Source organism: Mycobacterium sp. NGS17 (assembly GCF_059813205.1).
Genome location: NZ_JCALED010000006.1, coordinates 279,011 through 334,792 on the forward strand (window position 1 = coordinate 279,011; position 55,782 = coordinate 334,792).

Annotated in this window: 60 protein-coding genes (1 of these 60 running past the window's edge); 32 read left to right on the forward strand and 28 right to left on the reverse strand. The window is 67.0% G+C overall.

From position 1 onward, the window contains the following. The first annotated feature begins 58 nt into the window (after nt 1–58). On the forward strand, nt 59–727 hold the full coding sequence (phoU, locus tag AC5Y7E_RS15775) for a phosphate signaling complex protein PhoU (RefSeq protein ID WP_067121885.1): 669 nt from the start codon (nt 59–61) through the stop codon (nt 725–727). Nucleotides 728–735: 8 nt separating this feature from the next. On the opposite strand, the gene pstB is transcribed toward phoU, so the two are convergent. The 6 genes from pstB to AC5Y7E_RS15805 form a co-directional block, all read right to left on the reverse strand. Beyond that, the gene (gene pstB, locus AC5Y7E_RS15780; RefSeq protein WP_499918853.1) at nt 736–1,512 is read right to left on the reverse strand and encodes a phosphate ABC transporter ATP-binding protein PstB; all 777 of its coding nucleotides are present in this window, start codon (nt 1,510–1,512) and stop codon (nt 736–738) included. A gap of 13 nt (nt 1,513–1,525) precedes the next feature. Then, nucleotides 1,526–2,440 carry a phosphate ABC transporter permease PstA gene (gene pstA / locus AC5Y7E_RS15785; RefSeq protein WP_499918854.1) on the reverse strand — a complete coding sequence of 305 codons (915 nt, stop codon included), beginning with the start codon at nt 2,438–2,440 and terminating at the stop codon, nt 1,526–1,528. Further along, the gene (gene pstC / locus AC5Y7E_RS15790) at nt 2,437–3,471 is read right to left on the reverse strand and encodes a phosphate ABC transporter permease subunit PstC (protein ID WP_499949682.1); all 1,035 of its coding nucleotides are present in this window, start codon (nt 3,469–3,471) and stop codon (nt 2,437–2,439) included. Before pstC ends, pstA begins: the two co-directional genes overlap by 4 nt. A 50-nt stretch (nt 3,472–3,521) precedes the next feature. Next, nucleotides 3,522–4,643 carry a phosphate ABC transporter substrate-binding protein PstS gene (gene pstS / locus AC5Y7E_RS15795; RefSeq protein WP_499949684.1) on the reverse strand — a complete coding sequence of 374 codons (1,122 nt, stop codon included), beginning with the start codon at nt 4,641–4,643 and terminating at the stop codon, nt 3,522–3,524. Nucleotides 4,644–4,808: 165 nt separating this feature from the next. Further along, nucleotides 4,809–5,753, reverse strand: coding sequence for a mycothiol synthase (mshD, locus tag AC5Y7E_RS15800; RefSeq protein WP_499949685.1), 945 nt, complete (start codon nt 5,751–5,753; stop codon nt 4,809–4,811). Continuing rightward, entirely contained in the window at nt 5,750–6,523 is a 774-nt protein-coding gene (locus tag AC5Y7E_RS15805) for a winged helix-turn-helix transcriptional regulator (protein WP_499949686.1), read from the reverse strand. The genes mshD and AC5Y7E_RS15805 overlap by 4 nt, the downstream gene beginning before the upstream one ends. Before the next feature lie 178 nt (nt 6,524–6,701). Between AC5Y7E_RS15805 and lmeA the strand changes: the two genes are divergently transcribed. From lmeA to AC5Y7E_RS15840, 7 genes are all read left to right on the forward strand, one after another. Then, on the forward strand, nt 6,702–7,514 hold the full coding sequence (lmeA, locus tag AC5Y7E_RS15810) for a mannan chain length control protein LmeA (protein WP_499949687.1): 813 nt from the start codon (nt 6,702–6,704) through the stop codon (nt 7,512–7,514). Continuing rightward, nucleotides 7,511–7,930: a thioredoxin family protein gene (locus tag AC5Y7E_RS15815; protein WP_499949689.1), complete on the forward strand. Its 420-nt coding sequence runs from the start codon at nt 7,511–7,513 to the stop codon at nt 7,928–7,930. The genes lmeA and AC5Y7E_RS15815 overlap by 4 nt, the downstream gene beginning before the upstream one ends. A 29-nt stretch (nt 7,931–7,959) precedes the next feature. Then, the gene (locus AC5Y7E_RS15820; protein WP_499918864.1) at nt 7,960–8,052 is read left to right on the forward strand and encodes a putative leader peptide; all 93 of its coding nucleotides are present in this window, start codon (nt 7,960–7,962) and stop codon (nt 8,050–8,052) included. A gap of 103 nt (nt 8,053–8,155) precedes the next feature. Next, nucleotides 8,156–8,626, forward strand: coding sequence for a DUF4395 domain-containing protein (locus AC5Y7E_RS15825; protein ID WP_499949690.1), 471 nt, complete (start codon nt 8,156–8,158; stop codon nt 8,624–8,626). A 36-nt stretch (nt 8,627–8,662) separates the two neighbouring features. After that, a complete protein-coding gene (locus tag AC5Y7E_RS15830; RefSeq protein WP_499949691.1) occupies nt 8,663–9,496 on the forward strand; it encodes a sulfurtransferase in 834 nt (277 codons plus the stop codon). 1 nt (nt 9,497) lies between these two features. Further along, a complete protein-coding gene (locus AC5Y7E_RS15835) occupies nt 9,498–9,800 on the forward strand; it encodes a DUF1416 domain-containing protein (protein ID WP_007777644.1) in 303 nt (100 codons plus the stop codon). 145 nt (nt 9,801–9,945) lie between these two features. After that, complete coding sequence (locus AC5Y7E_RS15840; protein ID WP_499949693.1) at nt 9,946–10,602, forward strand: heme-binding beta-barrel domain-containing protein; 657 nt, start codon at nt 9,946–9,948, stop codon at nt 10,600–10,602. 246 nt (nt 10,603–10,848) lie between these two features. Here the strand turns inward: AC5Y7E_RS15840 and AC5Y7E_RS15845 are convergent, their stop codons facing one another. Then, the gene (locus AC5Y7E_RS15845; protein ID WP_499949775.1) at nt 10,849–11,718 is read right to left on the reverse strand and encodes an aminodeoxychorismate lyase; all 870 of its coding nucleotides are present in this window, start codon (nt 11,716–11,718) and stop codon (nt 10,849–10,851) included. Nucleotides 11,719–11,851: 133 nt separating this feature from the next. On the opposite strand from AC5Y7E_RS15845, the gene ygfZ reads away from it, so the two are divergent. Further along, nucleotides 11,852–12,946 carry a CAF17-like 4Fe-4S cluster assembly/insertion protein YgfZ gene (ygfZ, locus tag AC5Y7E_RS15850; RefSeq protein WP_499949694.1) on the forward strand — a complete coding sequence of 365 codons (1,095 nt, stop codon included), beginning with the start codon at nt 11,852–11,854 and terminating at the stop codon, nt 12,944–12,946. Nucleotides 12,947–13,093: 147 nt separating this feature from the next. After that, a complete protein-coding gene (locus tag AC5Y7E_RS15855; RefSeq protein ID WP_067354477.1) occupies nt 13,094–13,279 on the forward strand; it encodes a DUF3073 domain-containing protein in 186 nt (61 codons plus the stop codon). 67 nt (nt 13,280–13,346) lie between these two features. Here AC5Y7E_RS15855 and purM read toward each other — a convergent pair whose 3' ends face one another. The 7 genes from purM to AC5Y7E_RS15890 form a co-directional block, all read right to left on the reverse strand. Beyond that, entirely contained in the window at nt 13,347–14,441 is a 1,095-nt protein-coding gene (gene purM, locus AC5Y7E_RS15860) for a phosphoribosylformylglycinamidine cyclo-ligase (RefSeq protein ID WP_499918873.1), read from the reverse strand. Nucleotides 14,442–14,512: 71 nt separating this feature from the next. Beyond that, nucleotides 14,513–16,039, reverse strand: coding sequence for an amidophosphoribosyltransferase (gene purF / locus AC5Y7E_RS15865; RefSeq protein WP_499918876.1), 1,527 nt, complete (start codon nt 16,037–16,039; stop codon nt 14,513–14,515). A 137-nt stretch (nt 16,040–16,176) separates the two neighbouring features. Further along, nucleotides 16,177–16,566: a sterol carrier family protein gene (locus tag AC5Y7E_RS15870; protein WP_499918878.1), complete on the reverse strand. Its 390-nt coding sequence runs from the start codon at nt 16,564–16,566 to the stop codon at nt 16,177–16,179. A 4-nt stretch (nt 16,567–16,570) separates the two neighbouring features. Further along, nucleotides 16,571–17,215: an Rv0804 family intramembrane glutamic endopeptidase gene (locus tag AC5Y7E_RS15875; RefSeq protein ID WP_499949695.1), complete on the reverse strand. Its 645-nt coding sequence runs from the start codon at nt 17,213–17,215 to the stop codon at nt 16,571–16,573. A gap of 19 nt (nt 17,216–17,234) precedes the next feature. Continuing rightward, nucleotides 17,235–19,532: a phosphoribosylformylglycinamidine synthase subunit PurL gene (gene purL / locus AC5Y7E_RS15880; RefSeq protein WP_499949696.1), complete on the reverse strand. Its 2,298-nt coding sequence runs from the start codon at nt 19,530–19,532 to the stop codon at nt 17,235–17,237. Nucleotides 19,533–19,603: 71 nt separating this feature from the next. Next, entirely contained in the window at nt 19,604–19,951 is a 348-nt protein-coding gene (locus tag AC5Y7E_RS15885; protein WP_499949698.1) for a VOC family protein, read from the reverse strand. Nucleotides 19,952–19,965: 14 nt separating this feature from the next. Beyond that, nucleotides 19,966–21,273 (reverse strand): M18 family aminopeptidase, encoded by a 1,308-nt coding sequence (locus AC5Y7E_RS15890; protein WP_499949777.1) that lies wholly within the window; start codon nt 21,271–21,273, stop codon nt 19,966–19,968. A gap of 37 nt (nt 21,274–21,310) precedes the next feature. Between AC5Y7E_RS15890 and AC5Y7E_RS15895 the strand changes: the two genes are divergently transcribed. The 3 genes from AC5Y7E_RS15895 to AC5Y7E_RS15905 all read left to right on the forward strand — a co-directional run bounded on the left by AC5Y7E_RS15895 (nt 21,311) and on the right by AC5Y7E_RS15905 (nt 23,931). After that, entirely contained in the window at nt 21,311–22,327 is a 1,017-nt protein-coding gene (locus AC5Y7E_RS15895) for a Dyp-type peroxidase (RefSeq protein WP_499949778.1), read from the forward strand. Next, nucleotides 22,324–23,121 carry a family 1 encapsulin nanocompartment shell protein gene (locus AC5Y7E_RS15900; RefSeq protein ID WP_499949699.1) on the forward strand — a complete coding sequence of 266 codons (798 nt, stop codon included), beginning with the start codon at nt 22,324–22,326 and terminating at the stop codon, nt 23,119–23,121. Before AC5Y7E_RS15895 ends, AC5Y7E_RS15900 begins: the two co-directional genes overlap by 4 nt. Nucleotides 23,122–23,190: 69 nt before the next feature. Continuing rightward, nucleotides 23,191–23,931 (forward strand): SDR family NAD(P)-dependent oxidoreductase, encoded by a 741-nt coding sequence (locus AC5Y7E_RS15905; RefSeq protein WP_499949700.1) that lies wholly within the window; start codon nt 23,191–23,193, stop codon nt 23,929–23,931. Between the two features lie 3 nt (nt 23,932–23,934). On the opposite strand, the gene AC5Y7E_RS15910 is transcribed toward AC5Y7E_RS15905, so the two are convergent. Beyond that, nucleotides 23,935–25,647, reverse strand: a complete 1,713-nt coding sequence (locus tag AC5Y7E_RS15910; protein WP_499949702.1) for an MOSC domain-containing protein — start codon at nt 25,645–25,647, stop codon at nt 23,935–23,937. Nucleotides 25,648–25,878: 231 nt separating this feature from the next. On the opposite strand from AC5Y7E_RS15910, the gene AC5Y7E_RS15915 reads away from it, so the two are divergent. The 10 genes from AC5Y7E_RS15915 to AC5Y7E_RS15960 all read left to right on the forward strand — a co-directional run bounded on the left by AC5Y7E_RS15915 (nt 25,879) and on the right by AC5Y7E_RS15960 (nt 34,031). Further along, nucleotides 25,879–26,748, forward strand: coding sequence for an alpha/beta fold hydrolase (locus AC5Y7E_RS15915; RefSeq protein ID WP_499918893.1), 870 nt, complete (start codon nt 25,879–25,881; stop codon nt 26,746–26,748). A gap of 58 nt (nt 26,749–26,806) precedes the next feature. After that, nucleotides 26,807–27,502 carry a TetR/AcrR family transcriptional regulator gene (locus tag AC5Y7E_RS15920; protein ID WP_499918894.1) on the forward strand — a complete coding sequence of 232 codons (696 nt, stop codon included), beginning with the start codon at nt 26,807–26,809 and terminating at the stop codon, nt 27,500–27,502. Nucleotides 27,503–27,526: 24 nt separating this feature from the next. Beyond that, nucleotides 27,527–28,198, forward strand: a complete 672-nt coding sequence (locus AC5Y7E_RS15925; RefSeq protein WP_499918895.1) for a TetR/AcrR family transcriptional regulator — start codon at nt 27,527–27,529, stop codon at nt 28,196–28,198. A 121-nt stretch (nt 28,199–28,319) separates the two neighbouring features. After that, nucleotides 28,320–29,366: a zinc-binding dehydrogenase gene (locus AC5Y7E_RS15930; protein ID WP_499949703.1), complete on the forward strand. Its 1,047-nt coding sequence runs from the start codon at nt 28,320–28,322 to the stop codon at nt 29,364–29,366. Nucleotides 29,367–29,420: 54 nt separating this feature from the next. Beyond that, nucleotides 29,421–30,302, forward strand: coding sequence for a DUF427 domain-containing protein (locus AC5Y7E_RS15935; RefSeq protein ID WP_499949704.1), 882 nt, complete (start codon nt 29,421–29,423; stop codon nt 30,300–30,302). A gap of 2 nt (nt 30,303–30,304) precedes the next feature. Beyond that, complete coding sequence (locus AC5Y7E_RS15940; protein ID WP_499918901.1) at nt 30,305–30,730, forward strand: VOC family protein; 426 nt, start codon at nt 30,305–30,307, stop codon at nt 30,728–30,730. A 39-nt stretch (nt 30,731–30,769) separates the two neighbouring features. Then, on the forward strand, nt 30,770–31,363 hold the full coding sequence (locus AC5Y7E_RS15945) for a TMEM175 family protein (RefSeq protein WP_499918902.1): 594 nt from the start codon (nt 30,770–30,772) through the stop codon (nt 31,361–31,363). Nucleotide 31,364: 1 nt separating this feature from the next. Then, complete coding sequence (locus tag AC5Y7E_RS15950) at nt 31,365–32,048, forward strand: haloacid dehalogenase type II (protein ID WP_499949706.1); 684 nt, start codon at nt 31,365–31,367, stop codon at nt 32,046–32,048. 54 nt (nt 32,049–32,102) lie between these two features. After that, the gene (locus AC5Y7E_RS15955) at nt 32,103–33,560 is read left to right on the forward strand and encodes a dihydrolipoyl dehydrogenase family protein (RefSeq protein WP_499949708.1); all 1,458 of its coding nucleotides are present in this window, start codon (nt 32,103–32,105) and stop codon (nt 33,558–33,560) included. Nucleotides 33,561–33,563: 3 nt separating this feature from the next. Then, complete coding sequence (locus tag AC5Y7E_RS15960; RefSeq protein WP_499949710.1) at nt 33,564–34,031, forward strand: cupin domain-containing protein; 468 nt, start codon at nt 33,564–33,566, stop codon at nt 34,029–34,031. Here AC5Y7E_RS15960 and AC5Y7E_RS15965 read toward each other — a convergent pair. Further along, on the reverse strand, nt 34,025–34,423 hold the full coding sequence (locus AC5Y7E_RS15965; RefSeq protein WP_499918909.1) for a VOC family protein: 399 nt from the start codon (nt 34,421–34,423) through the stop codon (nt 34,025–34,027). The genes AC5Y7E_RS15960 and AC5Y7E_RS15965 overlap by 7 nt on opposite strands. Before the next feature lie 147 nt (nt 34,424–34,570). On the opposite strand from AC5Y7E_RS15965, the gene AC5Y7E_RS15970 reads away from it, so the two are divergent. Further along, on the forward strand, nt 34,571–35,398 hold the full coding sequence (locus AC5Y7E_RS15970) for an Rv0792c family HTH-type transcriptional regulator (RefSeq protein WP_499949711.1): 828 nt from the start codon (nt 34,571–34,573) through the stop codon (nt 35,396–35,398). A gap of 108 nt (nt 35,399–35,506) precedes the next feature. Beyond that, nucleotides 35,507–35,974 (forward strand): hypothetical protein, encoded by a 468-nt coding sequence (locus AC5Y7E_RS15975; protein WP_499949712.1) that lies wholly within the window; start codon nt 35,507–35,509, stop codon nt 35,972–35,974. 12 nt (nt 35,975–35,986) lie between these two features. Here the strand turns inward: AC5Y7E_RS15975 and AC5Y7E_RS15980 are convergent, their stop codons facing one another. Beyond that, nucleotides 35,987–37,060, reverse strand: a complete 1,074-nt coding sequence (locus tag AC5Y7E_RS15980) for an NAD-dependent epimerase/dehydratase family protein (protein ID WP_499949714.1) — start codon at nt 37,058–37,060, stop codon at nt 35,987–35,989. Nucleotides 37,061–37,208: 148 nt separating this feature from the next. Between AC5Y7E_RS15980 and AC5Y7E_RS15985 the strand changes: the two genes are divergently transcribed. Next, nucleotides 37,209–38,024: a lysophospholipid acyltransferase family protein gene (locus AC5Y7E_RS15985; RefSeq protein WP_499949715.1), complete on the forward strand. Its 816-nt coding sequence runs from the start codon at nt 37,209–37,211 to the stop codon at nt 38,022–38,024. Nucleotides 38,025–38,053: 29 nt separating this feature from the next. Continuing rightward, a complete protein-coding gene (locus AC5Y7E_RS15990; protein WP_499949717.1) occupies nt 38,054–39,469 on the forward strand; it encodes a WS/DGAT/MGAT family O-acyltransferase in 1,416 nt (471 codons plus the stop codon). Here the strand turns inward: AC5Y7E_RS15990 and purQ are convergent. From purQ to AC5Y7E_RS16005, 3 genes are all read right to left on the reverse strand, one after another. Continuing rightward, on the reverse strand, nt 39,436–40,110 hold the full coding sequence (gene purQ / locus AC5Y7E_RS15995; protein ID WP_499949718.1) for a phosphoribosylformylglycinamidine synthase subunit PurQ: 675 nt from the start codon (nt 40,108–40,110) through the stop codon (nt 39,436–39,438). The two genes, AC5Y7E_RS15990 and purQ, sit on opposite strands and share 34 nt — an antisense overlap. Next, a complete protein-coding gene (gene purS / locus AC5Y7E_RS16000) occupies nt 40,107–40,346 on the reverse strand; it encodes a phosphoribosylformylglycinamidine synthase subunit PurS (RefSeq protein ID WP_499949719.1) in 240 nt (79 codons plus the stop codon). Before purS ends, purQ begins: the two co-directional genes overlap by 4 nt. Nucleotides 40,347–40,410: 64 nt before the next feature. Then, complete coding sequence (locus AC5Y7E_RS16005; RefSeq protein WP_499949720.1) at nt 40,411–41,145, reverse strand: ATPase; 735 nt, start codon at nt 41,143–41,145, stop codon at nt 40,411–40,413. Between AC5Y7E_RS16005 and AC5Y7E_RS16010 the strand changes: the two genes are divergently transcribed. Next, a complete protein-coding gene (locus tag AC5Y7E_RS16010; protein WP_499949722.1) occupies nt 41,122–41,760 on the forward strand; it encodes an MBL fold metallo-hydrolase in 639 nt (212 codons plus the stop codon). The genes AC5Y7E_RS16005 and AC5Y7E_RS16010 overlap by 24 nt on opposite strands. A gap of 114 nt (nt 41,761–41,874) precedes the next feature. Here AC5Y7E_RS16010 and AC5Y7E_RS16015 read toward each other — a convergent pair whose 3' ends face one another. Both AC5Y7E_RS16015 and AC5Y7E_RS16020 read right to left on the reverse strand, forming a co-directional pair. Continuing rightward, entirely contained in the window at nt 41,875–43,542 is a 1,668-nt protein-coding gene (locus AC5Y7E_RS16015; RefSeq protein ID WP_499949723.1) for an FAD-binding dehydrogenase, read from the reverse strand. 47 nt (nt 43,543–43,589) lie between these two features. Beyond that, a complete protein-coding gene (locus tag AC5Y7E_RS16020) occupies nt 43,590–44,294 on the reverse strand; it encodes a DUF2334 domain-containing protein (RefSeq protein WP_499949725.1) in 705 nt (234 codons plus the stop codon). 152 nt (nt 44,295–44,446) lie between these two features. On the opposite strand from AC5Y7E_RS16020, the gene AC5Y7E_RS16025 reads away from it, so the two are divergent. Beyond that, nucleotides 44,447–46,066 carry a DHA2 family efflux MFS transporter permease subunit gene (locus AC5Y7E_RS16025; protein WP_499949726.1) on the forward strand — a complete coding sequence of 540 codons (1,620 nt, stop codon included), beginning with the start codon at nt 44,447–44,449 and terminating at the stop codon, nt 46,064–46,066. Nucleotides 46,067–46,093: 27 nt separating this feature from the next. Here the strand turns inward: AC5Y7E_RS16025 and AC5Y7E_RS16030 are convergent, their stop codons facing one another. Then, complete coding sequence (locus AC5Y7E_RS16030; protein WP_499949727.1) at nt 46,094–48,214, reverse strand: S9 family peptidase; 2,121 nt, start codon at nt 48,212–48,214, stop codon at nt 46,094–46,096. After that, a complete protein-coding gene (locus AC5Y7E_RS16035) occupies nt 48,211–49,113 on the reverse strand; it encodes a phosphoribosylaminoimidazolesuccinocarboxamide synthase (protein WP_499918936.1) in 903 nt (300 codons plus the stop codon). The genes AC5Y7E_RS16030 and AC5Y7E_RS16035 overlap by 4 nt, the downstream gene beginning before the upstream one ends. Before the next feature lie 52 nt (nt 49,114–49,165). Between AC5Y7E_RS16035 and AC5Y7E_RS16040 the strand changes: the two genes are divergently transcribed. Next, a complete protein-coding gene (locus AC5Y7E_RS16040; protein WP_499918938.1) occupies nt 49,166–49,804 on the forward strand; it encodes a hypothetical protein in 639 nt (212 codons plus the stop codon). On the opposite strand, the gene AC5Y7E_RS16045 is transcribed toward AC5Y7E_RS16040, so the two are convergent. The 3 genes from AC5Y7E_RS16045 to purB are packed head-to-tail and all read right to left on the reverse strand — an operon-like array spanning nt 49,751 to nt 53,441. Next, on the reverse strand, nt 49,751–50,773 hold the full coding sequence (locus AC5Y7E_RS16045) for a tellurite resistance/C4-dicarboxylate transporter family protein (protein WP_499949728.1): 1,023 nt from the start codon (nt 50,771–50,773) through the stop codon (nt 49,751–49,753). The two genes, AC5Y7E_RS16040 and AC5Y7E_RS16045, sit on opposite strands and share 54 nt — an antisense overlap. After that, entirely contained in the window at nt 50,770–52,026 is a 1,257-nt protein-coding gene (locus AC5Y7E_RS16050) for a cytochrome P450 (RefSeq protein WP_499949730.1), read from the reverse strand. Before AC5Y7E_RS16050 ends, AC5Y7E_RS16045 begins: the two co-directional genes overlap by 4 nt. Further along, complete coding sequence (purB, locus tag AC5Y7E_RS16055; protein WP_499949731.1) at nt 52,023–53,441, reverse strand: adenylosuccinate lyase; 1,419 nt, start codon at nt 53,439–53,441, stop codon at nt 52,023–52,025. The genes AC5Y7E_RS16050 and purB overlap by 4 nt, the downstream gene beginning before the upstream one ends. Before the next feature lie 49 nt (nt 53,442–53,490). On the opposite strand from purB, the gene AC5Y7E_RS16060 reads away from it, so the two are divergent. Further along, nucleotides 53,491–54,273 (forward strand): DUF429 domain-containing protein, encoded by a 783-nt coding sequence (locus tag AC5Y7E_RS16060; RefSeq protein WP_499949732.1) that lies wholly within the window; start codon nt 53,491–53,493, stop codon nt 54,271–54,273. Here AC5Y7E_RS16060 and AC5Y7E_RS16065 read toward each other — a convergent pair. After that, nucleotides 54,245–54,862, reverse strand: coding sequence for a TetR/AcrR family transcriptional regulator (locus tag AC5Y7E_RS16065; RefSeq protein WP_499918946.1), 618 nt, complete (start codon nt 54,860–54,862; stop codon nt 54,245–54,247). The genes AC5Y7E_RS16060 and AC5Y7E_RS16065 overlap by 29 nt on opposite strands. Nucleotides 54,863–54,923: 61 nt before the next feature. Between AC5Y7E_RS16065 and AC5Y7E_RS16070 the strand changes: the two genes are divergently transcribed. Beyond that, nucleotides 54,924–55,782 carry the 5' portion of an alpha/beta hydrolase gene (locus AC5Y7E_RS16070; RefSeq protein WP_499949780.1) on the forward strand. 59 nt of this gene lie beyond the right edge of the window, so only the first 859 of its 918 coding nucleotides appear in the window; the start codon lies at nt 54,924–54,926; the stop codon falls past the right edge of the window.

A 55,782-nucleotide genomic window follows, 5' to 3' on the forward strand; every position in this document is an offset into this window, starting at 1 on the left:
CCGCTTTTGACGGCGCTCCGCCGCCCGTTTCGCGCAGCGAGACCGTACCCTTGGTGATATGCGGACCGCCTACCACGAGCAACTCTCGGAGTTATCCGAGCGCCTCGGTGAGATGTGCGGCTTGGCAGGAATCGCTATGGAGCGGGCCACCCAGGCTCTGCTCCAAGCCGACTTGGTGCTAGCCGAACAAGTCATCTCCGATCACGAGGCCATCGCCGTACTCAGTGCGCGCGCCGAAGAAAGCGCCTTCGTGCTGCTGGCATTACAGGCGCCGGTGGCCGGAGACTTGAGGGCCATTGTGAGTGCGATTCAAATGGTGGCGGACATCGACCGGATGGGTGCGCTGGCACTGCACGTCGCCAAGATCGCCCGCCGACGGCATCCCCAGCACGCCTTGCCCGAAGAGGTCAATGGCTATTTCGCCGAAATGGGTAGCATCGCAGTCGAATTGGGCAACAGCGCGCAGGAGGTGGTGCTGTCGCGCGACCCGGAGAAGGCCGCTCGGATTCGCGAAGAAGACGACGCCATGGACGACCTGCACCGGCATCTGTTCTCGGTCCTGATGGACCGTGAATGGAAGCACGGCGTCGCGGCGGCCGTCGACGTGACCTTGCTGGGCCGGTTCTACGAGCGTTTTGCCGACCACGCCGTCGAGGTGGCCCGGCGAGTCATCTTCCAGGCGACCGGCAGACTTCCCGAGGAAGAAGCGAAACCCGCCTCGCAGTAACGATCGGGCTAGCCGAACCGGCCGGAAATGTAGTCCTCGGTCGCCTTTTGGCTCGGGTTGGAGAAGATCTTCTCGGTGTCGTCCACTTCGATCAGCCGCCCCGGTTTTCCGACGGCTTCCAGGTTGAAGAACGCCGTGTAGTCGCTGACCCGCGCCGCCTGCTGCATGTTGTGGGTGACGATGACGATGGTGTAGTCCTGCTTGAGTTCGCTGATCAGCTCCTCGATGGCCATGGTCGAGATCGGGTCCAGCGCCGAACACGGCTCGTCCATCAGCAGCACATCGGGCTGCACGGCGATGGCCCGCGCGATGCACAGGCGCTGCTGCTGCCCGCCGGACAATCCGCCGCCGGGCCGGTCCAACCGATTCTTGACCTCATCCCATAGGTTCGCCCCGCGCAGCGAATACTCGGCCGTCTCGTCGAGCACCTTGCGGTTGCGCACCCCCTGCAGCTTCAGGCCGGCCACCACGTTGTCGCGAATTGACATGGCGGGGAACGGGTTCGGCCGTTGAAACACCATCCCGATGGCTCGGCGCACACCGACCGGGTCGACTCCGGTGCCATAGATGTCTTCGTCGTCGAGGAGCACGCTGCCCTCGACCCGTCCGCCGGGCACCACCTCGTGCATCCGGTTCAGCGTGCGCAGCACCGTCGTTTTGCCGCAGCCGGACGGGCCGATGAACGCGGTCACGCTGCGGGGCAGAACCGACAGCGTCACATCCGAGACCGCGTGAAACGATCCGTAGTAGATGTTGACGCCCTTGAGGTCCAACCGTTTGGCCACTTAGTGCTCCTGCCTATGACTTTCTGGTGCCCAGAAATCGTGCTATCACTCGGGCCGCGATGTTGATGATGGCGATCACCAGGATGAGGGTTAATGCGGCACCCCACAACCGATCCGTGGGGATGGGGTTGAGGCTCGCGCCGGCGGTCGTCTGGTTGAACATCATGCCGGGCAACGTCCCCATGAACCCGCTGAAGATATCGAAGTTCATCGATTGTGCGTAACCGACGAGGATCAGCAGCGGCGCCGTCTCGCCCATCACCCTGGCCATCGCCAGCAGTATTCCCGTGACGATGCCGGACAACCCGGTGGGAATGACCACCCGGGCAATGGTTTTCCACTTGGTGATGCCCAGCGCGTAGCTGGCCTCGCGAAGGTCCACCGGGACGATTCGCAGCATTTCCTCGGTGGCGCGCACGATCACCGGAAGCATCAGCAAGACGAGCGCCAGCGATACCGCGAACTGCGACCGGGGAAGTCCCAGCATGGCCACGCACAACGCGTAAATGAACAGCGCCGCAACGATTGACGGCACACCGCTCAGGATGTCCACCATGAACGACGCCAGTCGCCCCAACGCGGTGCCGCCGCCGTACTCGACCAGATAGATCGCGACCATCAGCCCGAGCGGGACGGAGATGAGGGCACATACCACTCCCTGCAGCACCGTGCCGACCAGCGCGTGGTAGGCGCCACCCCCGGTGACGAACGCCGTCATCCCCGCTTGCGAGTGCGTCCACCACACGGTTGACGCGACCGCCTTGAACCCCTTGACGGCCACTGACCACAACACCATCACCAACGGAGTCACAGCGATCAGCAGCGACAAGGAAACCAGCACGGCCGCAACGTAATTCGTGGTACGACGACGCCAGCTGACCGGTGAGAACGTCCGCGGCTTGAGGGGCCGGTCCAACATCGAGGTCATCGGGCCGCCCTTCGTCCCGCCCCGGCGACGGCGCCGCGCGCCAGGGCGTCGACCAGGAAGGTGAGCACGAAGAGCGTCAGCCCCGCGGCGATGTACGCGCCGGCCTTGTACCGGTCATCGAATTCGGCCGCGGCGCCGGCGATCTTGGTCGCAAAGGTGGAGCCGCCGTCGAACAGCGACCACCCGAACGCCGACTGTGTACCCCGCAGAATGATCAGCAGCGCCACCGTCTCACCCAGGGCGCGGCCCAGCCCCAGCATGGACCCACTGATATAGCCCGACCGCCCGAACGGCAGCGTGACCGTCTTGACCACTTCCCAGCGGGTGGCGCCGAGCGCCAGCACGGCCTCGATTTGGTCCTGCGGCGCCTGGACGAACACTTCGCGCGTGACCGCGGTGATGATCGGCAGGATCATCACCGCCAGGACGACGCCGCCGGTGAAGATGGTTCCCCCGCCGGCGGGCGACGCATTGCCGTTGGCGAACAGGAAACACCAGCCCAGCGAGCGATTGAGCCAGGTGGCGACGGGCCGAAGCTGCGGCGCCAGCACATACAGTCCCCACGCGCCGTAGATGATCGAGGGCACCGCGGCCAGCAGATCGACCGAGTAGGCCAGGGGCGTGGCGACCCGCCGGGGAGCGTACTGGGTGATGAAGATGGCCACGCCCAGGGCGACCGGCATGGCCAGAATCAGCGCGAACAACGACACGAACACCGTGACCGGAACCAGGCTGGCGATGCCGAAGTGCATGGCCGAGGTGTCCGTGGTGACCCATACACCGCCGTAGCTGAAGAAGTTCTCCCGATTGCGGTGCAGCGCCGGTATCGCGCGCCCGAGCAGGAACGCGGCGATCGCGGCGATGACCACGATGATGACCACGCCCGAGGATTGCGCGAGCCAGCGGAAAATCCGGTCCGCCACATGGGGCCGTCCCTGTCCCCACGGGCTGGTGGGGGTGGCCTGCTTGTCCGGAAACGGCGCGGCGACAACCGCACCCGAACCCGCGTCGATGGGATTCGGCGATGTCACGGTGATCCCGTCACAGGTCTGCTGTCACTCCTTGAACCCGATGCACCCGGTTACTGCATCGCATTGATGGCCGTAACCAGTCGTTCCCTGACCTTATCGGGCAAGGGCACGTATCCGGCCTTCGCGAGTTCGCCCTGCGCGGTACTGGCGGACACGGCCAGGAACGATTTGACGGCCGCCGAAGTCTCGGCGTCGTAACCCTTTGAGCACACGATCTCGTAGGTGACCAGCAACAGCGGGTAGACGCCGGGTTCCTCGGAGCCGTACATGGCATTGAGGTCGAGCACCAGGTCGTCGCCTTCGGCGAGGAATTTGGCCGCGTTGACGGCGTTCCCGGCAGTCTCGTTGGTCAGCGGTATGACGCCGCCGCGGGTGGCGATTTTGGCGTAGGGCATGCGGGCCTGATCGGCGAAGGCCCTCTCGACGTATCCGACGGAGCCCGGGGTGGCCCGCACCGCCTGGATGATGCCGGCCGACTTCGCGGCGCCCTCGCCGACACCGCCCTGAAACTCCGTGCCGACTCCTTTGGACCAGCTCTGCGGCGCGGCCGCGGTCAGGTATTTCTGCACGTTGTCGGTGGTTCCCGACGAGTCGGTCCGGTAGATCGGCGTGATCTTGGTGTCGGGTAGGCGCGTGCCCGGATTGAGCGCCGCCAGGATCGGGTCGTTCCAGGCGGTGATCCTGCCGGTGAAGATCTTGGCCAGCGCGTCGCTGTTGACCACCAGGTCCGGATTTCCGGGCAGGTTGTAGACGATCCCGATGGGGCCGAAAACCATTGGCAGGTCCCACGCCGGGTTACCGTCGCAGCGCTTGGCGGCGGGCCCGATCTGGTCGGCAACCAAGGGGGAGTCCGCGCCGGCGAAATCGACATGTCCCGCGATGAACTGCTCACGGCCGGCGCCGGATCCGGTTGGGTTATAGGCCAGCCCCTTTCCGGGGCAATACTGGCTCCACACCTGGTTGAACACCGTGATCGCGTTCTCTTGAGCGGTCGAGCCCTCCGCCGTCAGCTTGTCCTTGCCACCGCATCCGGCAGTTCCGGTGACGCCGGAGCTGGGCCCCGCGGTCCCGCGGCGATTCTCGTCGCTGCCGCAGGCGGCCAGTGCTCCGGCAACGAGCGCCATCACCAACGCCACGGCGGCCAGCGCCCTGCTCTGCCTGTCGCGCCTCACCGATCTCGCTTTCCTGACATGTTCCCGACGCATGTGGGCGCCGCGGCCCCCTCCCATGTGAGGTTGCCAAGTGCCGGCGGAAGTATGCGCCGACGCGGCGCGCGGCAACGTCTCGGTGGCCAGGACCAGATTAGCGATCCGCGTTGACGCCGCTCGTACCCGCGGTCAGTTGGCCGCGGGAACGACCGCGTATGCGGTGTCGACGCTGTGGACGGTGAACCCCAAGCGCTGGTAGGTGCGCACCGCGGCGACGTTGTCCGACTCGACGTAGAGCATCACGGTGGGTTCGGGGGCGTCGGCCAGCCGGCTCCCCAACCAGTCGATGCCGACGGCGGTCAACGCCTGCCCTAGGCCGCGGCCCTGCGCCGACGGATCGACGCCCACCACGTACACCTCGCCCAGGCCGGGCTGGTCCAGGTGCACCTTGGTCCAGTGGAAACCCAGCAACGTGCCGGCCTGCTCGCCGCCGGAGTCGTCGAACGCCAGGAACAGGCCCGCCGGGTCGAACCACGGTTCATTGCGGCGCTCCGCCAGCTCGACGTCCGTCCAACCGCCCTGTTCGGGATGGTAGGAAAACGCGGCATTGTTGACCCGCAGCAGCTCGGCGTCGTCGGCGGCGCCCGCGTACGTGCGGATCTTCACCCCTGGCGGCTGTGGCACGGTGTCGGGTAGGTCGCGCAGCGAACGTCGCATCTGCATCAGTTCCCGCACGGCGGCCAGGCCCAGCGCGGAAGCGGTAGCACGAGCCGGGTCAAGCGTGCCATGCGCCCAAAAACGGTTTCCCGCACCGGTTTTGGCCAACGCGGCGCGTGCCAGTGTGGACCCGATACCGCGACGGCGCGCCTGCGGGTGCACGACGAGTTCGGCCATGCCCGTCTCGCCGTCGCGCGGCGGGCTCAGGTTGAGGTAACCGATGATCGCGCCGGGCGTCGTGCCCCCCGCCTCCGGATTCCTGATCAGGAGATGCTCGGTGCGGTCATGCCCGAGCTCGCGCAGTACCTGCTCGCCAACGGGCGCGACTCCGTCGAATTCGGTTGCCGCACTGATAAGTTCGCGCACGCCCCGCTGCTCTTCGCCGGTCAGTGCCCGGCGCCACTCGGGTGACGTCACTGCGTGTGCAGCGGATCGGCCAACGGGTCTTGGACGTCCTGCGATTCGGATTCGGATCCAGCGCCGTCGGCGTCATCGGGCTCGGAAACCGGGGTGCGGCCGCGCGCGGGGCGGACGGCCTTGTAGCCCACGTTGCGCACGGTGCCGATCAGCGCCTCGTATTCTGGGCCGAGTTTGGCCCGCAGTCGGCGCACGTGCACGTCGACGGTGCGGGTGCCGCCGAAGAAGTCGTATCCCCACACCTCGTGCAGCAGCTGCGCGCGCGTGAAAACTCGCCCGGCATGCTGGGCCAGGTATTTGAGCAACTCGAATTCCTTATAGGTGAGGTCCAGCGGGCGGCCGCGCAGCCGCGCGGTGTAGGTGCCCTCGTCGATCACCAGCTCGCCGAGGCTGACCTTGCCGGCGCTCTCCTGGTCCGCGAGTCCGCCGCGCCGGCCGATCACCAGCCGCAGCCGCGCATCGACCTCGGCGGGCCCGGTGGTGGGGAGCAGGATCTCGTCCAGACCCCAGTCCGAGCTGACGGCCACCAGCCCGCCCTCGCTCACCACGGCCAGCACGGGGCCCGCCCGGCCGGCGGTGCTCAACAGGCGGCATAGTCCGCGTGCCGCCGACAGGTCGGTGCGCGCGTCGACGATCACCGCATCCGCGGTCCCGGCCTCGAGCAACGATGAGGGTTCTGGCGGCGCCGTCCGGACGGTATGCGGAAGCAGGGACAACGACGGCAAGACCGGGTCGGGATGAAGCTCCGAGGTCAGCAGTAGTAGCTCCAACTAGCCCCTCCAACTCGGGGGAACGGCATCTCCCAAATTCACAACACCATTAAGCGTTAGTTACCAGGTCGTATAACGATAACGTGTCACCTGGGTTTTTCGCGTGGCGGACGATCCAGTGTGAGGGCCACCACCTTCAGATCCGGCGCGTACCGGCCCTCAGGGCTTACGCCACAATATGCGGGTGCGCAAGGTGCTGATTGCTGTGACCGTGACGGCGATCCTGGTTGCCGTGGTCGCCCTCGGCGCCATCGGCGTCGACTATGGGACCAGCATTTATGCCGAATACCGGCTGTCGTCCAGCGTCCGTAAAGCGGCCAAGCTGGGCACCGACCCGTTCGTGGCCATCGTCGCGTTCCCCTTCATTCCGCAGGCGATGCGCGGCAACTACAGCCAGGTGGAGATCAAGGCCAACGCCGTCGACCACGCGATGACGGGCAGGGCCACCCTGGAAGCCACGATGTATTCGGTCGATCTCGCCCAGGCGTCGTGGCTGATCGGCCCGGACGCCAAGCTCGCGGTGGGCAAGCTGGAAAGTCGCATCATCGTCGACTCGACGCATTTGGGCCGGTTCATGGGCATCAGCGACCTGATGGTCGAGGCGCCGCCCAAGGAAACCAACACCTCCACCGGCGGTGTCACCGCATCGGGTATCTCGGACAGCCACGGGCTGGTGTTCACCGGAACACCCAAATCGGCGGGCTTCGATCGACGGGTCAGCGTCTCGGTCGACCTCTCCATCGCCCCGGATGACCCGGCAACATTGGTATTCACCCCGACCGGCGTCCTCACCGGATCGGACACGGCCAACCAGACGGTGCCCGCGGACAAACAGGACGCCGTGCTGCATGCCTTCAGCGGAAGGCTGCCCAATCAGCGACTGCCGTTCGGCGTCGCGCCGACGACCGAGGGGGCGCGGGGCTCCGACGTCATCATCGAGGGCATCACCCATGGAGTAACCGTGACCCTCAACGGGTTTAAGCAGTCATGACCGTCATAGTCGCGACCGTCGCGGTGCTTGCCGCGGCAACCCTTGCCGGGTGGTTGTTGACCCGGCGCTCCGGACGAATCCGGGAAATCGACTCCACGCCGGACCAGGACATCGACGCCGACATCGCGGCCCTGGGGCTTTCTCGCAGCGGCCCGACCGTGGTGCATTTCAGCGCGCCGTGGTGCGGACCTTGCGAGCGGGTCCGCCGGGTCGTCGAGCAGGTCTGCGACGACCTGCGTGATGTGGCCCACGTCGAGGTCGACCTGGACGCGAACCCGGAGACCGCACGCCGGTATTCGGTCCTGTCCCTGCCCACCACGTTGATCTTCGACGTCGACGGCAGGCAGCGATACCGCACGTCGGGAGTGCCCAACGCCGCCGACCTGCGGTCGGCGCTGAAACCGCTGTTGGCTTGACCACGGTGTCATTAGGTAAGCTGACCGACGTGTCAGCCCGCCTCGAGCCCATGCTCACCCAGCGCCGCGCAGTTCAGCTGTGCCGCACCGCGGGCTGTTGTTGTTGTTGCTGTTGCTGCTGAGTAGCCGCGCCTGCGCGTAGCACTCGGAGCGGCCCGGAATTCAGACCGTGGCACGTCTCCATTCGTCGTATCCGTCAGCAACAGAGGTATCGAGGAGTAGTCCTTGCCAAGCAACACCGCCACCACGCAGCCCGACCTGGTCGACGTGCGCGGACCGCGATTCGCGGCCTGGGTCACCACCGCAGTCCTGGTGCTGGCGCTCATCGTGTCGGCGGCGAGCCCGCTGGTCGCCGCAGTGATTCTGGCCGTCCAGGCCATCATCTTCGCCGTCGGCGCGCTCGGCGGGCCGCGCAAGCATCCGTACGGCCGGATCTTCGCCAAAGTCGTCGCGCCGCGGGTCGGCCCGGTGCAGGATCGTGAACCGACGGCACCGCTGAAGTTCGCCCAACTAGTCGGATTGATCTTCGCGGTGCTGGGAACGGTCGGGTTCGCGACCGGCGCCGTGCTGTTCGGCGTCATCGCCACCGGGGCCGCCCTGGTGGCGGCGTTCCTCAACGCGGCCTTCGGGATCTGCCTGGGCTGCCAGCTCTATCCGCTGGTGGCCCGCTTCCGACGCACCGCGCGTCCCACCTGACCTGCTGTACCAAAAGCGATTGAAAGGATCCACTCCATGGCACGCTCCGACGTCCTGGTCTCCACCGACTGGGCTGAGAGCAACCTCGACGCCTCAGGCGTCGTCTTCGTCGAAGTCGACGAAGACACCAGCGCTTACGACGCCGGCCACCTCCCCGGCGCCATCAAGCTGGACTGGCGTTCCGATTTGCAGGACCCGGTCAAACGCGACTTCGTCGACGCGCAGCAATTCTCCAAACTGCTCAGCGAGCGGGGCGTCTCCAACGACGACACCGTCATCCTCTACGGCGGGAACAACAACTGGTTCGCCGCGTATGCCTACTGGTACTTCAAACTGTACGGCCACGACAAGGTGAAGCTGCTCGACGGTGGCCGCAAAAAGTGGGAGCTGGACGGGCGCGCGCTGTCCAGCGACACCGTCAGCAGGCCGGCGACGTCGTACACCGCCGCCGCGCCGGACAACAGCATCCGGGCGTTCCGTGACGACGTGCTCGCGGCCATCAACGTCAAAAACCTGGTCGACGTGCGTTCCCCCGACGAGTTCTCGGGCAAGATCCTGGCGCCCGCGCACCTGCCTCAGGAGCAAAGCCAGCGGCCCGGTCACATCCCCGGCGCCATCAACGTGCCGTGGAGCAAGGCCGCGAACGAGGACGGCACCTTCAAGTCCGACGAAGAACTGGCCAAGCTCTACGCCGCAGCCGGCCTGGACGGCAACAAGGAAACGATCGCCTACTGCCGCATCGGCGAGCGGTCGTCGCACACCTGGTTCGTTCTCTATGAATTGCTCGGGCATCGGAATGTGAAGAACTACGACGGCAGTTGGACGGAATACGGCTCCCTGGTGGGTGCCCCGATCGAGTTGGGAAGCTGATATGTGCTCTGCACCGAAACAAGGACTGACGTTGCCCGCCAGCGTCGACCTGGAGAAGGAAACGGTGATCACCGGTCGCGTCGTGGACGGCGAGGGCCAGGCAGTGGGTGGCGCGTTCGTCCGCTTGCTGGACTCCTCCGACGAGTTCACCGCCGAGGTGGTGGCGTCGGCCACCGGTGACTTCCGATTCTTCGCCGCACCGGGATCCTGGACCCTGCGTGCGCTGTCGAAGGCCGGCAACGGTGACGCCGTGGTGGCGCCGTCCGGTGCGGGCATCCACGAGGTTGACGTCAAGATCGCCTGACCGCCAGCCGTCCCCGACGGGGACGCCGCGGGGCGAATAGACTTGTCCCCGTGGTGCTGTTCTTCGAGATCATGCTGGTTGTGGCGGTCGTGGTGATTTCATGGTTCGCCCTGTACACCCTCTATCGGCTCATCACCGACGAGTCGTGACCCGCGACGAGCCGTTGAGTTCCGCCGGCTCCGGCGACCGGGCGGTGGCCGCCGCCGCTGAGCGCGCGAAGCTGACCGCCGGCCGCAACATCCCGTCCTACGATGACCTTCCCCTGCCCGCCGACACCGCGAACCTGCGCGAAGGCGCGAACCTCAGCGATGCCCTGCTGGCGCTGCTGCCGCTGGTCGGCGTGTGGCGGGGCGAAGGCGAAGGCCGCGGGCACGACGGTGACTACCGGTTCGGCCAACAGATCGTGGTCTCCCACGACGGCGGCGACTACCTGAACTGGGAAGCCCGCTCCTGGCGGCTCAGCGAGACGGGCGATTACGAAGAGCGCGGCCTGCGCGAGACCGGATTCTGGCGCTTTGTCACCGATCCCGACGACCCCGGCGAATCCCACGCGATCGAACTGCTGTTGGCCCATTCGGCGGGCTACGTCGAACTGTTCTACGGCCGCCCCTTGACCCAGTCGTCCTGGGAGCTGGTCACCGACGCGCTGGCCCGCAGCAGGTCGGGCGTGCTGGTCGGCGGCGCCAAACGCCTCTACGGCATCGTCGAAGGCGGCGACCTCGCCTACGTCGAGGAGCGGGTGGACGCCGACGGCGGTCTGGTGCCGCATCTCTCGGCGCGGCTGTCCCGTTTCGTCGGCTAGTAGCGCCCTCCCGATATGGAGCGGCCCCCGAGCCGTATTCCCGGTTGGACAAAACCGGAAGCTCGGGGGCCGGGTGGCTGCGGGGAATTCGCTAGCGCTGTTGTGACGCCAGCTCTTCCGAGCCACTGCTGCTAGCGCGCAGCCACCTCACATGTCCATGAAGCTATCAATTTCGCGGACCACCTCCCTTCTTGTGTACGACCGACCGTACCGGCGAATCGGCCAGCCGACAACAGAATTCAGCGCTCAGCGATCGCTGAGGATGGCGGCGTCGATCAGTTCGGCGAAATCCGCGGCCATCGGCGAGGGCCGCAGCGGTCGGCCGTCGAGGGTATGCACGCGCGCGGCCAAGGTCATGCTGGAGATCAGCCAAACGCCTTGGGCGGCATCCAGATCCGCGACGCGCAGCGCTCGGTAGTCGCAGTCATAGCCCTTGTCCCTGGCCACCTCGAACAGCGCCTGTTGGGTGGTGCCGCGCAGGATCGGATACCAGGGCGGCGGCGTCAGCAGGCACGGATTACCGTCCGGCGTCTCAGAGTCGGCGGCGATCACCACTGTCGAGCGCGGGCCTTCCAGGATGTAGCCGTCGGTGCTGACGAAGATCACGTCACCGGCGTCCGCACGTGCGGCATGCCGCAGGGCCGCCATATTGATCGCGTACGACAGGGTCTTGGCCCCGGCCAGCAGCCACGGCATCGCGTCCACTCCGGTGGCGGGCAACCCGCGGTCGAGCGTGATCGCCGCCAGCCCGCCACGCCGGACCGCCGTCACCCGTTCGGGTACGGGATTGACCATCACGTAGGCCGTGGGCACCGAACCGCCCTCGCGACCGCGGCTGTAGATCAACCGCATCGCGCCCTCGTCGGCGTTCCCCGCGCACCAGTGCCGGGTGGCTACCTCGATCGCGCCTCGCCATCGCGGCAGATCGGGCTGGGGCAGGTCGGTCAAGGCGGCCGACTGGGTCAGCCGCTGCAGATGCGGCTCGATCAGGCAGGCCCGGCCGTCGCGGACCAACAGGGTTTCGAAGACACCGTCACCGCGGACGGCTGCGAGGTCGTCGGCGTAGAGCAGGGGCGCGTCGGGCGAATGGATTTCGCCGTCCAGCGTGACGATCACACCCGTTGGGCCGGCCATGGTGGAGAAGCCTATCCAATGACCCGCGAACGTGAAGCTGGCCGCACATTCGGCGGCCAGTGTGAAGCCAGCTTCACACTCGTGGGGAGCGCCCGGCGGTCCGTAGAGTTGACTCGTGACCCGCCCCGTCCCCGCACCCGAGACCGGACCCGACGCCGGTGCCGTCTGGCATTACGGCGATCCGCTCGGCGAGCAGCGTGCGGCCGACACCGACGCGATATTCGTCGACCGCTCCCACCGCGGAGTACTCGCCCTGACCGGGAAAGACCGGCAGACCTGGTTGCACAGCATTTCGACGCAATTCGTCAGCGACCTCCCCGACGGCGCCAGCACGCAGAATCTCAGCCTCGACGGCCAGGGCCGCGTCGAGGATCACTGGGTCCAGACCGAGCTGGCCGGCACGACCTATCTGGACACCGAACCGTGGCGCGCGGAGCCGCTGCTGGGGTACCTGCGCAAGATGGTGTTCTGGTCCGAGGTCACCCCGGCCGAAGCCGATCTGGCCGTGCTGTCGTTGCTCGGTCCGAAACTGGCTGACCGCGCGGTTCTCGACGCGCTCGGGGTGGACACGCTACCCGCCGAGCTGACCGCGATTCCCGCGGGCGACGGCTTCGTGCGGCGGATGCCGGGCACGCCGGCCGGGCAGATCGAGCTGGACCTGCTGGTTCCGCGCGCCGCGGCGGACGACTGGCGAAATCGCCTGGCGCAGGCCGGGGTCCGGCCCAGCGGTGTGTGGGCTTACGAAGCCCACCGGGTCGCGGCCGTGCGGCCCCGCCTCGGCGTCGATACCGACGAGCGCACGATTCCGCACGAGGTCGGATGGATCGGTGGTCCGGGCGCCGGAGCCGTTCACCTGGACAAGGGTTGCTATCGCGGGCAGGAGACCGTCGCGCGGGTGCACAACCTCGGCAGGCCACCCCGGATGCTGGTGCTGCTGCACCTCGACGGGTCGGCGGACCGGCCGTCGACGGGTGATCCGGTACTGGCCGGCGGCCGCACCGTCGGCCGCGTCGGCACCGTCGTGGACCACATGGATCTCGGGCCCATAGCGCTGGCGCTGCTCAAGCGCGGGCTGCCCGCCGACACGGAATTGGCGACCGGACCAGAGGCCTCGGTGGCTGCGGTGATCGACGCCGATTCCCTGCCCGCAACGGAACAGATCGGCGCCGGGCGGTTAGCTGTTGAACGGTTGCGGGGCGGTGCGGGATAATGAACGGTAACGTCCGCCACAGCGAGCAGGGCGCGCCAACGCCCGGTGGCGGGGCACGGTAAAGTGGTTGGCAGGACAATATGACACCAGGAGATCGGAGCCGCCTACTCGTTAGGCCGCTCCGTTATTGCGCGAGGGGGTTCCCCCATGGGCCGCGGCCGGGCTAAGGCAAAGCAGACCAAGGTTGCTCGAGAACTCAAATACAGTTCTCCGCAGACCGACTTCCAGCGGCTTCAGCAAGAGCTGTCAGGGACGGGTTCGGACGAGTCCAGCGAACTGGACGGCGACGGATCCGACGAATCCTGGGACGACCAGGACAGCTGGCGTCGCTAAAGCCAACGCCCCGGCGCCGATGCGTAGTGCACCGGCGCCGCGTTAGATCTACCGGAATCCACGCGTCCTAGAACCTCGGGTGCTGACCCACCATCTTGGCCCGCGGGCCCTCTTTTCCGCCTTTGCCAACGGTGCCCAGCACCCAGCAGTCCAGGTGTCGTGCGGTCAGGATGGCCAATGCGCGGTCGGTGTCTTCGGGGGCCACGATGGCGATCATCCCGACGCCCATGTTGAACGTCTTCTCCATCTCCTCGCGCGTCACGCGGCCGCGCTGGGCGATCATGGCGAACACCGGCGCGGGTGTCCAGGTGCCGCGGTCCATCTCGGCGACCAGGCCATGGGGGATGACGCGTTGCAGATTGCCGGCCAGCCCGCCGCCGGTGACGTGGCAGAAGGTGCGCACGTGGGTTTCGGCCGCGAGCGCCAGGCAGTCCTTGGCGTAGATACGGGTGGGTTCGAGCAGCTCTTCACCCAGGGTGCGGCCGAACTCCTCGACGTAGCCCTCGAGGTTCATCCGGTCGATCTCGAGGAGCACCGTGCGCGCCAGCGAATATCCGTTGGAATGCAGGCCGGACGAACCCATCGCGATGATGACGTCGCCGGGTTTGACCCGGTCGGGGCCCAGCACGTCGTCGGCCTCGACGACACCGATTCCGGTGGCCGAGATGTCGTAGTGGTCCGGTTCCATCAGACCGGGGTGTTCGGCGGTCTCGCCGCCCAGCAGCGCGCAGCCGGCCCGCACACACCCCTCGGCGATCCCACTGACGATGGCGCTCAAGCGTTCCGGCACCGTGCGGCCCACCGCGATGTAGTCCTGCAGGAACAGCGGCTCGGCGCCACACACCACCAGGTCGTCGACCACCATCGCGACCAGGTCCAGCCCGACGGTGTCGTGTTTGTCCATCGCCTGGGCAACCGCCAGCTTGGTGCCGACGCCATCGGTGGACGCCGCGAGCAGTGGCTCGCGGTAGTCACCACGCAGCGCGAACAAGCCGGCGAATCCGCCCAGGCCGCCCAGAACCTCGGGTCGCGTAGCTTTTGTCGCCAGCGGCTTGAACAATTCGACGGCGCGATCGCCGGCTTCAATGTCCACCCCGGCCGAAGCGTAGGTGATGCCCTGACTGCCTTGGTGGCGTCCGGGGCTCTTTCCGGGATCCGTCATCGCGATAAAGGCTACCGGGCGGCGTTCACGGCCGGGATCAAACGTCGGCGATGGGGCGCAACCGAGTTCCCTCAGTGCACGATTGGCACTTCGTCGGCCGCGAGATCGTCGAGGCCGGCGCCGCGCGCGGCATTGGCGAGCATGTGCTCGATGACGTTCTTGCCCAACGCGGTTTCGCCGGGCAGCTCGATCGGATACTGGCCGTCGAAGCAGGCGGTGCACAGCCGCGAGGCCGGCTGCTCGGAGGCCGCGATCAGACCGCGCAGGGAGATGTAGCCCAGCGAGTCGGCGCCGATGGCATGCCGCACCGCCTCGAGCATCTCCTTCTTGTCCTCGACCGCGTTGGCGATCAGTTCCGCCGGTGACGGGAAGTCGATGCCGTAGAAGCAGGGCCATTTGACCGGGGGTGAGGCGATCCGCACGTGCACTTCGACGGCGCCGGCCTCGCGCAGCATCCGCAGCAGTGCGCGCTGGGTGTTCCCGCGCACGATCGAGTCGTCGACGACGATGAGTCGTTTGCCCCGGATCACCTCGCGAAGTGGGTTGAGCTTCAGCCGGATACCGAGCTGACGGATGGTCTGCGACGGCTGGATGAAAGTGCGCCCGACGTAGGCGTTCTTCATCAGCCCCTGGCCGTAGGGAATGCCCGACTCCTGCGCGTAACCGACGGCGGCCGGCGTGCCCGACTCGGGCACGCCGATGACCAGGTCGGCTTCGACTGGGCGCTCACGGGCCAGCCGGCGGCCGATCTCCACCCGGGTTGCGTGGACCGACCGGCCGGCGATCGTGCTGTCCGGTCGTGCCAGGTAGACGTACTCGAAGACGCAGCCCTTGGGGGTGGGATTGGCGAACCGCGTGGAGCGGACGCCGTCGGCGTCGATCGCCAGCAATTCACCGGGTTCGATGTCGCGCACGAACGACGCGCCGACGATGTCGAGGGCCGCCGTTTCAGAGGCCACCACCCAGCCGCGATCCAGCCGTCCGAGCGAAAGCGGCCGCACCCCATGCGGATCGCGGCACGCGTACAGGGTGTTCTCGTCCATGAAGGTGAGGCAGAACGCGCCGCGCACGGTCGGCAGCAGATCCAGCGCCGCCTGCTCCAGGGTGGCGTCCGCCGCGCCGTGGGCCAGCAGCGCGCCCAAGATGTCGGAGTCCGTCGTCGCCGGCGCCGGGGCGCGCTTGGCGATCAACCCCTCGTCGCGGGCGCGGGCGGCGAGCTCGGCGGTGTTGACCAGGTTGCCGTTGTGCCCCAATGCGACGCCGGTGCCGGCAGCGGTGTTGCGGAAAACCGGCTGTGCGTTTTCCCACGTCGTGTCGCCAGTGGTCGAGTAGCGGCAGTGGCCGATGGCGACGTGGCCCTGCATGGCACCAAGCGTCTGCTCGTCGAACACCTGGCTGACCAGGCCGAGGTCCTTGAAGACCAGCACCTGGGATCCATCTGCCACGGCGATGCCGGCGGCTTCCTGGCCGCGATGCTGCAGCGCGTACAAGCCGTAATAGGTGAGTTTGGCGACGTCCTCGCCCGGGGCCCATACCCCGAATACACCGCATTCTTCACGGGGTGCGTTGAAGTCCTCTTCGGGTTCTTGGACGGTCACGATTGGGCAGCTCCCCGGGGAACGGTTGGTGACGTAACGGAGTCTACGGGCAGCGTCGCCGCGCCGACGAATCCGCCGGGCGTGTTGAGCGACGAATTCCCACTTCAAATACCTAAAGCTGCAGTTCAGGGTTATGTTCAGCCCATATCGAACAGGGGCAGGCAGTGTCCAATCTCACCGGCTCGCGAACCGGAAAGGCGCAGCGCACCGGTGGGCTGCGCCTCGGCGAACGACAACTTTCCGGTGGCCAGCAGCAGCCAGGTGCGGGGGTCGGTTTCCACCACGTTGGGCGGCGTGCCCCGGGTGTGCGTGGGCCCGGCGATGCACTGCACCGCGACGAACGGGGGGATGCGCAACTCCACGCTCCGCCCGGGTGCCACCGCGGCGAGCGTGCGGGCGGTCAGCCGCACGGCCGTCGCCAATTCCTGTCGGTCAGGCGCCGGACGTGATTCGTCGCCAAGCCAGTCCGCGATCGCCAGTAACGCCTGGCGGGTCTTCACCGGGTCGGCTCTGTCGCGCGGGGCCATGACCTCAGGGTCTCAAAATCCCGCGGCCCGACGACCGGACGGCCAGCACGGCGATGGCACCGGCTTCGTTGACGGCCAAATGCGCCAGCATGGGTGTCGCCAGGCTTCCGGAACGCTCGGCCAGCCAACCGAAGAGCCAGCCCGCGGTTCCGGTGACCAACACCGTGCCGGCGACCGGCTCACCCGTCGCGCGCGCGTCGGCGATGTGCGAGAGGCCAAAAGCGCAGGCCTGCAACAGCCGTCCACCACGCGCACCGAAAGCAGCGGAGCCCGCGGCCATCAGCGCGCCCCGAAACGCGGACTCCTCCGACCACACGGTGCCCACCGGTATCCGCAGCAGCAGCCACTCCGGCGCCGTCGCCGGTGGCTGGCGGTCGGCCATCGATCGGCGGACGGGCGCCAGCGCGGTCGTCGCGGCGACCGTAGCCGTCACAAAGAATGCGGCCAGCGACCCCCATCGCAAGCCGGCCCATAGCCGGGGCGGACCCAGGCCCAGAGGTGCACGCGTCACCCACACCAGCGCGCCACCCACGCCGGCCTGCACCACCGTCCGCCACGAGGCCGGCAGCCGCGGACTGACGAAGCTCCAGCCGATCAGCGCGGCGGCCAACGACAACGCGCCAGTTCGACGAAAATGCCGCGCAGACATCAGGATTCGCTGCGGTCACTCATCCGAAGAGCCGCGGCAGCACCGCCTCGGAAGTCTCGCGCAGTTCGGTCAGTGGGACCGTGAACAGCCCCTGGAACTCGACCGCGTCGGAGGCCTGGTCGACCACGCCGATGCGCACCGCCGGCAGTCCTCGCGCCTCGCACATCGACCGGAACCGGCTCTCCTCCGTACGCGGCACCGCCACCAACACGCGACCCGCCGACTCGGAGAACAACGTCACGAACGGGTCGGCGTCCTCGGGAAGCACGATGCGACAACCGGTTTCGCCGGCCAGGGCGGCCTCGACGACGGCCTGCGCGAGGCCGCCCTCGGACAGGTCGTGGGCCGCGGACACCAGGCCGTCGCGCGACGCCGAATGCAGCACCGCCCCCAGCAGCTTCTCGCGGGCCAGGTCGACTCTGGGCGGCAACCCACCCAGATGATCGGCGGTCACTTGGGCCCAGGTGGAACCGTCGAACTCGTCGCGAGTATCGCCGAGCAGCATCAGGGTCTCCCCTGGCTCGGTGCCCAGGCCGGTGGGGATGCGCCGGGCGACGTCATCGATGACGCCCAGCACGCCTACCACCGGGGTGGGCAGGATCGCCGCCGAGCCCGTCTGGTTGTAGAAGCTGACATTGCCGCCCGTCACCGGAATCCCGAGGGCCACACAGCCATCCGCGAGGCCCTTGACGGCTTGCGAGAACTGCCACATCACTCCGGGGTCTTCTGGCGAACCGAAGTTCAGGCAATTGGTCACCGCGACCGGTACCGCCCCGGTGACGGCGACGTTGCGGTAAGCCTCGGCCAGGGCGAGCTGAGCACCGGCGTACGGATCGAGCTTCGTATATCGGCCGGATGCGTCGGTGGATACGGCGATGCCGCGGCCGGTGGATTCGTCGACGCGCAGCACACCACCGTCGGCGTGCTCGGCCAGCACTGTGTTGCCGCGCACGTACCGGTCGTACTGCTCGGTGATGTATGCACGGCTGCACAGGTGCGGACTACCTAGCAGCGCAAGCAAAGTGGCGCGCAGTTCGTCACCGGTGGCCGGTCGTGGCAACCGCGCGGCGCTGTCGGCGTTCAAGGCGTCCTGGGTATCGGGCCGGGCGACCGGCCGGTGGTAGACCGGGCCTTCGTGGGCGACGGTGCGCGGCGGCACATCGACGACTGTCTGGCCGTGCCAGGTGATCTGCAACCGGTCGCCGTCGGTGACCTCGCCGATCACCGTGGCCAGCACGTCCCACTTGCGGCACACCGCCAGGAAGGCGTCGACGTTTTCCGGGGTCACCACGGCGCACATCCGCTCCTGCGACTCGCTGCACAGGATCTCCGCGGGCGTCATCTGCGTGGTGCGCAGCGGCACGGCTTCGAGCTGGATCGCCATCCCGCCGTCGCCGGCTGAGGCCAATTCCGAAGTGGCGCAAGATAATCCGGCACCGCCCAGGTCCTGGATGCCGACCACCAGGTGCCCGGCGTACAGCTCGAGGCAGCACTCGATGAGCACCTTCTCCATGAACGGGTCGCCGACCTGAACCGAGGGCAGCTTCTTGCGGGATCCCTCGCTGTCAAACGTGTCCGAAGCCAGCACCGAAACCCCGCCGATGCCGTCCAGGCCGGTACGGGCACCGAACAGGATGATCTTGTTGCCGGCGCCCGAGGCGAAGGCCAGGTGCAGGTCCTCCTGGCGCAAGACGCCGACGCACATGGCGTTGACGAGCGGGTTGCCGGCGTAGCAGGCATCGAACACCGTTTCGCCGCCGATGTTGGGCAAGCCCAACGAATTGCCGTAGCCGCCGATGCCGCGCACCACGCCGTCGACCACGCGGCGGGTGTCCGGCGCGTCGGCCGCGCCGAACCTCAGCTGGTCCATCACCGCGACCGGCCGCGCGCCCATCGCCATGATGTCGCGGACAATCCCGCCGACCCCGGTGGCCGCGCCCTGGTAGGGCTCGACGTAGGACGGGTGGTTGTGCGACTCGACTTTGAAGGTGACCGCCCAGCCGTCGCCGATGTCGACGACGCCGGCGTTTTCGCCGATGCCGGCCAGCATGCCGGCCCGCATCTCGTCGGTGGTGGTCTCGCCGAAGTACCGCAGGTGCACCTTGGACGACTTGTAGGAGCAATGCTCGCTCCACATCACCGAGTACATCGCCAGCTCGGCATCGGTCGGCCGGCGTCCCAGGATGGCGCGGATCCGCTGATATTCGTCGTCTTTGAGGCCCAGCTCGGCGAACGGTTGCGGCTCGTCGGGAGTGGAGGCGGCGTGCTCGACGGTGTCGATGGCCTGGGTGCGCGCGCTCGTCCCGGAGACTGTCACGCCAGACAGTCTAGGGCTGGACGCACCCTGGACGCCGAGCTGGCCGAGCATGGCTGAGCTGCGACCCGCGGCTACTGCCGCACCACGCAGAACACATTGCCCTCGGGGTCGGCGAGGACGACCCAGCGGAAGCTGTCGCCAAACTGGTGCCGGCCGACCTCGGTGGCTCCGGCCGCCGTCAGCCGCGACACCTCGGCGTCGACGTCGGCCGCGCTCAAATCGAGGTGCACGCGGTTCTTGCCTGGCGTCGGGTCGGGCACCTTCTGGAACCCGAGCCGCAGCCCTTCCGGGAAGGTCACCGCCGTGAATTCGTCGGCGAGGATGACGTGCGTCTTGCCGCCGAAGTGTTGCGCCCACCAGCCGGCCAGCCCGTCCGGATCGCCGCAGTCGAACGTGACCATTTCTACGTTTAGCGCCATGGCCGGATCGTAGGTCAGCGGGGCGACAGAAAAGCTTGCATCGCCGCCGAATAAGCGGCGACGTCGTGTGCGCCCATCAACTCGCGCGCGGAGTGCATAGCCAGTTGGGCTGCGCCGACGTCGACGGTGGGGATGCCCGTCCGCGCCGACGCCAACGGTCCGATCGTCGATCCGCACGGCAGGTCGGCGCGATGTTCGTAGCGCTGCAACGGCACTCCGGCCTGCCGGCAGGCTAGCGCGAACGCCGCGGCGGTGCGACCGTCGGTGGCGTAGCGCAGGTTCGGATGCACCTTGAGCACCGGCCCGGCGTTCACCGCGATCGGGTGGCCGGGCTCGTGCCGCTCCGGGTAGTTGGGGTGGGTGGCGTGCGCCATGTCGGCGGAGGCGAGCAGTGAGGCCGGCAGCCGGCGCAGGTAGTCCTCGCGGCTACCGCCGGCCGCCAGCACGATTCGCTCGAGCACGGTGCCCAGCAGATCGGATTGCGCGCCGTGATCCGACGTCGATCCCACCTCCTCGTGATCGAAGACCGCCAACACGGGCAGATAGGCCCCGGCCCGTTCCACGGCCAGCAATGCCTCCATCCCCGCGTAGCAACTGGCCTGGTTGTCCAGCCGGGGCGCACTCAGCAGGCCGGCGTCGGCGCCGACAACAGTCGCGGGAGTCAGGTCGTGGGTCATCAGATCGGCGGCCAGCACGGCGGTCGGCGCGACTCCGGCGCGCTCCGCGACGTAATCGACGAAAGACCGCGTCGTATCCCCGACACCCCACACCGCGTTGACGTGTCGCTGCGGATCCAGCGTCACCGACTTGCGGTCCTCGGCCAGATGGATGGCCAGCTGCGGCACCCGAAGGATCGGCTCGTCGATGCGCACCAGGTGGTGTGCGACGCCGCCGTCTTCGCCGTCCGCGCGCACCGAAAGGCGCCCACTGATACCCAGATCGCGGTCCAGCCACGAGTTGAGCCATGCGCCCCCATACGGTTCCAGCGCCACCACCCGCCAGCCGGTGACCACCCGATCGGGATGCTGCTTGACCCTGAGGTTGGGACTGTCGGTGTGCGCCCCGACGATTCGGAACGGTCCGTCGGCGCCTTCCGAATTCCAGGCGACCAGCGAGCCGGCCCGCACCGTGAAGTAACGCCCGGGCTCGGACGGCCAGCGTTTAGCCTCGCTCAGTTCGGTGTATCCGGCAGCGATCAGCCGGGCGGCCAACGTGGCGCACACGTGAAATGGCGACGGAGAGGCGTCGATGAAATCGCAGAGTCCTTGCGCGCTCGCTGAGGACTTCGCCTGGTTTCGAGGCCCGCCGGACATGTTGAACATCATGGCTGTCCGCCGTTGTGCGGTTCACGTTAGGGTCATCCACGTGCCCCCCGTCCAGCCGCAACCCATCCTCGCGCCGTTGACGCCCGCGGCGATCTTCCTGGTGGTGACCATCGACGACGGCGGGGAGGCGGCGGTGCACGACGCACTGCCTGACATTCCCGGACTGGTGCGCGCGATCGGTTTTCGCGAACCGCAGAAACGGTTGTCGGCGATCGCCTCGATCGGCTCGGACGCCTGGGATCGCCTGTTCTCCGGACCCCGGCCCGCCGAACTTCATCGGTTCCCCGAACTGCACGGACCGCGACACACCGCTCCCGCCACGCCCGGGGATCTGTTGTTCCACATCAGGGCCGAATGTTTGGATGTCTGCTTCGAACTGGCCGACCGGATCCTCAAATCCATGGCCGGTGCGGTCTCCGTGGTCGACGAGGTGCATGGCTTCCGCTACTTCGACAACCGCGACCTGCTCGGATTCGTCGATGGCACCGAGAACCCGGACGGCGCGCTGGCCACGAGTGCCACCGCGATCGGTGACGAGGATCCCGACTTCGCCGGCTCGTGCTACGTGCACGTGCAGAAGTACGTGCACGATATGTCGGCGTGGCATTCGATCTCGGTTACCGAGCAGGAGCGCGTGATCGGCCGCACCAAGCTCGACGACATCGAGCTCGACGACGACGTCAAGCCGGGCAACGCCCACATCGCCCTCAATGTGATCACCGACGACGACGGCACCGAACTGAAAATCGTGCGCCACAACATGCCGTTCGGCGAGCTGGGCAAAAGCGAATACGGCACGTACTTCATCGGCTATTCGCGCACGCCCCAAGTCACCGAACGGATGCTGCGCAACATGTTCCTCGGCGACCCGCCCGGAAACACCGACCGCATCCTCGACTTTTCCACGGCCATCACCGGCGGATTGTTCTTCTCCCCCACCCTCGACTTTCTCGATGATCCACCACCACTTCCCGCAGCGCCGTTGGCGGAAACGCCTGCTGCACAGAACGGCTCACTCTCGATCGGCAGCCTGAAAGGAACGAGTTCATGAACAACCTCTACCGCGACCTGGCACCGGTCACCGAAGCCGCCTGGGAAGAAATCGAATTGGAGGCGACCCGCACCTTCAAACGCCACATCGCCGGGCGTCGAGTGGTCGACGTCAGCGAGCCCGGCGGACCGGTTACCGCCGCGGTGAGCACCGGCCGGCTCGCCAACGTCGCAGCACCCACGGAAGGCGTGGAGGCTCACCTGCGCGAGAGCAAACCCCTTGTCCGACTGCGGGTTCCGTTCACCCTGTCACGCTACGAGATCGACAACGTCGAGCGCGGCGCCAACGATTCCGACTGGGACCCGGTCAAGGAAGCCGCCAAGAAGCTGGCATTCGTGGAAGACCGGGCCATTTTCGAGGGCTACGCCGCGGCATCGATCGAGGGCATCCGCTCCGCCAGCTCGAACAAGTCACTGACCCTGCCGGCGGACCCGCGGGAGATTCCCGACGTCATCACTCAGGCGATCTCCGAACTCCGGCTGGCCGGTGTCGACGGTCCGTACTCGGTGCTGCTCTCCGCCGACGTCTACACGCGGGTCAGCGAGACGACCGAACACGGCTACCCGATCCTCGAACACATCGACCGATTGGTTCCCGGCGACATCATCTGGGCGCCGGCGATCGACGGCGCCTTCGTGCTGACCACCCGCGGCGGCGACTTCGACCTGCAGCTCGGACACGATGTGTCGATCGGGTACACCAGCCATGACGCGGACACCGTGCAGCTGTATCTCCAGGAGACGCTGACCTTTTTGTGCTACACCGCCGAGGCCTCGGTTCCCCTCAACCCGTAGGAATAATTGGCGGCAAGCCCTTGCTTACCGGGAGAGCAACTGAACTTCTCTCTTGGAGGCAGGGTTTCGATGGCAACAACTTTGGCCGGCTCGACCGCATTGGTCACCGGCGCGACATCGGGTATCGGCCGGGAAATCGCACTGCAGCTTGCGGCTCGCGGCGCCGAGGTCGTGGTGCAGGGCCGCAATGCCGAACGCGGCGCCAAGACCGTCCGCGATATTGAAAATGCCGGCGGCACGGCACGTTTCGTCGCAGCAGACCTCAACGACGCCGACGATGTGCGGCGATTGGCCGCCGAGGCGGGACCGGTCGACATCCTGATCAACAATGCCGGAATCTACGAATTCGGTCCCACCGCGGACACCGACGACGCGACCTTCGACGAACACGTCAACGTCAATCTGCGCGCGCCGTACATTTTGGTGCAGCAGTTGGTGCCGGCCATGGCCGCTCGGGGTAACGGCGCCGTGGTGAACGTGAGTACCCTGGCCGCTTCCGTGGCAACCCGCGGCGCGGGTGTCTACGGGGCCACAAAGGCCGGCTTGGAGCAGCTGACCCGCGTGTGGGCCGATGAGTTCGGCGAGTCGGGCGTGCGGGTGAATGCTGTAGCCGCCGGACCGACCGAAACGCCTGGGGCCGCGGCCCTTCCGGGTGTCCTGGATACCATCGCGGCGATCACCACGGTGAAACGCGTGGCCGACGCGGGCGAAATCGCCAGTGCCGTGGTCTTCCTCGCATCTCCGGACGCCAGCTATGTCAACGGCGCCATTCTGCACGCGACCGGAGGTCAACGAGCGATTGCCGCGTAAACGCTAGAGGTCGAGAACCACATCGGTATCCGGGGCCGCCGAGCAGATCAGCACCGACCCCTGGCCGGGCGGCTCCAATGGCCGTTGCACGTAGGCGGTCGTCCCGGCGATGATCCCGGTTACACACAGGTGGCACACCCCGCTGCGGCAGGAAAAACGGGTTGGCACGTCGCAATCTTCGGCCAGGTCGAGGATGCTGTGGTACTGGGGGGACCAGCTTACCGTTAATCCGCTGCGCGCAAAGGTGATCGCGGGCCCCGTGCCCCGCGGTCCTACAGGTTGATGCGGTGGCTTGTGATCACCGGTCTCGACAATGCCCGGGCTGATCGCGGGCAGCGCGCCGAACAGCTCGCTGTGAATGCGCGTGGAGTCGAATCCAATGCCGATCAGGGCCTCGCGCATATTCGACATGAATTGCGTTGGTCCGCAAAGATATACGGTGGCATCGGTGGGCAGGCCCAACGCCGCGATGGATTCGCGCCGCAGGCGGCCTTGTGTTTCGGTGTAGAAGATTTGCTGCCTGGCGTGCGGCAATGACTCGATGAGCGTCGTGACTTCGTCTGCGAAGGCCTGGGTTTCGCGACTGTGAGTGGTGTGCAACCACCAGATGTCGCGACGGCTCGCGGCCGCGGACAGCGCATGCAGCATCGCCAGCACCGGCGTCGCCCCGATACCGGCGGAGAACAGGATGACCGGGCTGGAGTCGTCGGTGAGGAAGAAGTCGCCGCGGGGCGCGGCCGCCGCGATCACCGACCCAGGGTGAATGCGGGTGTGCAACCACCGGCTGACCACACCGTGGTCCTCGCGCTTGACGCTGATGCGGTAATAGCCGGCGCCGGATCCGTCGGACAGCGAGTAGCTGCGCATCGGTGCGGGCTCACCGGCGCCAGCGATCTTGACCGTCAGGTACTGGCCGGGAAGCGCCGGTGGCAGCGGACTGTGGTCGTCGGCTTCCAGTCGGAACGAAAGTACTTGTGGACTCTCCCGGCGTGTTTGGGTCACACGCAAGTTGCGGAAGCCTGTCCATCCCGGTTCGGCTCCGATGGGCGGCGCTAGCGCGGGTGCCGCGCCGTCGTGTGCGGCCAGCAGCTCGTGAAACGACTGTTGCCAGCCGGGGCTGAGCGCCGGAACGTCGATGGCCTTACGCAACATTTCGTCGTCGCGGTCGGGCAGATAGAGCAACGCGTCCACGTCGGCGACGCTGAGTTCGTGGCGGCCTCGGCGGGTCCGCACGATGTCGTCGCCGGCCCGCACGTGACCCTCGGTGATTACCCGGAAGTAGAAGCCCGGGCGATGTTGAGAGACAAGCAGGTTGGGCATGTTCGGCTCGTCGAGTCGGATGCCGATCCGAAAACAAGTGACCCGCGGCTGGGTGACCTCGAACTCGGCATCGCCGATGCGATAGCGGTCTCCGATGCAGACGTCGTCGTCGGCGAGTCCGGTGACGGTGAAGTTCTCGCCGAAGTGTCCGGGTTGCAGGTCGTCACGACCCAGATATGCCTTCCAGAAGTCGTATGCTTCGGTCTGGTACACCATGACGGCGCGTTGCTCCCCACCATGCCCGGCCAGGTCCCCCTGGCCGTCGCCATCGACGTTCAGCCGGCGCACCATGACTGGCCCCTCGATCGGAGCCTTCCAGATCCCGGTGTAGACCGCTTTGTCTCGCCATTGGACGTTCTTGGGCATGCCCACGTTCACCGAGACAAGCCTGCCCACTGTGTCACCTCGAACCGGCTCGTATTCCTACGACCCCAACTGGGATGGTTCGCCCAGAATATGGCAGGCCGGTTCGTGCGGCAACACCTCGGCTTCACGGGCTGTCGCGAGCCGCCCGTTTGGTGCATACTGGGTCATACAACCCATAATCTAGAGTCTGGGTTCCGCGCACCTCCATCGGACGCCGCCGAGGCGCACGATGCTGAAATGCATTGACTCAGGAGGAATGCCATGCCTGCGGTTCATCATCGCTACGCCAACGTCGACGGTCATCAGATCTTCTACCGGGAGGCCGGCGATGACGCCGCCCCCGCGGTGGTTCTCCTGCACGGTTTTCCCACCAGCTCGTACATGTTCCGCCACCTGATCCCCGCCCTCGCCGACGAATACCACGTCATCGCACCGGATCACCTCGGCTTCGGGCTGTCCGACGCCCCACCGGTCGACGAGTTCGACTACACCTTCGACGGGCTGACCGACCTCACGGCCGGTCTGCTGGGAACCCTGGGCGTCAACCGGTACGCCATGTACGTTCAGGACTACGGCGCGCCGATCGGCTGGCGGCTCGCGTTGCGCGACCCGGCCGCGATCACCGCGATCATCAGCCAGAACGGCAATGGCTATGACGCGGGATTCGTCGAGAGCTTCTGGAAGGTCGTGCAGGCGTACCAACAGGAGCAGACGGCGGATACCGAGGCGGCGGTGCGCCAGTTCCTCACCCTGGATGCCACCCGTTGGCAGTACGTGACCGGCGTGGCCGAGGAGACGCTGGTCGATCCCGAATCCTGGCAACATGACTACGCCCTGATCTCCCGTCCCGGCAACGATCTGGTGCAACTCAAGTTGTTTCGCGACTACGCCACCAATGCGGCCCTGTATCCGCGCCTGCACGACTACTTCCGGGCCGCCCGGGTGCCGCTGCTGGCGGTCTGGGGCCGCGGCGACGAGATCTTCGGCCCGGCCGGCGCCGAGGCGTTCGCCGACGACCTGCCCGACGCCGAGATCCATCTGCTCGACGGCGGACACTTTCTGCTGGAATCCGCGTGCGACGACGTCGCCCGGCTGATCCGGAACTTCCTCGCGACCCAAGCCCAAGCCTGAGCCGATGTTTGGGCTGGAGATCCCATGAATGGGGGCGCTCCCGGGTTAGCCTGGCGCGATGGCCCATCCCGATGTTCACGACGAACAACGGTTGACCGCCAAGGGGCGAGCCACCCGCGACCGAATCGTGCAGGCCGCCGCTCAGCTGATCGTTACCGAGGGCCTGTCCGCGTCGAACATGGACAGCGTGCGCCGGGCGGCTTCGGTCAGCGGCTCGCAGCTTGCCCACTATTTCACCGACAAGGCGGCGCTCATTCGCGCGGTGATCAGGCGCCAGATCGGCGTCGTCTTGGATTTTCATCGCCAGCCCACCCTTCGCGGCCTAGGTTCGTTTGACGACTTCGAGCGCTGGATCGATCTGAACATGCGCTACCTGCGGCGCATCGGCTATTTCGGCACCCCTACCTACCACGCCTTGACCGCCCAGTTGGCGAAGTCAGACGACGCCACCCGCGAGGCGCTGGCCGCCGGGTACCGGCAGTGGATTGAATTGCTGGAACGGGCAATTGCGCGGATGAAAGACGACGGGTTGCTGGTTCGCGATGCCGATCCAAACCAACTGGCGTTGGTGATCGTCACCGCGCACCAGGGCGGTGGCGTGCTGACCTTCACCTACCAAGAGGAGTGGCCGCACGCCGACGCCATTCGCTTCGCAATCAACTATTTACGTCTGTTCGCCACCGACCCCGCCGAGCGAGCACCCCGTCCGCCGCGCCGGTCCCGCGCGCGCCGCCCGGCGCGACGGGCCGGGTGAGCGATTGGTCCCGAAGGCGGCGAAGTGACCGAACGCAACCCATCGCGCTTCACCCGCAAGGGACTGGCGACGCGCGCGCGAATCATCGAGGTCGCCGCCCGGTTGATGTTCGAACGGGGCGTCGCCAACACGAGCGTCGACCAGGTTCGTCGCGCCGCCGCGGTGGGTGGATCCCAGATCTCCCACTACTTCGGCGATAAGCGCGACCTGACCCGCCATGTCATCGATGCGCGCCGTAATGACGTGCGGGCCTTCCACACTCGGCCGCAGTTCGCCGGGCTCGACAGCCTCGCTGCCCTGCGGGCCTGGGCCGATGGCTGCGTGGCCGACATCGACGCCGTGTACCGCGTCGGCGGTTGCGTCTATGGGTCCCTGGCCGGTGAGCTGATCGAGGCCGACCGCGAGATACACGATGAGTTGGCCGCGGGATACGACCAGTGGATCGACCTGTTTCGGGCCGGCCTGGAGTCGATGCGTGAGCGCGGCGACCTGCGCCCGGAGGCCGACGCGCGGCATCTGGCCGTATCCATGGTCGCCGCGCACCAGGGCGGCGCGATGCTCACCCACGTCACCGGTGATCCGCAACCGCTGCGGGCCGCCGTCGATGCCGCGGTCGACTATGTGTGCTCCTTCGCGGTGCAACCCCCGCGGCGTAAGAGTCAACCCGCGTCGTCGCGCGCGCAGCGCAGCGTCTGAGTGTTGACGTTTCGCTGGACATGGGGGATATGGTCACCCATAATAATGGGTCAGTTGGCCCATTATTATGCGTCGCGCCACCTGGTGCCGTCGCCGCCGACGATGGTGAAAGAGGCAGCCGATGTCCATGCTCGAGTCACCTCAGCTGCCAACCGCTCCGGCGGTCGTACGCGAGCAAGCCGGTGGACAAGCCATGCGGGCGATCATCTTGGAAAAGTTCGGCGGTCTGGACAGCCTGGTCTACACCGAAATTCCCAAGCCGCTGCCGAAAGATGGCGAAGTCGTCATTGCGATAAAGGGTTTCGGCATCAACCATGCCGAGATCCACATGCGTCGCGGCGAATGGGCCGAAGCGGCCGAGGTCAGCGGCATCGAATGCGTCGGCATCGTCGACTCGTGCCCGGGCGGCGAATTCCCGGTCGGGGCCAAGGTCGCGGCGCTGATGGGTGGCCTGGGGCGCACCATCAACGGCAGCTATGCAGAGTACACCCGCGTCCGCGCAGCCAATGTTGCGCCCATCGAATCCGACCTGCCGTGGTCACAGCTGGCGGCTCTGCCGGAAACCTATGCGACGGCGTGGACCTGCCTGTACCGCAACCTGAGTCTTGCCGCGGAACAAACCTTGGTGATCCGTGGGGCGACTTCGGCTTTGGGTCAGGCCGCTCTAAAGATGGCGGTGATCACCGGCGCCGAAGTCATTGCCACGACGCGCAGCCGGCAACGCTTCGGCATGCTCGAAGAGCTGGGCGCGACCCGGGTGGAGGTGGAGCGCGGTGACCTTGCCGCCCACATCGCGGAAGCCAAGCGTATCGACGCCGTACTCGACCTCGTCGGCAACAGCACCATCCTCGACTCCCTGGACATGTTGCGCCGCGGCGGCACCGCCTGCCTCGCCGGGTGGCTGGGTGGTCTGGCACCCATCCGCGATTTCAATCCCCTCGCGCGAATGGCCAGCGGCGTGAGCTTCAGTTTCTTCGCGAGCCCCGTATTCGGGAACCCCGGGTTCCCGGTTTCGGATGTGCCGTTCGGTCAGATCGCTCAGCAGATAGCCGACGGCAAGCTCGACGCGGCACCGGCGCGGGTCTTCTCGTTCGACGACATCCGCGAAGCGCACCGCGTCGCCGAGGCGGGTGAAGCCGCAGGCAAGCTCGTCGTCGTGCTGGAGTGATGCGGACGAGAAACACTACTGCGCGAACGAATTTCAGGAAAGGACGGGCTTCCCATGGGTCTGGCATGGCAACAAGGGCCGCTGGCGACGGGATCGCTCGGACACTTTTTGACCGAGCAGCCGATGCCGCCGCGGCTGCTGTTCGCCGAGCCGTTGCGTCGCCGACTGCGAGTGCGCTTCGCCGATCGATGGATCGCCGACAGCGAGGATGTGATGCTGTTGCACGAGCCGGGTCGCTACCCGGTCGCCTACTTTCCCCGCGGCGACATCGAAGAGGGAACGCTGCTTGCCGAAGACCGGGTGACGCAGCACCGTGACCTCGGGGCCACCCAGTGGTTCACCGTCAACGCATCGGGACGCGAGACCAACCACAGCGCCTGGGAGCACACCGGGCTGCCGGCCCATGCAGCGGTACTCGAGGGCCGGGTGGCCTTTGCCTGGCGTGCCATGGACGGGTTCTACGAAGAAGAGGAGCGGATCGTCGGGCACGCCGCTGACGCCTATCATCGCATCGACATCCGTTCCACGGCGCGGCATCTGGTCGTCCGGGATGGCGACCGAGTGATCGCCGATACCCATCGCCCGCTGGCACTGTATGAGTCCGGCTTTGCGCCCCGATGGTACGTCCCGCGCCAGGATATCGATGAGTCAACCCTCAAACCTATTGATATTCAGACTTTTTGCCCATACAAAGGGATTTGTTCGTACTATGACATCGGCGACCACCGGCGCGCGGCATGGTCTTACGTCGGCGCTTGGACGGAGGTCGCGCGGGTTCGCAATCTGGTGTCCTTCGAGCCGGACAAGGTCGATGTGCACCTCGACGGCAAGCAACTTCAACTCGAACCGGGCCAGACCGTCATTCCACACGGCGTGGATCGCGGGCTCGACACAGAGGAGATCTTGGGAAAGAACCCGGCCGGGAGCGCACCATGAGGATGTCCTTGGAAGTCGTGATCCTGCCCGTCGCGGATCCGGACCGGTCGTTGCGGTTCTACCGTGACCAGGTTGGCTTCAACCTCGAGGTCGATTACGCCCCCACGCCCGAGTTCCGGGTCATCCAGTTGACGCCTGAGGGATCGGGCACCTCAATACAATTCGGCGTGGGGCTGACGGATGCGCCGGTTGGCTCCGTGCGGGGCTTGTATCTTGTCGTCTCCGACATCGAAGCCTGCCGCGCCGAGCTCACTGATCGCGGCGTAACAGTCAGCGAGATACGGCATAAGGACACCGACGGCGGCTGGAGCGGCACCTTTCTCGCGGGTGCCGATCCAGATCGCGGCAACTATGCGAGCTTCGTCGATTTCCGCGATCCTGACGGCAATGCTTGGGTGGTCCAAGAGCGGGACCATCAGCCGGCCTGAAAACGGCTTCGGTGCAATGCGGCAGATCGGAAGGTAACGGTGACGGAACAAGGCACCACTCCCGAGCGGGTGCGCGGGTTCTCCGACGGCGTCTTCGCCGTGCTCATCACGATCTTGGTGTTGGCACTCAGGCCGCCGAGCGCACATGGCTTCGGCGCCCTCCTGCCGCTATGGCCCACCGGACTCAGCTATGTGGTCAGCTACCTGTTCATCGCCATCGTCTGGGTTAACCACCACCACGTGTTGAACTACGCGCAGGTCGCGACACCGCGCTTGGTGTGGTCGAACTTCGCCCACCTGTTTTCGGTATCGCTGATCCCTTTCACCACCGAGTGGATCGCCGACAGCAGGCTGGCCGCGGCACCGGTGTCCTCATACGCCGCGGTCTTCGTCCTGGTCAACATCACCTACCTGGCGCTGTGCTGGGAGGCGGTCGATCGGCCTTTGCACCAGAATGTTTCGGCGCGGATGCGACGCATGCTGCGGATGAGGTCGTTCATCACGCTGAGCGTGTTTGTGACGGCGGCGCTGATCGCCTTGTGGTGGCCGGTGGCCGCGATGTTGCTGATTGTGCTGTGCCTGGTGGGTTACCTACGACCGGATATTCCCCAACGAAAGAATGTCGAGCACTAGCATGACAACACCGTCCGTCCTCGTCTTCGACGTCAACGAGACGCTGCTCGACATCGAGTCCGTCGCACCGCTTTTCGGTGAGCTGTTCGGCGATGAGCGCATGTTGCGCGAATGGTTCGCTCAACTCGTCATGTACTCGATGTCGATCACGCTGGCCGGCAACTACGTGACGTTTCCGGTGCTCGCCGAGGGGGTGCTGCCCATGCTGGGCGACATCTACCGGGTGAACGTTTCCGAAAGCGACGCGCAGCGGCTGAAGGCCGGGCTGCTCACGATGCCGGCGCACCCCGATGCCGCCGAGGGGCTAGCGGCGCTGCGTGACAACGGCTTTCGGCTGGTGACTTTGAGCAACTCCCCGCCCAATCCGGATGGCCCGACCGCACTGCAGAATTCCGGGCTGGCTGGCTATTTCGAACATCAACTGAGCGTCGATGCCCGCAGCGTCTTCAAGCCTTCGCCCGCCGTGTATCGGTACGCATGCGAGACGATCGGGGTGGCTCCGCCCGATTGCATGATGGTGGCCGCGCACGTGTGGGACACCATCGGTGCGCAGCATGTCGGATTCGGCGGGGCCCTCATTACCCGGCGCGGCAACGCACCGCTGCCGATCGACGGCCTGCCGCAGCCGAACATCGTCGCCAGTGATGTGCGTCAGCTCGCCGAGCAACTGATTAATCTCCGATGAATACCGGGAGCGGGGCGTCGGCGCCGCGGCCACCACGCGAGAGGATCGTCGACCATGGCAGCAGCTGAGGCAGAAGAGTTCGACGTCGTGGTGCTCGGCGCCGGCCCGGTCGGCCAAAACGCCGCCGAACGGGCCCGAGCCGCAGGACTGCGCGTTGCTCTGATCGAGCGCGAACTCGTTGGCGGCGAGTGCTCGTATTGGGCGTGTGTGCCCAGTAAAGCACTGCTGCGCCCCGTGATTGCGCTTTCCGACACCCGCAGGATCGATGGCGCGCGGGAGGCGGTCACTGGCTCGCTGAGCACCGACGGCGTATTCGGCCGCCGCAACCGCTACGTCACCGACTGGGACGACAGCAGCCAGGCCCACTGGGTGAGCGGGATCGGCGCGGCCCTGATACGCGGGCACGGGCGATTAGACGGGCCGCGCCGCGTCGTCGTCACCGACGCCACCGGCGACCAGGTGGCGGTCGCCGCACGGCACGCGGTGGTCATCTGCACCGGAAGCCGCACCGCGTTGCCCGACCTGCCCGGCCTCGCCGAGGCGAGACCATGGACCAACCGGCGGGCCACCGATAGCAGCGCCGTCCCGGAGCGGCTGGCGGTCGTCGGCGCCGGCGGCGTAGGTGTCGAAATGGCCACGGCGTGGCGGGGATTGGGTTCCGAGGTGACCCTGTTGGTGCGAGGTTCGGGACTGCTGCCCAGGATGGAGCCCTTCGTGGGCGAGCTGATCGGGCGCGGCCTCGCCGAGGCGGGCGTCGACTTGCGCATGGGGATATCGGTCCGCGCGTTGCGCCGCCCGGACGATTCCCATGTCGTCCTCGATTTGGATGACGGCACCGAGTTGCCCGTCAACGAGGTGCTCTTCGCCACGGGCCGCGCCCCGCTGACCGACGACATCGGTTTGGAGACAGTGGGATTGAGGCCGGGCAGCTGGCTCGAGGTGGACGACACCTGTCTGGTGCGCGGCGCCGTCGACGACGGCTGGCTCTACGCGGCTGGCGACGTCAATCGCCGGGCGCTGCTCACCCATCAGGGCAAGTACCAGGGCCGCATTGCCGGTGCGGCCATCGGCGCCCGTGCCGCGGGAAAGCCGTTGGACACCAAACCGTGGGGTGCGCATGCCACGACCGCCGACCATCACGCGGTGCCGCAGGCCTTTTTCACCGACCCCGAAGCGGCTGCCGTGGGACTGACGGCTGAGCAGGCCGGCCAAGCCGGACACCGAATTCGCACGGTCGACATCGAAATCGGCGATGTGGTAACGGGAGCCAAACTTTACGCGGACGGCTACACGGGCCGCGCGCGGATGGTGGTAGACGCGGATCGCGGCCACCTGCTCGGCGTCACCGTGGTCGGCCCGGGCGTGACGGAGCTCCTGCACTCGGCCACCATCGCCGTCGCAGGCCAGGTGCCGGTCGACCGGTTGTGGCATGCGGTGCCGTGCTTCCCCACCATCAGCGAGCTATGGCTGCGACTGCTCGAGGCGTATCGAGACGCCCCGGACGATAATTGACCCGTGGCCACTTCGGACGGATTCCATCCAGACTTCGACAGCACGGCGACGCCGCCCGCGCGCAACCGGGTGCGTCACGTCAAGGCGTCGGAGATCAGCTCCGACACAGCGCAATCGGAGGGGCTGCGGCGCTTCGCCGCCCTGTCGGGCGGCTCGGTCGGCGCGGAGAAGCTCTGGATGGGCGAGACGCACGCGGCGCCGCAATCGGCTTCGGACAACCACCATCACGGCGACTCCGAGACCGCCATCTATGTCCGAAAGGGCAACCCGGAGTTCGTCTTTCATGACGGCACCGGAGAGGTCCGCATCGCCGCCGCTCCCGGCGACTACGTTTTCATCCCGCCGTACCTGCCGCACCGGGAGGAAAACCCCGACCCCAACACCACCGCCGAGGTGGTGATCGCGCGCAGCAGCCAGGAAGCCATCGTGATCAATCTCCCGGCCCTGTATCCGCTGGCCGACCCTCAGTAGACGGCGATCTCGATCAGGTTGCCGTCGGGGTCACGGCAGTAGTGCGAAGTCATCTCGCCCAGCGCCCCCACCTTGGTCACCGGTCCGGAGATCACCTTCACTCCGCACGCGGCCAGGTGGGCGCGCACGTCATCCGGGCCGGAACGGGTGACGAAGCACAGGTCTTCGGAACCGGCGGCCTCAACGGACCCGGTGAACCAGTCGGGATCGTCGGCCAATGCGCCGACTTGCCGCAGATTGATCTTCTGATCCCCAAAACACAGCGCCGTCCGACGCGAGGGCCCGAACGTCTCGCGCCGCATCCCGAGCACGCGCTCGTACCATGCGGCGGTGGCCTCAACGTCGCGGCAATTCAGGACAATGTGGTCGAACCGTTCCACCGCGATCGCCACCCTTGACCCTCCTGACCCGCGCAAACCCGTCCATCGGCTGCTCACGCGCGAAAACCGTTCGCTACCAGAGTAATCCGTCCAACGAGTGTCGCCCGCGCCTGGTAGCGCCGCTTTACGCCCAGTGGATAGGACGTTTTAATACATCTCATGGGCCCCGACCAGCTGGACCTCGACGTTGCCGACCTCCGGATCTCCCGCGGCAGCGTCCCGGCCAGCACCCAACTCGCCGAAGCCCTCAAGGCGGCCATCGTCAAACAGCGCCTGCCGCGCGGAGCGCGATTGCCGACCGAGCGAGAACTCATCGATCGCACCCTCGTGAGCCGGGTCACCGTGCGCGCGGCTGTCGGACTTCTCGAACGACAGGGATGGCTGGTGCGCAAGCAGGGCCTGGGCACGTTCGTGGCCAACCCGGTGAAGCAAGAACTCGGGCCCGGCGTGCGCACCATCACCGAGGTGCTGGCCGACTCCGGGATCACGCCGAACGTCGACGTCCTGTCGCATCGCGTCGAAGACGCGCCACAACGCATCGCCGAAACATTGGGGCTATCCAAAGTTTTGTGCGTGCACAGGCGTTTTCGTGACGGCGACCAACCCCTGGCCCTGATGATCGCCTACCTGCCAACGGATTTAGGCAAAGCCACGGAACCACTGCTGAAGAGCGCGACCGACGAGCAGACCGCGCTTGCGATGGAAAGCACCTACACCATGTGGGAGCGGCGACTGGACGTTCCCATCTCCCGCGCCAATTATGAGATTCATGCGGCCGGTGCCTCCCTGGAAGTGGCCGGCGCGCTGAATCTGCCGCTGGGCTCTCCGGTGCTGGTGCTCGAACGCACCAGCTACGACCAAGACGGAAAGCCGATCGAGGTCGTGGAATTCCACTATCGCCCCGAGCGGTACAGGTTTTCGGTCACGCTGCCGCGCACCGTGCCCAGCCCCGGCGCCGGCATCGTGGAACGGCGCGAGCCGACCTGAGCGCCAGACGAAATCCGGCGCCCACTCAGCGAATTCTCAACCGATTCTTCGGTGCCGCTTGGCTTGCCTCCAAGCATTCCCAAAGTCACAGGCCGCACCATCGAACGCATGACGAACGAGCAGCTGTGCGCGGACCGGGTCGAACGTTACCTGCGCACCCGCGGGCGGCGATACTTTCGCGGCCACCACGACGGCGAATACTTCTTCGTCAGCAACGCCCCGCGGCGCTTGCATGTTCACTTCGAGATCTCTCCCGCGCACGACGACGTGCTGATCATCCGCGTCAATCCCGGATGCTATTTCCCGGCAACCGACCGCCCCTGGGTGACGTACTTCTGCGACCGGTGGAACCGTCTCGACCGCCAGGTCACCGCGGTCGTGCACGGTTCGTCGGATCCGCAGCGCATCGGTGTGATGGCCCGCAAGTCGCAATGGATCCGAAACGACGTCTGCTTCAACGAGTTCGCCGCCTTCCTCGACAACACCATCGCGGACGCCACCGAGTTGTTCGAGGAATTGAACCCGCCGGTCGAATTGCCGCCCACCGAACGGCCGTTGCTGCGCGACGCCGGCTGAACTACGGGCGGGCTACCCGCCGGCCGGAGCATCCGGGCGCGGATCACCCAGCCTGGCCCGGATCGCGCCCCACGGGTCGGCGTAGCGTCCAGGGGTATCCCGGTAGGCCGCACGGCTTCTGAGGAACCGTCGCGCCACAGGCGAGATCAGCCGCATCGGGTACCGCCGCCACCCGGCCGCGGCCCGCATCTCGGTGAGCATGTCCGGCCACGAGTGGCGCTGGAATCGCAGAACCTCCTGGGAACGAACCGTATCCATCCAGTCCGTGACAAACCAGTCGTCATCGCTGTCCGGATCGCCCGGCCGGCCGACGGGCAACACATCGACCAGGCCGCGGGCGGCGGCCAGTGCCTTGCCGACGTCGCCCTCCCGCAGCAGGTGCGATGCGTCGCCGGCGATCAGCAGCGTCTCACCGGCGACGTCGGCGGTGACCGCTGCGGCGAATGCCCGCGCGACGTCGCGGACGTCGACGGTGTGGATGCGGCCGTCGGCCGGCAGGGCGCTTTCGAAGAACAACGCATCGCCGCTGAACGGCATGGCGTCCGGTTCGACGCTGATCACTCCGGCCAGGCGCAGGATGACCCATTCGAGATTCGACGCGCGGAGGTGCTGTTCCGCTTCGGCCTTGTGAGCGCCGTAGAGGTCGGCCGGGTTCGTCGGGGAGTCCGGGCGCAGCAGCTCGCGAGAGCGGTGCGGGTTGCGCGCGCCGTACACGGCGTTGCTCGAGGCCAGGATGAAGCGCACCGGCTGATGCATTGATTGGGCCGCCCGCAGCAAGGTGACGGTCGCGTCGACGTTGACGCGGCGCCCCAGCGCGGGCTGACGATAGATCATCGGTGGGATCACCGCGGCCAGGTGCACGATGGCGGTGGGCGACGTGTCGGCGAGTAGCCGGTCGACCTGACCCGGGTCGGTCAGGTCCGCCCAGCGCGGCTCGGCGCCGGCCGGCAGCGCTCCCGCGGCTTTGCGCTGGGCGGCGGTGCCCAGGTCGGTCGCGACCACGCGGTGGCCGTCGGCCACCAGCCGGCGCACCGTTTGCGAGCCGACCAGCCCGAAACCTCCGGTTACCAGGACCTTCTCGGACATGCCTCCCCCATCGGCCGTTCGCTTTCCAGCAAACGGATATGACATTCTCCTAAACGGAGAGTAGCATATGCCGATCGGCGGCTCAGGTTTGAGACTGGCGTCACACCGGCAACAAGTAGCGAAGAGCAGAAACAGACAGCGGGGAGCCATGACGGGCGACGGTGTTGACGCGGCGGACAACCACGAAACCGCCAAGTGGGATCCGGCTTTCACCGAACAGGTGGCAAAGGTACTGGGACCGGTCATCAAGCGGTACTACCGGGCCGAGGTGCGAAACATCGACAACGTCCCGTCCTCGGGCGGGGCTCTGGTGGTCTCCAACCACTCGGGCGGCATGCTGACCCCGGACGTGCTGATCTTCTCCCCGGCCTTCTACGACAGGTTCGGCTACGACCGCCCCGTCTACACGCTGGGCCATTACGGGCTGTTCATGGGACCGTTGGACGGCTGGTTGCGCCGCCTCGGGGTGATCGAGGCCAGCCGCGAAAACGCCGCCACCGCCCTGCATTCCGGTGCGGTGGTGCTGGTGTTCCCCGGCGGCGACTACGACTCCTACCGGCCGACTTTCACTGCGAACACCATCGACTTCAATGGACGCACCGGGTACGTGCGGACCGCTATCGAAGCCGGGGTGCCGATTGTGCCGGCCGTATCCATCGGCGCCCAGGAGACACAGCTGTTTTTGACCCGGGGCAACTGGCTGGCCCGCAAGCTGGGGCTGACCAAAGCGCGAATGGACATTCTGCCCATCAGCGTCGGATTCCCCTTCGGTTTGAGCGTCATCTTCCCGCCCAACGTGCCCCTGCCGGCAAAGATCGTCACCGAGGTTCTCGAACCGATCGACATCACCGCCCAGTTCGGCAGCGACCCCGACGTCGACGAGGTCGACGCCCACGTACGCGCCGTCATGGAAGATGCGCTCAAGCGGCTCGCCGGCGAGCGCCGGTTCCCGATCCTGGGCTGACGGTGTCCGGGGCCGCTGGAGGTGGCGTGGTGAAGAGACTCAACGGCATGGACGCGATGCTGCTCTACAGCGAGACGCCCAACTTACACACGCACACGCTCAAGGTGGCCGTGATCGACCCGGCCGACTGCGACGGAGAATTCGGTTTCGAGGTCTTCCGCCGGCACGTGCGACGTCGGCTTCATCTGCTAGAACCGTTGCGCTACAAGCTCGTTGACATTCCCTGGCATTTGCATCACCCCATGTGGCTGGAGAACTGCGACGTCGACCTCGACTATCACCTGCGGCAAGTGCGGGTGCCCGCGCCCGGCGGTCGGCGCGAGCTCGATCGGGTGATCGGCGAGGTGGCGTCCACTCCTCTGGACCGCAGTCGTCCGCTGTGGGAGTTTCATTTCGCCGAAGGGCTGGCCGGTGGCCGATTCGCCATGATCGGCAAGGTGCACCATGCGCTCGCCGACGGGGTCGCGTCGGTCAACCTGCTGGCGCGCGCGATGGATCTGCGCGACGGGCTCACCGACGAGCGCGACAACGACGAAGCAGGCGTCACCACCTCCAGCGCCGACCTGCTGCGCGCGGCGGCCCGCGACCACGTCCGGCAGATCGGCGCCCTGCCCGGGCTGCTCAAGGACGCGGCCGTCGGAATGACGCGGGTGCGGCGCCGGTCCCGGGAGCGCGGGGGCCACCCCGACCTGGCCGACGCGTTCGACGCACCGCCGACGTTCCTCAACCATGTCGTGTCGCCGCGGCGCTGGTTCGCCAGCACGTCGCTGTCGCTGCCGGAGGTGAAGGCGACGGCAAAGGCGTTGGGAATCACGGTGAACGACGTGGTGCTCGCCATGGCGACCGGCGGATTGCGAACGCTGTTGCTGGCTTATGACGGTGCGGCCGACCGCCCGATCATCGCCTCGGTGCCGACGGCCACCGACAAGTCGGACCGCATCACCGGCAATGAGATCAGCGGGCTGATGGTCTCGCTCCCGGTCCACGTCGGCGACCCCGTGGAGAGGGCCCGGCTGGTCGCCCTGGCCACCAAGATCGCCAAGGAAGACCACGAAGTCCTCGGCCCGGAGCTCTACGGGAAGATGATGGCCTACCTTCCGACCGCATTCGCCCCTGCCGCATTCCGGTGGCTGGGTCGGCGCGACGCGCCGAACAAGCTGATGAACGTCGCGGTGTCCAGCGTGATGGGGCCGCGCGAGCGGGGCCACTTCGGCGGTGCGGCCGTGAGCGAGATCTATTCCACCGGCGTGCTGTCGCCCGGCGCCCCGGTCAACATCACCGTGTGGAGTTACGTGGACCGGCTCGGCGTCGCAGTGCTCACCGACGACCAAACCTTCAACGACCCGCACGAGGCGACGGACGCCATCGGCGCGTCCTTCGCCGAATTACGGGATGCTGCAGGCGTTTCCGCTCAGCCGGCGAGCACGCCGTCCAGCACCGAGTAGAACAGGCCGAGGCCGTCATCGGACGGCCCGGTCAGCGCCTCGATGGCGTGCTCGGGGTGGGGCATCAGACCCACCACGCGGCCGTCGGCGGAACTCACCCCGGCGATGTCGTGCAGCGACCCGTTGGCGTTCTCGTGGTAGCGGAACACCACCCGCCCCTCGCCCTCGAGCTCCTCGATCACCTCGGCCGGCGCCACGTAGCGTCCCTCTCCCGATTTCAGCGGGACCAGCAGGTCGGCGCCGAGCTCGAAGCGCGACGTCCAGGCGGTCGACGTCGAGGCCACCCGCAGCCACACGTCGCGGCAGATGAAGTGCAGGCCCACGTTGCGGGTCAGCGCCCCGGGCAACAGGCCGGCCTCGCAGAGCACCTGAAAACCGTTGCAAATGCCCAACACTGGCATGCCGCGCCGTGCGGCCTCCACCACCTCGGTCATCACCGGGGCGAACCGGGCGATCGCACCGGCCCGCAGGTAATCGCCGTACGAGAACCCGCCGGGCACCACCACGGCGTCCACGCTTTTCAGATCGGCGTCGGCATGCCACAGGTTGACCGCCTCGGCACCGACCCGCCGCGCCGCGCGCGCGGCGTCCACGTCATCGAGCGTGCCGGGAAACGTGATGATCCCGATGCGTGCCGTCACTGGTTGTCCCGGCTGATCGTCCAGTCTTCGATCACGGTGTTCGCCAACAGCGATTCCGCGATCTCGGCGAGCGCGGAATCGTCGACGCTGTCGTCCACCTCTAGCTCAAACCGCTTGCCTTGCCGCACTTCTGAGATTCCCGGATGTCCGAGGCGACCCAGGGCACCCACAATCGCCTGACCCTGCGGGTCGAGAATCTCCGCTTTGGGCATCACGCTTACGATCACCCGGGCCACCGGCGCTCCTCCTGGGAAGTTGGCGTTTCGGGCGCCACTCTACCGGCGAAAGCGCAGCTCGGCGTCACGGGCACGAGGCAATGTAGGCCTCGCAGAGGGGCGCGTTCATGGCATTGAGCACCGGATCGTCCGCCATCGCCGGCCACGCCGTCTGCGGCGGTGCCGTCGACCACAGCGTGACCTCGCTGATCGTGCTGCTGGCCGGGTGGGCGAACAGATAGGTGTGCATCACCACCGGGCCGCTGATCACGGCGGCCATCCGATTGGCTTCGTCGGTGGTCAGCGACGGTGACTCCTGCGGTGCGCGCTGCTGGCAGGCCCGCAGGGCGGCGACGGCAGCGCTGAAGGCCGCGGCCGCGCTGGCCCCACCGCGAGCGGTGTCACCCCGCCAGTGCAGGACCTGGGCCTGCAGCTGCCACTGTCCGTCGGGATGCTGAACCGTCGAGCGCGCCGCGACGGCCGAGTCGCGGGGATCCTGGGTTACCGGCGGCGCGGCGCACAACTCCTCGAATCTGAACCGGGGACCGGGCGCCGAACCGGTCGTCTGCACGGCCTGACCGGCGAGCGCGGGCCAGTGGTACACGCCGTCCAGCGGCAGGGCATGCTGATCGATCCACGCGGTGTTCGGGATCCGGTCGCACACGGCCGGGCACGTCTCCGGCTCTGCGTGCGCAGGGATGACGACGATCAAAGCGAAGGCGAAACTGCCGGCGACCAGCATCATGGCCAAAATCACGCGCGTCGGCAGCTTGTCCATCAAGGCACAATCGTAGATATGCAACTGACGCATTTCGGCCATTCGTGCCTACTTGCCGAGTTTGACCACACCCGCGTGCTCTTTGACCCCGGAACTTTCGCGCACGGCTTCGAGGGAATCACCGGCTTGACCGCCATCTTGATCACCCATCAGCACCCCGACCATGTCGACGTCAAACGGCTGCCCGCCTTGCTCGAGGGTAACCCGGAGGCGGCGCTGTACGCGGACCCGCAAACCACCGCGCAGCTGGGTGCCCCCTGCCGCGAGGTCCATGTCGGTGACGAGTTGCCCATCGGCGAACTGACCGTTCGCGCCGTCGGCGGAAAACACGCGGTCATTCACCCGGAAATCCCTGTGATAGAGAACATTTCGTTCCTGATGGGCGACGCCGACCACCGCGCCCGGTTGATGCATCCCGGTGACGCGCTCTTCGTGCCCGACGAGCCGGTGGACGTCTTGGCCACGCCGGCGGCCGCGCCCTGGATGAAGGTGTCCGAGGCGGTCGACTACCTGCGTGCGGTGGCCCCGCAGCGCGCCGTTCCCATTCACCAGGGGATCATCGCGCCGGATGCGCGGGGGATCTACTACGGACGGCTGACCGAGATGACCAGCACCGACTTCCAGGTGCTGCCCGAGGAGGACGCCGTCACGTTCTAGCTGCGGTCACGCTGGCGTGACACACGCGTCCCGCGGTCACGCTGGCGTGACGCAGGCGTCCGGCGGTCACGCTGGCGTGACGCACGAACGCAAGCGGGGCTGTCTGCCCTGCGGCTACGTGAGGTCGTCGGCGGCGCCGCGGCCGGCGGCGCGGCCGGAGAAGATGCAGCCGCCCAAGAACGTGCCTTCTAGGGCGCGGTAGCCGTGCACGCCGCCGCCACCGAACCCGGCCACCTCGCCCGCGGCGTACAGACCGGTCAGCGGAGTGCCGTCGGCCTTCAACACCCGTGAGGCGAGGTCGGTTTCGATGCCGCCCAACGTTTTTCTGGTCAGGATGTGCAGCTTGACCGCGATCATCGGCCCCGCCTTCGGGTCGGTCAGCCGGTGCGGCGCCACCACCCGGCCCAGCCGATCGCCCAGATAATTGCGGGCGGCATGGATCGCCGTGATCTGCCCGTCCTTGCTGAACTTGTTGGCCACCTCGCGATCCCGGGCCGTGACCTCGGCCTCCACGGTGGCGTAGTCCAGCGGCTGCACATCGGGCAGCTTGTTCATCGCGGTCACCAAGTCGCGCAACGAGTTCGCGCTGACGAAGTCCACACCCCGGTCGACGAACGCCTGCACCGGGCCCGGCGGCCCGGAACGCGCCCGATTTCGCACCAGCTCGCGGATACTCTGCCCGGTCAGATCGGGATTCTGCTCCTGCCCGGAGAGCGCGAACTCCTTCTCAATGATCTTGGCGTTCAACACAAACCAGGTGTAGTCGAACCCTGACTTGGTGATGTATTCCAGCGTGCCCAGCGTGTCGAAGCCGGGGTAGAGCGGGACCGGCAACCGCCTGCCACTGGCATCCAGCCACAGCGACGACGGGCCGGGAATGATCCGGATCCCATGCAACGGCCAGATCGGGTCGTAGTTGGTGATGCCCTCGGTGTAGTGCCACATCCGGTCGGGGTTGATCACGCGCGCGCCGGCCTGCTGCGTGATGGCGATCATCCGGCCGTCGACATGAGCCGGAACGCCGCTCAAAAGTTGCTCGGGGACGCGACCCATGCGCTTGGGCCAGTTCTTTCGCACCAGTTCGTGGTTGGCGCCGATGCCGCCGCTCGTCACAATCACCGCGTCGGCACGAATTTCGAACTGCCCTATCGACTTCCGTGATGAAGCGACCCCCCTCGGCGTGGCCGTGGGCTCGAGCACCGTGCCGCGGACGCCCGTCACCGCCTCACCCTCGACGATCAACTCGTCGACCTGGTGGCGGTGCGCGAAGCGCACCGCTGACCGGTCGCGCAGTTGCCGAGCGAAGATCTCGACCAGCGCGGGCCCGGTACCCCAGGTGATGTGGAAGCGGGGAACCGAATTGCCGTGCCCCTGGGCGTCATACCCGCCGCGCTCGGCCCAGCCCACCAAGGGGAAAAGCTTGAGCCCGCGCGACCGCAACCAACTGCGCTTCTCCCCGGCGGCGAAATCGACATAGGCGTGTGCCCATTGGCGTGGCCAGTAGTCCTCGGGACGATCGAAGGCCGCCGTGCCGAGCCAGTCCTGCAACGCAAGTTCATGGCTGTCGCGGATACCCAGCCGGCGCTGCTCGGGGCTGTCGACGAAGAACAGGCCGCCGAAGGACCAGAACGCCTGCCCGCCCAGGTTGGCGCTGTTCTCCTGGTCGACGATGAGCACCCGCAAGCCGCGATCCACCAGTTCGCACGCGGCGACCAAACCGGCCAGGCCCGCCCCGACGACGATGGCATCAGCGCCGAACCCCGCAACCGAAGAATCGCTCATGTCGGACCAGGGTAGTGCCCCGACGAGCAGGTCAGGCAGTCGCTGCGTCAGGCCGCGTCGAGCACGGCCTTGGCCTGCTGCCAGCGGTACACGGTGGGCGTGCAGCCGTGCATCAACGCCAGGTCGACGGCGTCCACCATCGCCTGCAGCGGCCCCGGTTTGCGCAGGTGGCGAGCCGCGACCGCTACCCGCACGACGCCCCCGCGCCGGGCGATCCGCTCGGCGGACAGCACCACCATCCGGCACCACCACGGCTCGGTGAGGAAGCCCTCGCCGATGCCGAGCACCCGCGCGCGGACGGTGGTGTGACGAACCAGGTCGGTGATCCCGTGCAGATCCGCCAGCAACCGGAATCCGTTGTCCGGCAACGCTTTGACGACACCCGGCGACACCACCCAGCCGGGCGCCGCGAACAGTCGGGTACGCAACCCGAGGTGCTCGAGCACCCGGTCGGCGGCCATCAATCGCAGGTTGGCCTCATGCGCCCGCAGGATCGCGAATTCGCCGCGACGCTTCTTGGTGGCCGCGTCGTCATAGCCGTGCAGCACGATGGCGTCACCGCCGGCGCGACGGTTGTTCAGCCACCCGACGGTGTGCGGGTCGCGGTCGAGCCGGTAGTCACCGGACAGGCGGGGAGCCACGAGTAACGACACCGGTACGTTGCGGGCATCCATTTGCGCGCAGAACGCCTCGACGTCGGGCAGGGTGCGTTCCCCGATCCCCGAGACCGAGACGATCAATTTTCCAGACACACCAGCAGTTTGCCGATCCCAAGTGTCGGAACGGTGAAGGACACGCAGACAGCAGGCGTATACGCACCCGCCTGAGCACAAAGATTTCGGCGGCGGCCGGACCTGCCCAGCCCACCACCGCCGCGAGCGTCAACCGACGAGATCAGTTCGATATGCTAAGCAACGCCATGGACGAGGCCTCGTACGCAGCGGCCAAAACGCCGCTGCCGCACGCCCCCACCGGACAGCCGGGCGTCGAGGAACGGGAATATCCCGACAAGCTCGATGCCCCGCTGTTGCGGATCTCCGGTGTGTGCATCTTGGCCACCGTGATGGCGATCTTGGACGTCACCGTCGTCAGCGTCGCGCAGCGCACCTTCATCGACCTGTTCGCGTCTTCGCAGGCCGTCGTCGCCTGGACGATGACCGGCTACACGCTCGCGTTGGCGACCGTGATCCCGATAACCGGTTGGGCGGCCGACCGGTTCGGCACCAAACGGCTCTTCATGGGCTCCGTGGTGGCCTTCATGCTGGGTTCGCTGCTGTGTGCGATCGCCGCAAACATCTTGCAGCTCATCGCCTTTCGCGTGGTGCAGGGAATCGGCGGCGGCATGCTGCTGCCATTGGGCTTCATGATCATGACTCGCGAGGCGGGTCCGCGGCGGCTCGGACGCCTGATGTCGATATTGAGCATCCCGATGCTGCTCGCCCCGATCGGCGGGCCGATCCTGGGCGGCTGGCTGATCGACACCTCGAGTTGGCGGTGGATCTTTCTGATCAACGTGCCGATCGGCTTTCTCACCATCGCGCTGGCCGCCGTCATCTTCCCGCGGGATCACCCGGCGCGGGCCGAGACCTTCGACGCCGTCGGCGTGCTGCTGCTCTCGCCGGGCGTGGCGACGTTTTTGTTCGCGGTGTCCTCCATCCCGGGCCGCGGCACCGTGGCCGACCGCCACGTGGTGATACCGGCGATGATTGGACTGGCGTTGATCGCGGGGTTCGTCGTGCACGCGTGGCATCACGCCGACCATCCCCTGATCGATCTGCGGCTATTCCGCAATCCGGTGCTCACCCACGCCAACGTGACGATGCTGGTCTTCGCCGGCGCATTCTTCGGCGCCGGCCTGCTGCTGCCGAGCTATTTTCAGCAGGTGGTGCACCAAACGCCGATGCAGGCGGGCGTGCACATGATCCCTCAGGGGCTGGGCGCCATGCTGACCATGCGGCTGACCGGACCGCTGGTGGACAGGCAGGGGCCGGGCAAGATCGTGCTGGTCGGGATCGCGCTGATCACCGCCGGCCTGAGCGCCTTCGCCGTCGGGGCCGCGACCCAGGCCCACTATCTGCCCACGCTGCTGGTGGGGCTGGCGATCATGGGCCTGGGCATGGGCTGCACGATGATGCCGCTCTCGGTGGCCTCGGTGCAGGCGCTGGCGCCCCATCAGATCGCCCGGGGAACGACGCTGATGAGCGTCAGTCACCAGGTGGGCGGCTCGATCGGGACCGCGCTGATGTCGATGATCCTGACGAACCAGTTCAATCGAAGCCCCGACATCGTCGCGGCGAACAAGCTGGCCGCCCTGCATCAGCGGGCTGCGGTCGACGGGGTGCCGGTCGATCGATCCGCGATACCGCCGCGGTCGCTCGACCCCGGATTTTCGACCAACGTGGTGCACGATCTTTCCCACGCGTATACCGCGGTATTCGTGATCGCCGTTGCGCTGGTGGTGTGCACCCTCATCCCGGCGTGGTTCTTGCCTAAGAAGCCGGCGAGCGAAACCGTCGGCGCCTAGCGCAACCGCCCGGCCTGGTTGGGTGCCTCACCAGGACACGGCCTGGGCGGCGGCCAATAGCCACGCGTACTGGAAGGCGGTTTCCTCCCAGCCCTTGTAGCGGCCGCTGACGCCACCGTGCCCGGCGTTCATCTGAGTCTTCAACAGGACCGGATTACCGTCACCGTTGGCGTGGCGCAGCGCCGCAACCCACTTGGCCGGCTCCACGTAGTAGACCCTCGTATCGTTCAGCGACGTCATCGCAAGAATCGCGGGATACCGTTTGGTCTCGACATTCTCATACGGCGAATAGGACTTCATGTAGGCGTAGACGTCCTTGTCCGCCAAGGGGTTTCCCCATTCGTCCCATTCGGTGACGGTCAGCGGCAACGAAGGATCCAGGATGGTGGTCAGCGGGTCGACGAACGGGACCTGCGCGAGAATGCCGGCGAAAAGCTCCGGGGCCAGATTGGCCACCGCCCCCATCAACAAACCGCCGGCGCTGCCCCCCAGCGCCACCAGCTGACGCGCCCGGGTGACGCCGCCCTGCACCAAATGCTCTGCGACCGCAACGAAGTCGGTGAAAGTGTTCTTCTTCTCCAAAAGCTTGCCGTGCTCGTACCACAGCCGGCCCATCTCACCGCCGCCACGCACGTGGGCGATGGCGAACACCATGCCGCGGTCCAGCAGCGACAGCCGGGCGATGGAAAAGCTGGGGTCGGTGCACAGCTCATAAGCGCCGTAGCCGTAAAGCAAAGCCGGTGCCGGGAACTCGACGTCCGCGCGGTGCACGATGGACACCGGGATGCGGGTGCCGTCATCGGCGACCGCCCAGTCACGCCGTTCCACATAGTCGCCGGTCCGGTAGTCGCCGAGCACGGGCTGCTCGCGCAGCAAGGTGCGTTCACCGGTCGCGAGGTCGATGTCGTAGACCCGAGCCGGAACCACCAGCGAACCCGCCCTGATCCGCAGCTTGGGCGCCGCCCAATTGGGATTGCCGGCCGGACCTGCCGTCATCAGCTCGGAATCGAACGAAATCTCCTCGGGCTGTGCGTATGTGCCGTCGGCATTGATGGGCCACAGCTGCATCCGGGGCAGTGCCTCGCGCCGATAGCTGACGACCAGGAGACCGGCGAAAGCGTCGACCCCGTCGAGCCGGACGTCGTCGCGGTGCGGGATCAGGGTGCGCTGCCGTGCCGGATCGCTGACCGGCGCCTCGGTGAGGGTGAAGTTGACCGCGCCGTCGTTGTGCAGGATCAAGAACCGGTCCTGTCCGCCGACGACCGCGTGCTCGACCGAGTACTCGACGCCTTCGCGACGCGGTAGCACGACGGTGAACTGGCCGTGCGGATCGGCGGCGTCGGCGTAGCGATACTCCGAGGTGATCGAGGATCCCGAGGCGATGAAGACGTAGGCCTCGCTGCGGGTGAGCCCCACGCCAAGCCAATACTTTTCGTCCGCTTCGTGATACACCAGCTCGGGTTCGGCACCGGCGCCCACCCGATACCGCCACACCTTGTCGGGGCGATGGGCGTCGTCGAGGGTCAGGTAATACACGGTGTGGTTGTCGGCGGCCCACGTCGCACCGGCCCCGATGTCGGCGATCTCGTCGGAAAACAGTTCTCCGGTTCGTAAGTCTTTGAACCGCAACGTGTATCGCTCATCACCGAGAGTATCGACCGAGTACGCCAGCAGGTTCCCGTCCAAGCTCACCGTTGCGGCGCCCAGGGAGAAGAACTCGTGACCCTCGGCTTCGGCATTGGAATCGAGCAGGATCTGCTCGCCCGGGATCTCGGTGTTCTCGTCCAGGGTCGGCGGATCCCAATCGCCGGATCCCCTGATCGGACAACGGCATTGGACGCGGTATTGCTTTCCCTCATAGGTGCGCGCGTAGTACCACCACTCGCCCTTGCGGGTCGGCACCGACAGATCCGTCTCCTTGGTGCGCGCCTTGATCTCGTCGAAAATCTGCTGCCGCAGCGGCCCCAGGTGCTCGGTCATCCGATCGACGTAGGCGTTCTCCGCCTCGAGGTGGGCGATGACTTCGGGGTCGGTTTTTTCGCGCAGCCACTCATACGGGTCGATGAAGACGTCGCCGTGATGTTCGCGCCGACTCTCCACTCGCTTGGCGACAGGGGGCAGCGACCCGTCCAGGTGCACGTCGGTCATGCGGTGGGACCGATCCAGTCGTCGAAGCTCAGGCCGGAAATGCGTTCGTAGGCTTCGATGTACCGATCCCGGGTGGCATCGATGATGTGCTCGGGCAGCGGTGGCGGCGGTTGTGAGCCGTGGCGGTCCCAGCCCGACTCGGGGCCGGTCAGCCAGTTGCGGACGAACTGTTTGTCGAAGCTGTTCTGGACGACGCCCTCCTGGTACTCGTCGGCCGGCCAGTAGCGGGACGAATCCGGGGTGAAGATTTCATCGGCCAGCAGCAGGTTGCCGTCTCGGTCGGCGCCGAACTCGAACTTGGTGTCGGCGATGATGATTCCCTTCCTCAGCGCGTGATCGGCGGCCTGAACATAGATTTGCAGTGTGCGGTCGCGGAGTTGATTGGCGGGCACGGGACCGACCATCTCGATCACCCGTGCGAACGGAATGTTCTCGTCGTGGTCGCCCAGTGCGGCTTTCGTCGCGGGGGTGAACAGGGGTTGGGCGAATCTGCTGGCTTCAACCAGTCCCGGCGGCAGGGGGATGCCGCAGACCTTTCCGGTCGCCTGGTAGTCCAGCAATCCGGAGCCGGTCAGGTAGCCGCGCGCCACGCATTCGACCGGAAGCATTTCCAGCTGGCGCACCACCAGCGCGCGGCCCAGGACCTCGTCGGGAATGCGTGGATCATCCGGCGGCCCGGCCAAGTGGTTGGGGGCTTGGGCAAGCTCCGAGACGAGTCCGAAGAAGAAGACGCTCATCGCGGTGAGGATGCGGCCCTTGTCCGGAATGGTGCTGTCCAGGACGAAGTCGTACGCCGAGATCCGGTCGGTGGCGACGAGCAGCAGGTGCTCGTCGTCGACGCGATACAGCTCGCGGACCTTGCCGCTGGCCAGATGCTGGTAGTCGGACAGTGCAGGCATCCGGTCAGCCTATCGGGCACCCGCAAACGGGCTTTGTGCTGGGATCGGGGCTATGACATCGCGGTTTCTGCCCTACTCCACCAGGCCCGGCCGGCTGGCGGCTCAGCTGTTCAGCGACCTCGCCGTCGTCCTGTGGACGGTCCTGTGGCTACTCGTCGGGCTGGCGGTCTACGACGCCATCGCGACGATCGCCGACGCCGGCCGGCAGGTCGAGAGCGGCGCGCACGGCATCGCCGGCAACCTCGCGTCAGCCGGCCACGGCGCCCAGCACATTCCGGTCGTGGGCGACACGGTCAGCAAGCCGCTCAACTCGGCCAGCCAAGCCGCGCTGGACATCGCGGGCGCGGGCCACGACCTGGACATCGCGGCGAGTTGGCTCGCAGTGCTGCTGGCGATGGCGGTTGTCGCGGTGCCAATCCTCGTCGCGGTGCTGCCGTGGTTGTTTCTGCGGCTGCGATTCTTTCGGCGCAAGTTGACGGTGACCGCTCTGGCCGCAACCCCGGCCGGCGCGCAACTGCTTGCGCTGCGCGCGCTGACCAACCGTCCGCCGCGGAAGTTGATCGCCGTCAGCGCGGATCCGGTCGGCGGATGGCGACGTGAAGACCCGGCCACCATCGGGGCCCTCGCCGCGCTCGAACTACGGTCGGCCGGTATCGCGATTCGCGGGAGTGAGCAGCAACCGCCGCGATAACAGCAGCAGCCCGGCGACGACCACAGTGAGCCACGCGGCCAGCGCATCCCAGAAGAAGACCAGCGAAACGGTGAACAGCGACGGCTGATTGATCTCGAGGGCCATCGCGAAGCTGGCCGCCGAATACATGCCCAGCGGGAACACAAACGCCCACCACACACCGGCGAAGCGCAGCATGTTGGGGTGACGCCTGATGCGGTGCAACGCGAAATAGATCAGCGGCGGTATCCACAACGTGGCCGTCACCCAGGTGACGATGGTGACCGCACGCACGGGTCCGGCCAGCCAGGCGGGAGCCACGGCGTGGATGTTGTCACCGGCCAGCGTCGCAATCGCCATGCCTCCCATCAGGATCCAGGTATCGGGTTCGAAGCCGTCCCGGTCCTGCCGTTCGTTCACGACGCGCCACATGGTCAGCCACGTCATCAGGCCGTAGATGCACAGCGCCGCGACCCATCCGGCCACGGCCACCGCGAGCCACCAGTGATGACCGGTGTGACGAGCCGCGCGGGCGATCACGATCGCCAAACCGGAGGTTCCCACGCTGCCCAACTGCCAGGCCCCGTGTGCGCGGTCGCGCAGCTCTGTCCACCGGTGCGCCAACATGTTTCGCGCGCTGAACAGGATCAGTATCAGCCAGGACGCCAGGCCGACCCCGCCAAGTATCCGCGCCACCCATACGTTCGACGACAAGCGAGTGTCGATCACCGCACACGCTGCCACGAAAGTGATGAGTCGCAGGGTGACGTCGGGATCGGTGAGGTCCCAGCACAACCTCTGGCCGGGCACACAGGCCTTCGCGACGACCAGGGCGAGCAGCAGCACCAGGCCGAGGGTGGCGATGACACCCATCGTGTCGCTGATCAATCGGTAGCCGTGATTGCGTGCGCCGATCGACAAGATTCCCGTTGCCATCACCGCGGCGAACACATCGGGTGAGGGCTCGACATCAGCGAACCGGATCGTCACGGTTGCTCGCGGAGCTCCACGACGAGATGCCGGATGCCGGTATGCCGATTGCTGCGCGTCCATTCGACCGGCCGGACAACTTGCACCGCCCCGAACCGGGACAGCAGCTCTTCGAACAACACCCGCAGCTCCAGCCGGGCCAGATTCGCACCCAGGCAATAGTGCACTCCCTGACCGAAGCCCAGGTGCGGATTCGGTTTTCGGCAGATATCGAATTCGTCGGCGTTCGCGAACACCCCGGCGTCGCGGTTTGCCGAGCCTTCCCAGATCTGTATCTTCTGCCCCGCCTCGATCGACTGCCCGGCCAGCGTGACGTCGCGGGTGGCGGTGCGGCGCTTGGAGGGCGACGGCGACGTCCACCGCACCATCTCCTCGACGGCCGTGGGCAGCGCATCGAGATCGCCGCGCAGCGACTGCAATTGGTCCGGATGGTGGGCCAACGCCAGCAGGCCGCCGGCGACCGCGTTGCGGGTGGTCTCCGCGCCGGCGCTGAACAACAGACTGAAGAACAGGTAGAGCTCCATGTCGGACAGGGCCGATCCGCCGTGGCCATCAGCGTCATCCAGCATCGCGTTCGCCACGGCCGACAACATGTCATCGGTCGGGTGCTCGCGCTTGGACGCGATCAGCTGCTGACCGTACTGATACATCCGCGACCCGGCCTCCTCGACGGAGAGCTGCGATAGCGCGGCCTTGCGCGAACCACCGAAGTCGAACTGCGGTTCGATCGCCTCGAAGAGCCAATGCCGTTCGGATTCAGGCACTCCCAACAGGATGCAGATCATCTGCATCGGCAATTCGGCGGCGATGTCGACCAGGAAATCGAACGGCTCGCCCGGCACCACCGCGTCGAGCAGCCGGCGCGCCCTGGTCCGCAGGTCGTCCTCGACCAGCCGGATCATCCGCGGCGTCAGCCCCGAGCTGACCAGCCGCCGAATCTGCGAATGCCGCGGATCGTCCATCATGTTGAGCACCTGACCCGCAATCGCCAGGTCCTGCAACAGCGTGCCGCCGTACGGCCGCGGGCCGCCCGTGACCGACGAGTACGTCACCGGATCCTTCAGCACCTCAAGCGTTTCCGCGTAGGTGGCCACCGACCAGAAGCCTTCACCGTCCGGGGTGTTGTCGGTCGGTGAGTGCCAGTACACCGGCGCCTGACGACGATGGATCGCGAACAGATCGTGGGGAAATCCGTTGGCGAAGTTGTCCAGATCGGTGAAGTCGATCTCGGCGAGTGCGCCCGCCAGCGTCACAGGATCGCACCCGGGGCGTACTTGGCCGCGTCCGGGTAGCGGTTCACCAGCGCGTCCACCTGCGCCGCCACCTCGTCCACCTGGTCACCGGCGGCGCCGGTGAATGCCTTCTTGTCGGCCAGCGCGGCGTCCAGCGCGGCCCGGTCCAGCGGCAAGCGCTCGTCGGCGGCCAGCCGGTCCAGCAGGTCGGGCTCGGCGCCGCGCTCGCGCATCGCCAGCGCCGTGGCCACCGCGTGTTCGCGGATCACGTGATGCGCGGTCTCGCGCCCCACGCCGGCGCGTACCGCGGCGATCAACACCTTGGTGGTGGCCAGGAACGGCAGGTAGCGATCCAGCTCGCGGCCGATCACCGCGGGATAGGCGCCGAACTCGTCGAGCACCGTCAGGAAGGTCTCGATCTGCCCATCGATGGCAAAGAAGCTGTCCGGCAACGCTACTCGGCGCACTACCGAGCAGAACACGTCGCCCTCGTTCCACTGCGCCCCCGCCAGTTCGGCTGCCATCGAGGCGTAGCCGCGCAGCACCACCTGCAGGCCGTTGACCCGCTCGCAGCTACGCGTGTTCATCTTGTGCGGCATGGCCGAGGAGCCGACCTGTCCGGGCGCGAATCCCTCGGTCACCAGTTCATGCCCGGCCATCAGCCGGATGGTGTGGGCCATCGACGACGGTCCCGCGCCCAGCTGCACCAGCGCCGAAACCACGTCGTGGTCCAGCGAACGCGGATACACCTGCCCGACGCTGGTCAATACCGTTGCGAAACCCAAGAATTCGGCTATGCGCCGCTCGAGCTCGGCCAGCTTGGCCGCGTCACCGTCCAGCAGGTCGAGCATGTCCTGCGCGGTGCCCATCGGGCCCTTGATGCCGCGCAGCGGATAGCGGTCGATCAGTTCGCGCAGCCTGGTCAACGCGATCAGCGTTTCCTGGGCCGCCGAGGCGAACCTCTTGCCCAGCGTGGTCGCCTGCGCGGCGACGTTGTGGCTGCGTCCGGCCATCACCAGGTCGCGGTAGGCCACGGCCCGCTCGGCGAGCCGCGCGGCAACGGCCACGCCGTGACTGAAGACCAGCTCCAGCGAGCGCCGAATCTGAAGTTGCTCCACGTTCTCGGTCAGGTCGCGACTGGTCATGCCCTTGTGCACGTGCTCGTGACCGGCCAGCGCATTGAACTCCTCGATCCGCGCCTTGACGTCGTGGCGCAGCACCCGTTCCCGGTCCGCGATGGAGGCCAGGTCCACGTCCTCGAGCACCCGCTCGTAGTCGGAAATGGCGTCGGCAGGCACCGCAACGCCCAGTTCCGCCTGCGCGCGCAGCACCGCGAGCCACAGCCGCCGCTCAGCGACGACCTTGGCCTGCGGCGACCAGATCGCGACCATCTCGGCACTGGCGTACCGGGTGGCCAGCACATTCGGAATGTTCACTTGGTCCTCACGAACACACAGCTTACGGTCGCGCTCGTAGCCTATGCGGATGTACTTCGCCGGCGTCGACCTTGCGTGGGCGGGTCGTAACCCGACCGGCGTCGCGGTCGTGGACTCCGGCGGTGTGCTGGTGAGCGTGTGCGCGGTGCGCGACGACGACGAGATCCTGGCGGCGTTGCACCCCTATGTCTGGGGCGATTGCGTAGTGGCCTTCGATGCGCCGCTGGTGGTGAACAATCCGACCGGCCAGCGCCCGGCCGAGACCGCGCTCAACCGCGATTTCCGCAGATACGAGGCCGGTGCCCACCCCTGCAACACCGGAAAGCCCGAGTTCGCCGACGGTCCCCGCGCGGGCCGTCTGGCCGCGACGCTGGGGCTCGATCTCGATCCGCGGTCGCCGGCCGCCCGGCGCGCCATCGAGGTCTACCCGCATGCGGCCACCGTCGCCTTGTTCCGCCTGGAGCGCACGCTGAAGTACAAGGCAAAGCCCGGGCGCACCGTCGAGCGACTCAAATCCGAGCTGTTGCTGCTGATGGACGGCGTCGAGCGGCTGGCGCACGCTCCGGTGGCGCTCCACGTGAACGGGCACGACGGGTGGATCGCGCTGCGCCGGGCCGTCGCGGCCGCGCAGCGCAAAAGCGAGCTGCGGCGCGCCGAAGATCCCGTCGACGCGGTCGTTTGCGCCTACGTGGCGCTGTATGCGCAGCGCAAGCCGAAAGACGTGACGATCTACGGCGACCCCGAAACCGGATACATCGTGACGCCGTCGCTGCCGGTGGATCCGGTGCGCGCGGAGGGCTCGGTCAGATCTGCACGGGCCGCTGATCGATAGGGGCGAGCACCTCGATGAGGTCGACCACCGCACCCTGCGCCGCCGCGCGCGGATCCCGGCCCTCCACCAGGGCCGACACCACCGAGCCGTCGACCGCGCAAATCAGCGTGCACACCAGCTCGATGTGCACCGAGCGACCCGAGCGCTCGATGGCCTCGGCCACCGCCTCCGCGCGCTGGCGCAGGCTGCGACGCATGGTCTCGCGCAGTGCGGGCAGACGGATGCACGCGACGTGGCGCTCGTAGCGCGAGATCAGCTGTTCGGTAAGGCCCGGGCCGGACACGTCGCCCACGAGCAGGTCGGCCAGCACCTCGGCGATGGTCTCCGGTCCCCGGCGCCGGCGCGACAAGGCGCCAACGCGCGAACGCAACTGCGCCACCTCGATCATGGCGATGTGTTCGACGGCGCGTGCGATCAGATCGTCGAGGGAGGAGAAGTAATACGTGGTGGATGCCAACGGCAATCCGGCCCGCCGCGCGACCGCCCGGTGCCGCACCGCTTCGAACCCGCCCTCGGCCAGCAGCTCGGCGGCGGCACTGACGAGCGCATACCGCCGGCGTTCTCCTTTTGGAGTAACCGCTGCTGTCACGAGTAGCCATCGTGCCAGCCAAAGTGGTACTGCGATGCCATTTCGGCCAAACGGCCAAGGCATAATGGCCCGCATGCCCGACTTGAGCCGACGCGCCCTGCTCGGCCTCGGCGCCAGCGCGGCCGTGGGGGCGGCGGGCGCCTACGCGCTCGACATCCTGTTAGAGCCCCGCACATCTCGCGCCATGCCGGTGTCGGAGACCGGCACCCAGGCGCCGTTGGCGCCGCCGCCGAGCCCGCCTCGCGATCCGGCTCCCCCGGCGGCCGCCGCACCCACCATGGTGACCGGTTCCTTCGTCTCCGCCGCCCGTGGCGGCGTGAACACGAATTGGGCGATCGCGCGTCCGCCGGGCCAGACCAAGCCGCTGCGACCGGTGATCGCGTTGCACGGCAAGGGCAGTGACGCGTCCACGGTGATGGCGGGCGGTGTCGAACACGGTCTCGCACAGGCCGTCGACGCCGGACTACCGCCCTTCGCGGTGGTCGCCGTGGACGGCGGCGGCGGCTATTGGCACAAACGGTCTTCCGGTGAGGACAGCGGCGCCATGGTGCTCGACGAGCTGATCCCGATGCTGGGAAACCAGAACCTGGACACCTCACGGTTGGCGTTCCTGGGTTGGTCGATGGGCGGCTACGGCGCATTGCTGCTGGGCGGCCGGTTGGGACCCGCCCGCACCGCCGCGATCTGCGCCGTGAGCCCGGCGCTGTGGATGTCCTCGGGCGCGGCCGCACCGGGAGCCTTCGACGGCCCGGAGGACTTCGCGGCGAACTCGGTCTTCGGCATGCCGGCGCTGGCCTCGATCCCCATCCGGATCGACTGCGGTGACAGCGACCCGTTTTACAGCGCGACAAAGCAGTTCATTGCGCAACTGCCCAATCCGCCCGCCGGTGGTTTCTCGCCCGGTGGGCACGACGGGGCAT

Bases quoted from the DNA above. Each gene is read 5' to 3' on its own strand.
- phoU (WP_067121885.1), top strand. From the start codon at position 59: ATGCGGACCGCCTACCACGAGCAACTCTCGGAGTTATCCGAGCGCCTC.
- pstA (WP_499918854.1), bottom strand. From the start codon at position 2,440: ATGACCTCGATGTTGGACCGGCCCCTCAAGCCGCGGACGTTCTCACCG.
- lmeA (WP_499949687.1), top strand. From the start codon at position 6,702: ATGCGGGTGCGCAAGGTGCTGATTGCTGTGACCGTGACGGCGATCCTG.
- AC5Y7E_RS15815 (WP_499949689.1), top strand. From the start codon at position 7,511: ATGACCGTCATAGTCGCGACCGTCGCGGTGCTTGCCGCGGCAACCCTT.
- AC5Y7E_RS15830 (WP_499949691.1), top strand. From the start codon at position 8,663: ATGGCACGCTCCGACGTCCTGGTCTCCACCGACTGGGCTGAGAGCAAC.
- AC5Y7E_RS15835 (WP_007777644.1), top strand. From the start codon at position 9,498: ATGTGCTCTGCACCGAAACAAGGACTGACGTTGCCCGCCAGCGTCGAC.
- AC5Y7E_RS15855 (WP_067354477.1), top strand. From the start codon at position 13,094: ATGGGCCGCGGCCGGGCTAAGGCAAAGCAGACCAAGGTTGCTCGAGAA.
- purM (WP_499918873.1), bottom strand. From the start codon at position 14,441: ATGACGGATCCCGGAAAGAGCCCCGGACGCCACCAAGGCAGTCAGGGC.
- AC5Y7E_RS15870 (WP_499918878.1), bottom strand. From the start codon at position 16,566: ATGGCCCCGCGCGACAGAGCCGACCCGGTGAAGACCCGCCAGGCGTTA.
- AC5Y7E_RS15875 (WP_499949695.1), bottom strand. From the start codon at position 17,215: ATGTCTGCGCGGCATTTTCGTCGAACTGGCGCGTTGTCGTTGGCCGCC.
- AC5Y7E_RS15885 (WP_499949698.1), bottom strand. From the start codon at position 19,951: ATGGCGCTAAACGTAGAAATGGTCACGTTCGACTGCGGCGATCCGGAC.
- AC5Y7E_RS15890 (WP_499949777.1), bottom strand. From the start codon at position 21,273: ATGTTCAACATGTCCGGCGGGCCTCGAAACCAGGCGAAGTCCTCAGCG.
- AC5Y7E_RS15900 (WP_499949699.1), top strand. From the start codon at position 22,324: ATGAACAACCTCTACCGCGACCTGGCACCGGTCACCGAAGCCGCCTGG.
- AC5Y7E_RS15905 (WP_499949700.1), top strand. From the start codon at position 23,191: ATGGCAACAACTTTGGCCGGCTCGACCGCATTGGTCACCGGCGCGACA.
- AC5Y7E_RS15915 (WP_499918893.1), top strand. From the start codon at position 25,879: ATGCCTGCGGTTCATCATCGCTACGCCAACGTCGACGGTCATCAGATC.
- AC5Y7E_RS15920 (WP_499918894.1), top strand. From the start codon at position 26,807: ATGGCCCATCCCGATGTTCACGACGAACAACGGTTGACCGCCAAGGGG.
- AC5Y7E_RS15930 (WP_499949703.1), top strand. From the start codon at position 28,320: ATGTCCATGCTCGAGTCACCTCAGCTGCCAACCGCTCCGGCGGTCGTA.
- AC5Y7E_RS15935 (WP_499949704.1), top strand. From the start codon at position 29,421: ATGGGTCTGGCATGGCAACAAGGGCCGCTGGCGACGGGATCGCTCGGA.
- AC5Y7E_RS15940 (WP_499918901.1), top strand. From the start codon at position 30,305: ATGTCCTTGGAAGTCGTGATCCTGCCCGTCGCGGATCCGGACCGGTCG.
- AC5Y7E_RS15950 (WP_499949706.1), top strand. From the start codon at position 31,365: ATGACAACACCGTCCGTCCTCGTCTTCGACGTCAACGAGACGCTGCTC.
- AC5Y7E_RS15955 (WP_499949708.1), top strand. From the start codon at position 32,103: ATGGCAGCAGCTGAGGCAGAAGAGTTCGACGTCGTGGTGCTCGGCGCC.
- AC5Y7E_RS15970 (WP_499949711.1), top strand. From the start codon at position 34,571: ATGGGCCCCGACCAGCTGGACCTCGACGTTGCCGACCTCCGGATCTCC.
- AC5Y7E_RS15975 (WP_499949712.1), top strand. From the start codon at position 35,507: ATGACGAACGAGCAGCTGTGCGCGGACCGGGTCGAACGTTACCTGCGC.
- AC5Y7E_RS15980 (WP_499949714.1), bottom strand. From the start codon at position 37,060: ATGTCCGAGAAGGTCCTGGTAACCGGAGGTTTCGGGCTGGTCGGCTCG.
- AC5Y7E_RS15985 (WP_499949715.1), top strand. From the start codon at position 37,209: ATGACGGGCGACGGTGTTGACGCGGCGGACAACCACGAAACCGCCAAG.
- AC5Y7E_RS16010 (WP_499949722.1), top strand. From the start codon at position 41,122: ATGCAACTGACGCATTTCGGCCATTCGTGCCTACTTGCCGAGTTTGAC.
- AC5Y7E_RS16005 (WP_499949720.1), bottom strand. From the start codon at position 41,145: ATGGCCGAAATGCGTCAGTTGCATATCTACGATTGTGCCTTGATGGAC.
- AC5Y7E_RS16015 (WP_499949723.1), bottom strand. From the start codon at position 43,542: ATGAGCGATTCTTCGGTTGCGGGGTTCGGCGCTGATGCCATCGTCGTC.
- AC5Y7E_RS16025 (WP_499949726.1), top strand. From the start codon at position 44,447: ATGCTAAGCAACGCCATGGACGAGGCCTCGTACGCAGCGGCCAAAACG.
- AC5Y7E_RS16030 (WP_499949727.1), bottom strand. From the start codon at position 48,214: ATGACCGACGTGCACCTGGACGGGTCGCTGCCCCCTGTCGCCAAGCGA.
- AC5Y7E_RS16035 (WP_499918936.1), bottom strand. From the start codon at position 49,113: ATGCCTGCACTGTCCGACTACCAGCATCTGGCCAGCGGCAAGGTCCGC.
- AC5Y7E_RS16040 (WP_499918938.1), top strand. From the start codon at position 49,166: ATGACATCGCGGTTTCTGCCCTACTCCACCAGGCCCGGCCGGCTGGCG.
- AC5Y7E_RS16060 (WP_499949732.1), top strand. From the start codon at position 53,491: ATGTACTTCGCCGGCGTCGACCTTGCGTGGGCGGGTCGTAACCCGACC.